Genomic DNA, 46,323 nt, shown 5'->3' with positions numbered 1-46,323 from the left:
CGCTTGCTTACTATGACCGGAAAAGCCGTAGTATTATCCGGATAGACTAGGAAAGTGTTACCTATGTTCCCGGTCTGAAGTGTTACCTATGTATCCGGTCGTACAGAAGCGCCGCCGGGGATGCCACGGAATCAAAGCAACGAGTCAGCAAAAAAAAGGCGCCATCGGCGCCTTTTTTCTTAGAACAACTCGTGGGTTTCCCCGTTATCAATTATCTCAGTCCCCACCTCGTGAACCGCCTGCTGCGTAGGCTGTGTCCCGTCGATGAAGTACTCCTGACGGCTGCTGCCACCGTTGGCTAACTGCCCGGTGCTGCGGTCGATATTGACCGTCACCACGCCTGGCGGCGGCGTTAGCGGCTGCTCAGGCACGCCTGCCAGAACCTGTTTCATAAAGGCATCCCACGCCGGTTGCGCGCTCTTCGCGCCGCCTTCGTAGCCGGAGATTTGATCCTTAATGGCGCCAGACGCCGTAGTGCGTCCCAGATCGCGACGGTGATCGTCAAAGCCAATCCACACTGAGGTCACCACGCCAGGGCCGTAGCCAGAGAACCAGGCATCTTTCGAACTGTTGGTGGTCCCGGTTTTACCGCCGATATCATGACGACCCAGATCGCGACCAGCGCGCCAGCCGGTACCCTGCCAGCCCGGTTCGCCATAGATGTTGGTGTTCAGCGCGCTTTTAATCAGGAACGTCAGCGGCGTGTTAATCACATGCGGTGCGTACTCCTGAGCACCGGCCTGAGCGACCAACTGCTGATTAGCCTGTTCAAGCGCTGGCATCGGTACGGCAGAGTTCTGCGGCATCTGAGAAACGGCAACGTCTTCCACGTCGTTGTTTTCCAGCACGTTAGATTTCTGCGTATCGCCATAGATAACCGGGATATTGCAATCAGGACAGGCGATTTTCGGCTTCGCTTCAAACAGTATGCCGCCCTGATCGTTTTCAATCTTGCTGATGTAGTACGGGTCAACCAGGAAGCCGCCGTTGGCCATCACCGCATAGCCGCGAGCGACCTGCAGCGGGGTGAACGATGCTGACCCCAGCGCCAGCGATTCGGTATGCACGATGTTTTCTGCCGGGAAGCCGAAGCGCTGCAGATATTCTGCGGCGTAATCCACGCCCATCGCACGCATCGCGCGTACCATCACCACGTTCTTCGACTGCCCAAGACCCTGACGCAGGCGGATTGGGCCAGCATACTCCGCCGGGGAGTTTTTCGGCTGCCAGTCAGAACCCGCACCGGCATCCCAACGGGAGATAGGCACGTCGTTGAGTATACTGGCGAGCGTTAAGCCCTTATCCATTGCGGCGGTGTACAGGAACGGTTTGATGTTAGAACCAACCTGACGCAGCGCCTGAGTGGCGCGGTTAAACTTGCTCTGGTTGAAATCAAACCCGCCCACCAGCGCAATAATGGCACCGTTTTGTGGGTTGATGGAGACCAGCGCGGAGTTGACGTCCGGCACCTGAGCCAGCCACCAGCTATCGCCGTTCTGACGAATCCAGATCTGCTGCCCCGCCGCGACGACATCGGTCACCTTACGTGGCGTTGGCCCTTGTGCCGTGTCCGAACGGTACGGTCGCGCCCAGCGCATACCTTCCATGCCTAACGACACCGAAGTGCCATCGGCCAACTCGACGGTTGCTTCCTGCGGATTCGCTGCGGTGACAACGGCCGGCACTAACGGGCCATAGGATGGCAGCGGACGCAATGAAGCACGAATCTTCTTGCTATCCCACGCGGCTTCACCAGCTTTCCACAGCACGTTGGACGGGCCACGGTAGCCGTGGCGCATGTCGTAATCCATCACGTTATTGCGCAGTGCCTGTTGAGCCGCCTGCTGATTCTTGCGGGTAATGGTGGTGTACACGCGATAGCCGTCTTCATAGGCCTGTTCGCCGTACTGTTTCACCATATCCTGACGCACCATTTCCGTTAAGTACGGTGCAGAGAAGGCAATCTCAGGGGCATGGTAGTTGGCATCAATCGCTTCGTTACGCGCCTGATCGTACTGTGCTTGGGTGATATAGCCTTCACTCAGCATACGCGACAGCACCACGTTGCGACGGGCAGTGGCGCGATCTAACGAGTAGAGCGGGTTGAAGGTTGACGGTGCTTTTGGCAGACCGGCAATCACCGCCATTTCGCTTAGGCTTAGCTGGTCAACGGGCTTACCGAAATAGACCTGTGCGGCCGCGCCGACGCCATAGGCGCGATAGCCGAGGTAAATCTTGTTCAGATACAGCTCAAGGATCTCGTCCTTACTCAGCAGTTGCTCAATGCGAATGGCAAGGAACGCTTCCTTTACCTTACGCATCAGCGTCTTTTCAGGGCTGAGGAAGAAGTTACGTGCGAGCTGTTGGGTAATGGTACTTGCCCCCTGCGAGGCGTGGCCGGAGAACATGGCCACGCTTGCCGCACGGAAAATACCAATCGGGTCAATCCCGTGGTGCTCGTAGAAACGGCTGTCCTCGGTCGCAATAAACGCTTTCACCATTTCTGGTGGGATCTGGTTGAGGGTCATTGGAATACGGCGTTTTTCACCGTACTGCGCAATAAGCTCACCGTCCGCGCTATAAACCTGCATTGGCACCTGCAGGCGCACGTCTTTGAGCGTCGCCACGTCGGGCAGCTGGGGCTCAATATATTTGTAGAGGCCGTAGATCGAGCCTGCTCCCAGCAGAATGCAACAGACTGCAAGGATGAATAAATACTTTACGAACTTCACCGGAGATTTCCCATTAAGTGTCATTTGGGCAGTTTATAAACAAACGCGCGGTAGTATAAAGGCAAGCCTGATGCATTGATATAGTCGTCACTGTGATGGTGACGTAAGGATAATCGTGAAATGGCTTTCAGATGCTGGCAAATGGGTCTTCATATTCAGCAGGATAACGTCTTTATCGTCGCCCTTCAGCGAACGCGCAGCGGCTGGGGTCTTCGCCGCTGGTGGCAGCTACCGCTACCGTCGTCAGCGCAGCATGATGATGCGGCGTTGCTGGCGGTGCTCAAGCCGTGGCGGCGGGAACTCCCCTGGCAACATGAGGTCCGCGTTGCCTTTCCCGCCCATAGAACGTTACAAAAAAACCTTCCTCTGGCGTCAATGACGCTACGTGACGCTGAACAAACGCAGTGGATTGCTAGCGCGATGTCGCAGCAGCTTGAAATGAACGCCGAGTCGCTCTGCTTTGACTATCATCTGGCGGAATCCGCTGCGCGCTGGAATGTGACCGCCGCTCAGCAAGGCGATATCGCGCGTTTGCACCACCTGGCAACGGCGTTACGTCTACAGGTGACGAGCATTACGCCGGATGCCTGTGCGCTACAGGTGTTGGTAGCACAGTCAGAGGTGCAGGATGCGGTTTTGGTTTGGCCTGACCATCAACAGTGGCTATGGGCAAGCCGGGAAGGCTGGGGGCACTGTACATTTCACGACGCCCTCTCGCTTACGCAACTGGCTGATTGGCTAGGCATCAACCCGCAGCGCCTGGTGCGCTGCTCATCTCTCGCTGCCGAAGAACGGTGTTTCGACCCCTGGAGCGCAGTCGTGCAGAAACATCCTCCGCTACCTGCTAACGGCGACGATTTTGCCGTGGCGCTTGCGCTAGCCATGGGGGCCTCGAGATGAAGGCATCTCCGGTGAACTTCCTCCCCTGGCGTCGGATGCGCTTTCAGAGGCAGATACGCTGCTGGGGCCTGCTGGTCGGCGGGGTCTGGCTGGTATCCTGTGCGGTAACATTAATCATGCGCGAAGGCTGGTCTTCTGCTGGGGCGATAAGCGACGCTCATGCGTCTGCTGAGCAGCAGATAGCACATCAGTTGGCGCGAAAAGAGCCGCTTTTGCAGATGGAAATGCAACGGCAATCGGTGCTCAGAAAGCGTCAGCTTTCCCGGCTAGCGACGGAGGCCTGGGCATTGCGGCTACAGACGCTGGCAGAGCATCTTCCCGCCTCGGCCTGGCTAAAGGAGTTCAGCTATCGTGACGGTACGCTGTCGCTCTCGGGGGTTTTAACGCAGTTTTCTGCGCTGGGCGAGGTGGAAAAGACCCTCCGCACCTTTCCCGGGTTCCGCCTGAAGCCGGTAGAAAAAATTGAGCGGGATAGCACCGGGCGCTGGCTATTCCAGTATTCCTTGCGTGAGGAGGCTGACCATGCCGTTCCTTGAGCGCATCGGGCGGTTATCCCCAGTAATACAAGTGAGGGCGGGGGCTCTTTTGGCTATTCTGCTCGCTATATCTGGGGGGTACCTGGCAGGACATCAGGCTTATCTTGATGCTGAGCAACGTCGTGGCGCGCAGTTGACTCAGCACCGACAATATCTGGCTATTTTACAGCGTGTTATGCGTACCAAAGCGGAGATGTTATCAACGCCGAGGCTGGATGAGAAAAACACGTTGCCGTTCACCCCGGTTGATTTTCAACGCGCGGGCGCGCGCCTCACGGGGTGGCAACCTACGGATGCGGGCGGTGAAATGTCGCTGGAAACCCCCTGGCAATCCGTTCCCTCTACCTTTCCTCTGCTCGCCGAACGCGGTATGCAGGTCACGGCCTTTGTGCTGATGGCGCATAACGATGCGCTGCGTTTTACGTTACAGCTGGTGCGCGACGATGAATCCTGAACGCGCGCTTCTTTTATTACTCATCGTCCCGCTACTTTGCGGCATGCGAGATCCGTTTGCTCCAGCAATAGACACCTGCCAGACCGCGCAGCTTGCCAACTGGCACTACCGGGGCGGAACGCAATCGGCACAGCGTTTGATTGCTGTAATGCTGGATAGTGATGGCCGCTGGCAGAGGGTTGAAGCAGAGCAGACGCTCAGCGCGGGCTGGCGAATTAAAGCAATAACGTTAGATAGCCTGACCGTGGAGACGGGAGAGGGGTGTGAGCCCCAGCGTTGGCAATGGAAAAGAGAAGGAACGACGAATGATCAAAAGGATAAGCCTGTTCGTACTGACGCTGTTGCTGCCAGCGTTGAGCCCAGCGAAAAACATCACGCTGGTGGTGGACGACGTACCGGTCGTGCAGCTGCTTCAGAGCCTCGCTGACCTGGAGCAGAAAAATATGGTGATTTCCCCCGATGTTCAGGGAACGCTCTCTCTACAGCTACGTAACCTGCCGTGGCAGCAGGCACTGCAAACGGTCATCAACAGTATGGAACTGGTGCTAAGGCAGGAGAACGGCGTTTATTACGTCCACACACAGCGCTGGCGTGAGGAAAAACAGGCGCTGATGCGGCAGGAAAATGAGAAACGTCAGTTGGCGCTACCGCTGATGAATCGCAGCCTGGTGCTGCACTATGCTGATGCCGGTGAGCTAGCAAAGGCGGGCGATAAATTGCTGAGCACTCGAGGCGCACTCACCGTTGATAAGCGTACCAACCGCTTGATTGTCCGCGATGACCGTGAGCACCTTCCGGCTCTGGAAGCGTGGGTTAAGGAGATGGATATCCCTGTGGGGCAGGTCGAACTGGCGGCGCATATTGTGACCATCAACGAAACCAGCCTACGAGAATTAGGGGTGAAGTGGAATCTTGCTGATGCCGCAGGAGAGACGGGGGCAGGAAAAATCACCATCTTAAGCAGCGCGCTCGACGTCTCTGATGCGACGACGCGTGCCGGTTTCAATATCGGAAAAATCAATGGTCGCCTGCTTGAGCTTGAACTCTCGGCGCTGGAGCAAAAACAGAAGGTGGATATTATTGCGAGCCCGAGATTGCTGGCCTCGCACTTACAGCCTGCCAGTATCAAACAAGGTAGCGAGATCCCCTATCAGGTCTCCAGCGGTGAAAGCGGGGCGACTTCGGTGGAGTTTAAAGAGGCCGTGCTTGGCATGGAAGTTACCCCTACCGTCCTGCAAAATAATCGCGTTCGCCTGAAGCTGCGCATCAGTGAAAACATGCCAGGGCAGGTGCTGCAGCAGGCGGATGGCGAAGTGCTGGCGATCGACAAGCAGGAGATTGAAACCCAGGTTGAGGTCAAAAGCGGTGAAACGCTGGCGCTGGGCGGCATTTTTTCGCAGAAGAATAAGAACGCCCGCGATAGCGTCCCATTTCTTGGCGATATCCCCTTGTTAGGCCATCTTTTTCGTCATGATGGGAAGGACAATGAGCGACGCGAGCTGGTGGTGTTTATCACCCCGCGTATTATTTCTGCACAGTAGCGACGGGTAAACGTGCTGATTTGGTGAATAAGGTGTTTCCCAAGTTTGACGTGGGGCCGGATTTAGCATACAAGGAGTACCGATTTGAGCGTCAGTGAATAACGTTCCTTCCTCCTGAAGTCTGCTGATTTAATCTGTTGCCAAACCAGCCGGAGTATTGAGATAATTTTCAGTCTGACTCTCGCTCTATTGCATAAGAGGTTTCAGTTCATGTCCAGCGACGCGCGAACGACTGCGGCGCGGATTTATCATTAACGAATAGTCTTAGTAGTACCAAAAAAATGGCAGAGAAACGCAATATCTTTCTGGTTGGGCCTATGGGTGCCGGCAAAAGCACCATTGGGCGCCAGCTGGCTCAACAGCTCAATATGGAATTTTACGATTCTGATCAAGAGATTGAGAAACGAACAGGCGCTGACGTGGGCTGGGTCTTTGATGTCGAAGGCGAAGAAGGTTTCCGTGACCGCGAAGAAAAAATCATCAATGAGTTAACGGAAAAGCAGGGTATTGTTCTGGCAACAGGCGGTGGCTCTGTAAAATCACGTGAAACGCGCAATCGTCTCTCCGCTCGTGGCGTCGTCGTCTATCTGGAAACGACCATTGAAAAGCAGCTAGCACGTACTCAGCGTGATAAAAAGCGCCCGCTGCTGCAGGTCGAAACGCCTCCGCGTGAAGTGCTTGAAGCGCTGGCTGACGAACGTAACCCGCTGTACGAAGAGATTGCGGATGTCACCATCCGTACTGACGATCAGAGCGCAAAAGTTGTCGCTAACCAGATTATCCATATGCTGGAAAGCAACTAATACTGGCCCAGAATAGAACGCCAGCGAATAAAAGTAACTAAGGTGGACGTCGCGTTATGGAGAGGCTTACTGTAACTCTCGGGGAACGTAGTTACCCGATAACCATCGCGGCTGGTTTGTTTAACGATCCAGCTTCCTTCTTACCGCTCAAGTCTGGCGATCAGGTCATGCTGGTCACCAACGAAACGCTGGCACCGCTCTATCTGGACCAGGTCCGTTCTGTGCTGGAGCAGGCGGGCGTGAAGGTTGATAGCGTCATTCTGCCAGACGGCGAACAGTATAAAAGCCTGGCCGTCATGGACACCGTCTTTACTGCGCTTTTGCAAAAACCGCACGGTCGCGATACGACTCTCGTTGCTTTAGGCGGCGGCGTTATTGGCGACTTGACCGGTTTTGCAGCGGCGAGCTATCAGCGTGGCGTGCGTTTTATTCAGGTTCCAACCACCTTGTTGTCTCAGGTGGATTCTTCGGTTGGCGGCAAAACCGCGGTCAACCATCCTCTCGGTAAAAACATGATCGGCGCATTCTGGCAGCCAGCCTCCGTGGTGGTTGACCTGAATTGCCTGAAAACGTTGCCGAAACGCGAACTCTCCTCCGGTCTTGCTGAAGTGATCAAATACGGCATCATTCTTGATGCACCGTTCTTTGACTGGCTGGAAGAAAACATCGATGCGCTGATGGCGCTCGATGAAAAAGCGATGGCGTACTGTATTCGCCGTTGTTGTGAGCTGAAAGCGGATGTTGTGGCAGCCGACGAGCGCGAAACCGGGTTACGTGCTTTACTCAATCTTGGGCATACGTTCGGTCATGCGATCGAAGCCGAGATGGGTTACGGCAACTGGCTGCACGGTGAAGCCGTTGCGGCCGGTATGGTGATGGCTGCGCACACATCAGAACGTCTGGGGCAGTTTGCTGTCGAAGACACGCAGCGTATTATCGCGCTGCTCAAGCGCGCAGGCCTGCCGGTTACTGGCCCGCAGGAAATGTCGGCAGAGGCGTATCTGCCGCACATGATGCGAGATAAAAAGGTTCTCGCTGGCGAAATGCGGTTAGTGTTGCCGCTGGCCATCGGGAAGAGTGAAGTACGCGGTGGCGTATCTCACGATGTGGTTCTTGGCGCTATTGCTGATACTCAGCGAGCGCAACTATAAGAAAGGTCAAGCCGCGTTCGCGCGGTGTTTTAACTTCAGGTGATATGCAATTGTCGTGGCATAAGCCTTTTAGTGGGGTGTTAAATGGATGAATTTAAACCAGAAGACGAGCTGAAACCCGATCCCAGCGATCGTCGTACTGGTCGCTCTCGTCAGTCTTCCGATCGTGACAACGAGCCACAGATCAATTTTGATGATGTGGATCTCGATGCTGATGAGCGTCGTCCTTCCCGTAGTCGCAAAGCGCGTGAAGAAGCTGAGCCGGAAGACGAATACTATGAATCTGATGAAGCCGAAGAAGGCGATGCAGAGGAAGTTGTAGAGCGCCGCCCGCGTAAACGTAAAGCCGCTGCACCACGTAAGCCTGCTTCCCGTCAGTACATCATGATGGGTCTGGGGGTTGTGGTGTTGCTGGTGCTGATTGTGGGTATCGGTTCGGCACTGAAAGCGCCGTCCCCTGCTGACCAGAGCGCCTCTTCTGAGAAGAGCATCTCGCTTTCTGGTGATACCAATACCGATCAAGCTAACACGACTCAGCCTGCGCAGGAAAACAACCCGCAGCAGCAACAGGATGTCTCTCTGCCGCCGATTTCCTCTACCCCAACTCAGGGTCAGGAAACGGCTGCACCGGATGGACAGCAGCGTGTTGAAGTTCAGGGCGACCTGAATAATGCGCTGACGCAGCAGCAGGGCCAGATCGATAACGCCGTTGTTAACTCCACGCTGCCGACCGAACCGGCAACCGTCGCGCCAATCCGCAACGGTGCTCGTCCGGCTGTTACTGCACCGGAAGCGCCTCGTCAGACGGCGACCGCGCCGCGTCCAGAACGCAAACACACGGTTATCGAAACGAAGCCACAGCCAATGGCAACGGCGAAAACGACCGCGCCAGCGACGCAGAACAAACCTGCTGCTGAAGCGAAACCTGTCGTTACCGCACCGAAGCACACCGAAACTGCAGCGACTGCAGCACCGGTGAAAGCGCCAGTAGCCGCAACCGAAACCGCGAAACCGGCGGCGACTACGACTGCACCAGCGGCTACGGCAGCACCGGCAGCGGCAGCTACGGGCAAATCTGCGGGGGACGTAAACTCGCTGAAAACGGCCTCAGGCTCACACTACACGCTGCAGCTCAGCTCTTCATCTAACTACGACAACCTGAACGGTTGGGCGAAGAAAGAGAATCTGAAAAACTACGTGGTGTATCAAACCTCACGCAACGGTCAGCCGTGGTACGTGCTGGTTAGCGGCATCTACGCATCGAAAGATGATGCGAAGCGTGCTGTCAGCGCTCTGCCAGCTGATGTCCAGGCGAAAAACCCATGGGCGAAACCGCTGCATCAGGTACAGACTGACCTGAAATAATCGTTATTAAGATAACCCGAACCGCACCGTCGTGTGCGGTTCGGGGATAGAAGCGCAGGATGCTGTCGGAGCTTTCTCCACAGCCGGAGAAAGTGTAATTAGTCAGGCCGCATGAAAAAAAATCGCGCTTTTCTGAAATGGGCGGGAGGCAAGTACCCTCTGCTCGACGATATTCGAGATCATCTGCCTGCTGGCGATTGTCTGGTTGAACCCTTTGTTGGTGCTGGATCGGTATTCCTGAATACCGATTTTTCGCGTTATATTCTTGCTGACATTAACAGCGATCTCATCGAACTCTACAAAATAGTCAAAACCCGTTCCGATGAGTACATCGACCGGGCGCGCGCTATGTTTGTGCCTGAGAACAATGACGCTGACCGCTATTACCACCTGCGTGAAGAGTTCAACCGCAGTACCGATCTGTTCCAGCGCGCAGTGTTGTTTTTATACCTCAACCGCCACGGCTATAACGGCCTGTGTCGCTACAATTTGCGCGGCGAGTTTAACGTCCCGTTTGGACGCTATAAGAAGCCTTATTTCCCGGAAGCGGAACTGCGTCACTTTGCCGAGAAAGCGCAGAATGCCGAGTTCTACTGCGAGTCGTATGAAACCTGCATGACGCGCGCGGATGCACGCTCTGTTGTGTATTGCGACCCGCCGTATGCACCGCTATCGGCAACGGCAAACTTCACGGCGTATCATACCAACAGCTTCAGTCTCGAACAGCAGGCGTTTCTGGCGAACAAAGCCGAAGAGCTGGTCGCGAAGCGAATTCCCGTGCTGATTTCAAACCACCGTACGCCGTTGACGCTCGAGTGGTACAAAAATGCGGCGGAAACGTATACCGTAAAGGTTCGACGCAGCATTAGCCGCAACGGCGGCACACGTAAAAAGGTGGACGAACTGCTGGCCCTATATCGCCCGCCTGGAAAAAAACAACGTTAAAAGACCCTAATGGATAGGCTCTGAGGAGATGCGGATGAAACAGTACCTGATTGCCCCTTCAATTTTGTCGGCCGATTTTGCCCGTTTAGGCGAAGATACTGCCCGCGCACTGGCTGCCGGGGCGGATGTGGTTCATTTCGATGTTATGGATAACCATTACGTACCGAACCTGACTATCGGCCCGATGGTGCTGAAATCGCTACGTAATTACGGTATCACCGCACCCATCGACGTTCACCTGATGGTGAAACCGGTAGACCGTCTGGTCCCTGATTTTGCCGCCGCAGGCGCCAGCATTATCACTTTCCACCCTGAAGCTTCCGAACACGTAGACCGCACGTTACAGCTGATTAAAGAGCACGGCTGTAAAGCGGGCCTGGTGTTCAACCCAGCAACGCCGCTGACCTATCTTGATTACGTGATGGATAAGCTTGACGTCATTCTGCTGATGTCGGTTAACCCAGGCTTCGGCGGCCAGTCCTTTATTCCTCATACTCTCGATAAACTGCGCGAAGTGCGTCGTCGCATCGATGAGTCCGGCTATGACATTCGCCTGGAAGTGGACGGTGGTGTGAAGGTAAACAACATTAGTGAAATCGCAGCGGCTGGGGCAGACATGTTTGTTGCCGGCTCGGCGATTTTTGACCAACCAGACTACAAAAAAGTCATTGATGAAATGCGCAGTGAACTGGCAAAGGTAAGTCATGGATAAATTGCAGACCATTCGTGGCGTCGCGTTTGACCTCGATGGCACGCTGGTAGACAGCGCGCCGGGGCTGACCGCCGCCGTTGATAGCGCGCTTTACGCGCTAGAGCTTCCCGTTGCAGGTGAAGACCGTGTCGTCACCTGGATTGGTAATGGCGCTGATGTTCTGATGGAACGCGCGCTCAACTGGGCTCGTCAGGAACGTGCGAGCCAGCGTGCCGCTCAGGGTAAACCGTCGGTGGATAGCCACGATATCCCTCAGGACGAGCAGCTTCGCGTGCTGCGCCGCCTGTTCGATCGCTACTACGCCGAATTCGCCGAAGAGGGCAGTTTCCTGTTCCCTCACGTGGCCGATACCCTGGCTGCGCTGCATGCTAACGGTCTGCCGCTGGCGCTGGTGACCAACAAGCCTACGCCGTTTGTGGCCCCGATTCTCGAATCTTTAGGTATCGCAAGCTACTTCACCGTGGTGATTGGCGGCGATGATGTGAAGAACAAGAAGCCGCATCCGGAACCGCTGCTGAAAGTCGCGGAGAAGCTGGCCCAGGCACCGGAAACGCTGCTGTTTGTTGGCGACTCCCGTAACGATATTCAGGCAGCTAAGGCGGCGGGCTTTGTCTCCGTCGGCCTGACCTACGGCTATAACTATGGCGAAGCCATCGCGCTCAGCGAGCCGGATGTTATCTTCGACCACTTTAATGAACTTTTGCCCGCTCTTGGGCTTCCGAATAGTGAAAATCAGGAATAATGATATGAACAAGCCCATCGTATTTAGCGGCGCACAGCCGTCAGGCGAACTGACTATTGGCAACTACATGGGTGCGTTGCGTCAGTGGGTCAACATGCAGGACGACTATCACTGCATCTACTGCATCGTGGACCAGCACGCGATTACCGTCCGCCAGGACCCGCAGGCGCTGCGTAAAGCGACGCTGGACACGTTAGCGCTGTATCTGGCCTGTGGCATCGACCCGGAAAAAAGCACCATCTTCGTACAGTCTCACGTGCCGGAGCACGCACAGCTGGGCTGGGCGCTGAACTGCTACACCTATTTCGGTGAACTGAGCCGTATGACGCAGTTCAAGGATAAATCTGCCCGCTACGCGGAAAACATCAACGCCGGTCTGTTTGACTATCCGGTACTGATGGCGGCGGATATCCTGTTGTATCAGACTAATCAGGTGCCGGTGGGTGAAGACCAGAAGCAGCATTTAGAGCTGAGCCGCGATATTGCCCAGCGTTTCAACGCCATCTACGGTGACGTGTTCAAAGTGCCTGAGCCGTTTATTCCGAAGTCCGGCGCGCGCGTGATGTCTCTGCTGGAGCCGACGAAAAAGATGTCTAAGTCGGACGATAACCGCAATAACGTAATTGGCCTGCTTGAAGACCCGAAATCGGTCGTGAAGAAGATCAAACGTGCGATGACCGACTCTGAAGAGCCACCTGTGATTCGTTACGATCTGAAAGAGAAAGCGGGCGTTTCTAACCTGCTGGATATTCTCTCCGGCGTGACCGGCCAGAGCATTCCTGAGCTGGAAAAACACTTCGAAGGCAAGATGTATGGCCACCTGAAAGGCGAAGTGGCAGAAGCCGTTTCCGGCATGCTGACCGAACTGCAGGAGCGTTATAACCGCTTCCGCAACGACGAAGCATTCCTGCAGAAAATCATGAAAGACGGTGCGGATAAAGCCAGCGCGCGTGCTTCTGAGACGCTGAAAGCGGTGTACGAGGCGATTGGTTTCGTGGCTAAGCCGTAAGTATCGGCGTAGCTTTATTCGAGCTATAAGCGTGACATAAAAAAACCGGGATTATCCCGGTTTTTTTATGCCTGTGATGTGACCATCAGTGATTCGAGAACCAGTTCAGCTTGCCACGCAGCCCCACCACGCGGCCGACGATAATCAGCGCCGGGCTCGCCATTTGCTCTGCCAGTTCGCCAAGTTGCGACAGCTTTCCGTCTACCACGCGCTGGTTTATCGCGGTGCCGTTCTCGACAATGGCCACCGGCATATCAGCCTGCATACCGTGTTCAATCAGCTTTTGCTGGATAGTGGCGGCCTGATTTAGCCCCATATAAAACACCAGCGTCTGTTTCTCTGCCGCCAGGTTTTCCCAGTCCAGCTCGCCGCCGGTTTTCAGGTGCCCGGTGACCAGGCGAACGCTCTGGGCGTAATCCCGGTGGGTCAGTGGAATACCTGAGTAGGCAGAGCAGCCGGAGGCGGCGGTAATGCCCGGTACGACGGAGAAAGGAATGCCCGCGTTGCACAGGGTTTCCAGTTCTTCACCGCCGCGGCCAAAGATAAACGGGTCACCGCCTTTCAGGCGAACCACACGCTTGCCCTGCTGGGCTTCGCGCAGCAGAATCTGGTTAATCTCTTCCTGCGGTACGCAGTGGTAGCCTGCGCGCTTACCCACGAACACGCGGTCTGCGTCGCGGCGAACCAGATTCATAATGTCGTCGGAGACCAGGCGGTCGTAAACCACCACGTCAGCCTGTTGAATCTGCTGTAGGCCTTTCAGCGTCAGCAGACCGGCATCACCCGGACCGGCGCCAACCAGTACGACTTCGCCACGATGATCCAGCGGTGCGTTCAGCAGTTGTTCGGTGGTGTCATCAATGGCCTGTTGATCCTGATTGGCCAGCGATTGCGCCAGGCGGTCATTCTCAAATAGTTTTTCCCAGAAACGACGACGCTCGCCCATCGTGGCGAACTGTTTTTTCACCCGTGCGCGCAATTGTCCGGCATAGGCGGCAACTTGTCCAAGATGCTGCGGCAGCATCGCTTCCAGCTTCTCGCGCAGCAGGCGTGCCAGCACCGGGGAAGTGCCGCCGGAGGAGACGGCAACCATCAGCGGTGAGCGGTCGATAATCGACGGCATGATAAAGCTCGCCGCTTTGGGCGCGTCGACCACGTTGCAGAAAATACGTCGCGTTTCGGCGGCGTCGCTGACCTGCTGGTTCACTTCGTCATCATCGGTCGCGGCAATCGCCAGCCAGCATGGGTCGAGCAGCGCGGGTTGGAAATCCCCCTGCACCAGCGTCAACATGCCCGCTTCGGCCCAGACGTGGAACTGCGGAACGTAATCCCGTGCGTTTACCGTCAGACGAGCGCCCGCGTCCAGCAGCAAACGTGCTTTACGCTCGGCGACATCGCCGCCGCCGACCAGCAAACAGTCACGATCGCGCAGTTGGCAAAAGATAGGTAAGTGATCCAAGGGGCAACCTCACGGAATAGATAAATGCGGGGGATGAATAATGCGGGTAAGGATAACAGCAGTCATCGTATGGAATATACGAATTTTCCCGCTGTTACCCCTTTAAGGTCATAAGTTTTTGGTATTACTTATGCCCAAAACGATCAGGCTTTCAGCTGCACCTGGCCGTCTTTAACGCGAACTTCATAATGCGGGATGGAGTGGCTTTCGTCCTCCATGCACAGGCCGTCGCGCAGGCGGAAGCGCTGTTTTTTCAGCGGGCTTGCCACCCACAGTTCGCCCTGGTGTTCGGCAATCAGTCCGCGCGACAGCACGCTCGACTCAAAGAACGGGTCGATGTTGCTGATGGCGAAGACCTGGTTGTCGGCATACGGACGGAACACGGCGACCTGCTGGTTGCCCAGCAGCGCACAGACGCCTGTTGCTGGCAGAATAGCGTCAATCTTGCAGATATTTACCCACTGGCTCATGCGTTTTCCTCCACCAGAGTGACCGGAATACGTTCATACGGCGTAGCAGGGCGATGCTGGGCACGCTCGGCAACCACCTGGACGTTCGGGTCACGTTGTTCGCTGTTGATAAAGTGTTTGAAGCGTACCTGAGCGGCCGGGTCGTTTACGGTCTCGGTCCATTCGCAGGCAAACGCTTCGCGCAGGCGGGCGATCTCTTCTTCCAGATGCTGGTTCAGCCCCAGTTTGTCGTCGATGATAACGGAACGCAGGTAGTCGATACCGCCTTCCAGGTTATCCAGCCACGGCGCGGTACGCGTCAGCTTATCGGCGGTGCGGATGTAGAACATCATGAAGCGGTCGAGGTATTTCACCAGCGTATCGCGGTCAAGGTCAGCGGCCAGCAGGTCTGCGTGGCGCGGCTTCATCCCGCCGTTACCGCAAACGTACAGGTTCCAGCCTTTCTCGGTGGCAATGATACCCACGTCTTTGCCCTGAGCTTCCGCACATTCACGGGTACAGCCTGATACACCAAATTTCATCTTGTGCGGCGTACGAATGCCCTTGTAGCGGTTTTCCAGCTCAACGCCGAAGCCTACGCTGTCGCCCACGCCGTAACGGCACCAGGTGCTGCCTACGCAGGTTTTCGCCATACGCAGCGCTTTGGCATAGGCATGACCGGTTTCGAAGCCTGCTTCAATCAGCTGGCGCCAGATTTCCGGCAGGTCATCCTTTTGCGCACCGAACAGGCCGATACGCTGGGAGCCGGTGATTTTGGTGTACAGGTTGAATTCACGCGCGATACGGCCGACGGCAACCAGGCCTTCCGGGGTGATTTCACCGCCCGCAGAACGTGGGATTACCGAGTAGGTACCGTCTTTCTGAATGTTCGCGAGGAAGTTGTCGTTAGTGTCCTGCAGCGGCGTGTGCTGCGGCTTCAGGATGTATTCATTCCAGCAGGAAGCCAGCAGGGAACCGACGGTTGGCTTACAGACTTCACAGCCGTAACCTTTACCGTATTTCGCCAGCAGCTCGTCGAAGGTTTTGATGCCTTCTACGCGAATCAGGTGATACAGCTCCTGACGAGTAAAGGCGAAGTGTTCACACAGGCTGTGGTTGACTTCGATACCCTGTTTCGCCAGCTCGGCGTTCAGCACCTGGGTCACCAGCGGAATACAGCCACCGCAGCCGGTACCGGCTTTGGTTTCGGCTTTCAGCGCGGCAACGGTGTGGCAGCCTTTGTTGATAGCGGCAATCAGGTCGCCTTTGGAAACGTCAAAGCAGGAGCAAATCTGCGCGCTGTCCGGCAGCTTATCGACGCCGATAGACGGTTTACCGCTGCTGGCGTGCGCTGGCAGAATCAGCGAATCCGGGTTTTCCGGCAGTTCGATAGCGTTCAACGCCAGCTGCAGCAGGTTGCCGTAGTCGCTGGTATCGCCGACCAGTACCGCGCCGAGCAGGGTTTTGTTGTCTTCGCTTACGATCAGACGTTTGTAGACTTCTTTGCTTTCGTCGAGGTAGACGTAGCTGCGCGCGCCCGGCGTACGGCCGTGAGCATCGCCGATACCACCGACGTCTACGCCCAGCAGCTTCAGCTTGGCGCTCATGTCCGCGCCCTGGAAGGCGTTTGGCGTACCGAGGATATGATCAACGGCGACCTGCGCCATTTTGTAACCCGGTGCGACCAGGCCGTAGACGCGGTTTTTCCAGCTGGCGCATTCGCCGATAGCGTAGATGTCCGGGTCAGAGGTCTGGCAGCTGTCGTTAATCAGGATACCGCCGCGCTGGCCGACTTCGAGGCCGCATTGGGTGGCCAGTTTGTCGCGTGGGCGAATACCGGTCGAGAAGACGATAAAGTCGATTTCCAGCTGGCTACCGTCGGAAAAACGCATAGTTTTGCGGGCGTTTTCGCCTTCCTGAACAATCTCTTTGGTGTTTTTGCTGGTGTGAACTTTCACACCCATGCTTTCAATTTTACGCTTGAGCTGTTCGCCGCCCATCTGATCGAGCTGTTCAGCCATCAGCATTGGGGCGAATTCAATCACGTGGGTTTCCACGCCAAGGTTTTTCAGTGCGCCGGCTGCTTCGAGGCCAAGCAGGCCGCCGCCGACCACCGCACCGCGTTTGCTACGGCGGGCACAGGCTTCAATGGCGTTCAGATCTTCAATCGTACGGTAAACGAAGCAGTCCTGAGTTTCAGACCCTTTGATTGGCGGGATCCATGGGTAGGAGCCGGTTGCCATAATCAGTTTGTCGTAAAAGACGGTACGGCCCGCGCTGGAGTGGATCACCTTCTCTTTACGGTTGATGGTGATGGCGCGTTCGCCGACCAGTACCTTCACGCCGTGCTTCTCGTAGAAGCCTTCGCGCACCAGCGACAGCTCTTCTGCCGTGTGATGGGAGAAGTAGGAGGAGAGGTGGACGCGATCGTAGGCGATGCGGGGTTCTTCACAGAAGACGGTGATATCGAACTGGCTTGCGTCGGACTTATCGAGAAGATCCTCGATAAAGCGGTGGCCGACCATGCCGTTACCGATAATTGCGAGTCTGACTTTGCTCATTTTTGCCTCGATTTCTATTCTAATACTGCCTACCTTAACGATTCAGCTATTGGGATTATTGATACAAATCAATTTAGCCTTTACCTACCCCTTAATGAGTAGAGTTATGATTTTTAAGTAGTTTTGTAAGTTGCGGAAAATACTCAACTTTATGCAGTGTTCGTTTTTTGAGCGAAAAGAGTGAAAAATCGGCGGGGAGAGAGGAGCGTGAGGATGCGTAATGTTGGTGAACGCTGAGAGGGGTCCGTTCACTTCACGTCATGTTCAACAGAACGTAAAGTGAACGGAATTTCTTGCCGGACTGACTATTAGTGGGAAGCGCTCGCCGCATGCTGGCGATGGCGGCTCACAAAGCCCAGAACAAGACACATCACGAACACCACAGCGTACAGACCATTTGCAGTGGTCAGCGCCGCCAGAGGGCCGCTGTGGGCAACGATAGGCCCGGTGACCACGAAGGTCAGCATGGTGCCGATGGTGCCGCAGGTCAGAACAAAGTTAACCAGTTTTGGTGAGGCAATTTTGGTCTGCAATGAACCCAGCGTAATGATGGAGGTATAGATAGCGCTGGAGAAGAAGCCCAGAGTCAGGATGAACCAGGCCAGATGCTGCGGCTCGCCGTGGTTGAACAGGTACATCATCACGGTCGCAATACCGGCCAGAACGGTCAGAATACGTTGCAGATCGAAGAAGCGCAGAATGAAGCTGAAGGCCCACATACCGAACATATAAGACATCCAGAAATCGCTGACCAACTGGCCTGCGTCGTTCAGACTCATGCCCAGGCCTTTGGCGTATTCCGGTACCCAGGAGATAAAGCCCAGCTGGCCCAGGATGTAGCACAACGCCGCGATGGACAGGAACAACACGCCGATGCCCCATTTCTCTTTCACTACCGGCTGGTCGCTGGTTTGCGCTTTTTTACCCAGAACCGGGAATTCACAGCCCAGGGTCAGTACGAAGATAGCAACATAGATGAGGCCGATGCAGGCATAAACCCAGTACCACTCAATAGTACGCGCCAGCAGCCAGGCTGCGAGCATTGGGAAGATCATCCCGGCCATGCTGAAGAAGGAGTCGGTGAACAGCAGACGCGCGCCGCGCTGACGACCTTCATACATATGGGTGATCAGGAAGGTACCAATGGACATGGTGATCCCGCTGACCAGGCCAAGCACGAACATCGCCGCAGAGAACAGCGCCAGGCTATGGCTGGTCATCAGCCCGATCACCGCCAGCACCATCAAAATAAAGCCGAAGCGCAGCTGGGTTTTCAGCGGCACAATTTCCATCAGCCAGGCATTGAGGAAAATAGAGATCAGGATCCCTGCGTTCAGGAAGGTAAAAGTGTTACTCATGCTGGAAACGGGCAGATTAAAGTAATCGGCGATATTTCCCATCACCATCCCGGTGACGATTACCAACGCACCGGTAAGGGCGTAGGAGAAGAAGCTGATCCATGTGAGCTTGGTACGATTGCTGTTAGTCATGACTGGCCTGTGAATAGTTGTGTAAAGCGCGTTGACTCTGCGCTGAGCGAGCAGATTTTAGTCATTGACGTGATGCATTCATAGTTTTATTACGCAAAACTTTCTTTATTACATTTTTCAATGTGATCATGATCACATAATTAAATTTATACATTCTTACCCTGATCATTATTAACCGTTTCAGTCACGTAAACTTAAGTAAAGCACTGGCCTGAGGGGCTATCCCTCTTTAGAATCAAGCCACTTGCTTTCTCTACTGCACCGTTAAAGGAATTCTCATGCTCAAATCCACTCTGGCGGCCATGGCGGCTGTGTTTGCACTCTCTGCGGTTGCGCCTGCGGCGTTAGCGGCGAAAAACGATCCGCACGTGCTGCTGACCACTTCTGCTGGCAACATCGAGTTGCAGCTGGATAGCCAGAAGGCGCCGGTCTCCGTTGAAAACTTCCTGAACTACGTTAATAGCGGCTTTTATAACAACACCACGTTCCACCGTGTGATCCCAGGCTTTATGGTTCAGGGCGGCGGCTTTAACGAACAGATGCAGCAGAAGCAGCCGAATCCACCTATCAAAAATGAAGCCGATAACGGCCTGCGCAATACCCGTGGCACTATCGCCATGGCGCGTACCGCTGACAAAGACAGCGCAACCAGCCAGTTCTTTATCAACGTAGCGGACAACGCTTTCCTGGATCACGGCCAGCGTGACTTTGGCTACGCGGTGTTTGGTAAGGTTGTGAAGGGGATGGACGTGGCAGACAAAATTGCTCAGGTGCCTACCCACAACGTCGGGCCATACCAGAATGTTCCTTCCAAACCGATTGTGATCCTGTCGGCGAAAGTCTTGCCGTAATCAGTACGGGGTGGCATCTGGCATGAGGCTGCCGCCCCGTCACTAAAGTTGGTAGAATGGCGGCAGATTGAATGACCGGAGCCGCCATGATCCTGCTGATTGATAACTACGATTCCTTTACCTGGAACCTCTACCAGTATTTCTGTGAGCTGGGTGCCAGCGTGACGGTCAAACGTAATGATGACATCACCCTTGATGACATCGACGCGCTCTCCCCAGACAAAATTGTGATTTCCCCAGGCCCCTGCACGCCGGATGAAGCAGGTATTTCTCTTGATGTTATCCGTCGCTATGCCGGTCAAACGCCGCTGCTTGGTGTCTGCTTAGGCCATCAGGCCATTGCTCAGGCATTCGGCGCGCGTATTGTTCGTGCCGAAAAAGTGATGCACGGCAAAACCTCTCCGATTACCCATCAGCAGCAGGGCGTATTCCGCGGCCTGAATAACCCGCTCACCGTGACGCGCTACCATTCGCTGCTGATCGATCCCACAACGTTACCCGACTGCTTTGAGGTGACGGCCCGCAGTGAAACGGGTGAAATTATGGGCATCCGCCACCGCGAATGGGATTTGGAAGGCGTACAGTTCCACCCGGAAAGCATTCTCAGCGAGCAGGGCCACGCGCTACTGGCAAACTTCCTCACGCGATAGTAGTTGCCATGACGTGATTTTTTATGCATATTTTGTGGATAAATTCTCACAATCATTGCTTCATCGTTTGCAGAAGGGCATGACATGGAAACCAAACAACCTGCTATTACCCGCGCGACCTTCGACCAGGTCATTTTGCCAATCTATGCACCAGCGGAATTTATCCCGGTGAAGGGCAAGGGGAGCCGCGTATGGGATCAGCAAGGCAAAGAGTACGTTGATTTCGCCGGCGGTATTGCGGTGACTGCGCTGGGCCACTGTCATCCGGCGCTGGTTGAAGCGCTGAAAACTCAGGGTGAGACGCTGTGGCACACCAGTAACGTCTTCACTAACGAACCGGCGCTGCGCCTTGGTCAGAAACTGGTGGACGCAACCTTCGCCGAGCGTGTGGTGTTTATGAACTCCGGTACGGAAGCCAACGAAACGGCTTTCAAGCTGGCACGTTACTATGCATCCACCCGTCATAGCCCGTACAAAACGAAAATCATCGCTTTCCATAATGCTTTCCACGGCCGTTCGCTGTTTACCGTCTCCGTTGGCGGGCAGCCGAAGTATTCCGACGGCTTTGGCCCGAAACCTGCCGATATCGTCCACGTACCGTTTAACGACCTGCACGCGGTGGAAGCGGTCATTGATGACCATACCTGCGCTATCGTGGTTGAGCCGATTCAGGGTGAAGGCGGCGTACTGGCGGCTACGCCTGAATTCTTACAGGGCCTGCGTGCGCTGTGCGATAAGCATCAGGCGCTGTTGGTGTTTGATGAAGTGCAAAGCGGCATGGGGCGTACCGGGTCGCTGTTTGCCTATATGCACTATGGCGTGACGCCGGATATTCTCACCAGCGCCAAAGCGCTGGGCGGCGGTTTCCCGGTGAGCGCGATGCTGACCACCAACGACATTGCCAGCGCGTTCCACGTCGGCTCACACGGCTCCACCTACGGCGGTAACCCGCTGGCCTGCGCCGTTGCGGGTGCGGCATTCGATATTATCAATACTCCGGAAGTGCTTAACGGCGTGAACGCCAAGCGCGAGCGCTTTGTGCAGCACCTTCAGCATATCAACGCGAAGTACGATGTCTTTAGCGACGTGCGCGGTATGGGTCTGCTGATTGGCGCGGCGCTGAACGAGAAATACAAAGGCCGGGCGCGTGATTTCCTCTACGCCGCGGCGGACGTCGGTGTCATGGTACTGAACGCCGGGCCGGACGTGATGCGCTTTGCACCATCGCTGGTGGTGGAAGAGGTGGATATCGACGAAGGGATGCAGCGTTTCGCTCAGGCGGTCGCTAAAATCGTTAGCTAGCCCGTCGTTTTAACCAGCCTCCATGACGCGGGCGCTGTCGCCAGGCCACCGACGAGATGCTGTGCATGGTGCTCAGATGCCCCAGAATACGCTGAAGATGCTGTTCCATGGTGCTTAACGGCCCATGGGACAGCGCGTCCGGCGATTCCATAATATTCACTTCACCGCTGCTTCCCGCCTCATCGTACTCCAGACGCTGTTGACAGCGCTGAAGGGCAATCTCACAGGATTCCAGATATTGCTGCGCGAGATCCGGCGTCAGCATGTTGTGCTCGCGTGCCAGCGTGGTCATGGCGTTGATATGCTCGACGATAAACTGACTGTGGGTGACCCACAGTTTCATATCTTCCAGATAGCGCGAGTTAAAGCCCGGTTCCTGCATGGCCTGGTTGAGCGTGTTGTAGAGCGTGTTGTGCGCCTGGTTTACGCGCATACGCTGATAGGCAAGCTTAGGCGCCTGTGGGTCGGGGCTCAGGATAAGACGAATGGCTTCCTGGTCGGCTTCCAGTGCCGCCTGAGCGTTTTGTCGAAGCTGACCGCTTTGCCACTGCGGCCACAGCCAGATCATCCCGCCAAAGGCAATCAGGCAACCGATGATGGTGTCGATAAAGCGCGCGACGATAAACTGCTCGCCGTTCAGCGTCAGAATTTGCAGGGTATAAACCGCGGTAATCGTAAAGCCGACGGTGGCCCAACCGTAGTGGCGACGGATTATCAGGTAGCTCCCCAGCGTGACGATAAGCATACCCGCTAACGCCAGTCCTTCTGAGATGTGGAAGTGCAGAACGACGGCGGCAATCACTAACCCTGCCAGCGTACCCGCCGCACGATGGAAAATACGTACGCGAGTTGCACCGTAGCCGTTTTGTGTGACCAGCAGCACCGTCATCAGGATCCAGTAAGGCTTTGGCAAATGCAGCGCGGCACCCATCAGGCTGGCGATACTGAGCATCACGCTGAGTCGGGCGGCATTACGTAGCGCCGGAGATTTCAGCGACAGGTAGTTTTTGAGCGCTGCGAATAGCGGCAGGCGGCGTTCTTTATCGGCCATCAGGTTGCGCGGGTAGAGCGGGCGCTGGGAGCGCAGCACGCGGGCAATGCGGCTGAAGTGCCAGGCGCAGAACTGGCCAACCGGGTTATCTGGATGCTGGTCGGCAATTTTTTCCAGCGCGCCAATCTGCTTGTCCATATTGAAGCGGGTAGGGTAGCGGTGATAGAGAATATCGTCAGCCAGTACCCTCAGGCGTGACGCCACGGTCTGGGCGTTCCAGCGGATCACCGCTTCGGCGTGGCTGCGTTCAACCAGCTTTTGTACCTCTTCCGGCTGGTGCAAGCTGACGGAGATATGCTCCTGCAAGTCGAGCCCCACCTGGAAGGCGCGCAGCAGGCGCTTATAGTCGTTGTGCTGATTCGCGGCGAGCATGTGCAGCTGCTGGTAGCACTGAGAGATGAGATCCACCACCTTCTGTTGACGAGTGAGCAGCGGCGGCAGCGCGGTACTCGGGTCAGTGTGCTGGGTCAACAGGCTATATTTGGCTTCGCAGTACTCGGCGAGCTGTCGGTAGAGCAGGCTCAGCGATTCCCGCAGCGGCTGCTCGCGCCATATCCAGAACCACCACCAGTTAAACAGCCCATACCACAGCGTGCCGAACGCGTAGAGCAGTAGCGGCTCCCAGATGGGCATATTGCCCGCCAGGCTTAGGGTAAAGATAGAAGCAATCAGCGAGGCGGGCAGTAACCGCCCGTGCAACGCGCTGATTTCCGCCGTGACGCCCAGCAGCAGCGCAAGCCCGGTGAGAATCAACGGTAAGGGGATATCGTGCGCCAACAGCAGCTGCACGGCAAGGCTACATCCGGCAAACAGACAGCCACCGATAATCAGGCGTTTAAAGAAGCGCTTATGTGGGGTATCGAGACCGGCGATATTGCAGCAGGCAGGCACCAATGAAAACAGCAGACCCTGCTGGAGATGGCCGAACAGAAGCCCGATGGCAACCGGCAGGCATAACACCAGCGTTTGCCGCAGTGCATAGTTGACTTCGGGGTGGTAAATCAGCCTGCGCCACATAGGGGGAAAAACAAAAATGGCGTATTGCTTTTACAATACGCCATTTTGGGCTGGATTAGCGGGTTCCGTAGACGACAATGGTTTTGCCGTGCGCGGAGATCAGGTTCTGATCTTCCAGCATTTTCAGAATACGGCCCACGGTTTCACGGGAGCAGCCAACGATCTGACCAATTTCCTGACGGGTGATTTTGATCTGCATACCGTCCGGGTGGGTCATAGCGTCCGGCTGTTTCGCCAGGTTCAGCAGGGTCTGAGCGATACGACCGGTTACGTCCAGGAACGCCAGGTTACCAACTTTTTCAGAGGTGACCTGCAGACGACGCGCCATCTGAGAAGAGAGACGCATCAGAATGTCCGGGTTAACCTGGATCAGCTGGCGGAATTTTTTATAAGAGATTTCAGCAACTTCACAAGCGGTTTTTGCTCGTACCCATGCGCTGCGTTCCTGGCCTTCTTCGAACAGGCCCAGCTCACCGATAAAGTCGCCCTGGTTAAGGTAAGAGAGGATCATCTCTTTGCCTTCTTCATCCTTGATGAGTACAGCCACTGAGCCTTTTACGATGTAATACAGCGTCTCTGCTTTTTCACCCTGGTGAATCAGCGTGCTCTTCGATGGGTACTTATGAATATGGCAATGAGACAAGAACCATTCGAGAGTAGGGTCTGTTTGCGGTTTGCCAAGCACCATGCGCGGTTATCCTCTGTTATAAGCTCTTCCCAGCGGCAAAAACATTGCAGCCACTGGTTGCAATAGTATCCTTCCCGTTACCTGGGAAGTCGGCTGTCGAATAGGGTCGCAGCCTGTAATGTGATGTCCTCTGCATACATGCAGTACGTTTATGTATTACCGTAGCATCCCGACTGTTTTAGCATAGCTTTAGCCGTGTGTCTCCTGGTGTCTCGCTTCAGCATGACGGCGATCGCCTTCCATTGCGAGAATTGTTATGTGCGCGTAATCTGAGAAGAAAATTGCAACCTGGGAGTTAAATATTATGCAAGCACGTGTGAAATGGGTTGAAGGGTTAACCTTCCTCGGTGAGTCTGCTTCTGGCCACCAAATTTTGATGGACGGTAACTCCGGCGATAAAGCGCCGAGCCCGATGGAAGTCGTGCTGATGGCCGCCGGTGGTTGCAGTGCGATTGACGTCGTCTCTATCCTGCAAAAAGGTCGCAATGACGTGACCGACTGCGAAGTGAAGCTCACTTCTGAGCGCCGTGAGGAAGCCCCGCGTCTGTTTACGCACATCAACCTGCACTTTATCGTCACCGGTAAAGCGCTGAAGGATGCGGCGGTATCGCGTGCGGTCGATCTGTCTGCTGAGAAATACTGCTCAGTTGCGCTGATGCTCGAAAAAGCGGTCAATATCACTCACTCTTACGAAGTGATTGAAGGCTGATTGCATGCTAGACGTAGCCCGGCCGAACGCAGTGACGCCGGGGACATTCCCGGCGTCGGTGCTTGCGCACCTCGTCCGGGCTACCTGGTCTTGATGCTAGTTCCGACCTTCCATCAGCCGCTGCACCAGCGGCGTCATGATTAATTCCATCGCCAGCACCATCTTCCCGCCGGGAACGACCAGCGTATTCATATGCGAGATAAATGAACCCTGCAACATGGCCAGTAACCACGGGTAGTCGATGTGTTCGAGATTACGGAAGTGAATCACCACAAAACTCTCGTCCAGCGACGGAATGCTTTTGGCTGCAAACGGGTTAGAGGTATCGACCGTTGGTACACGCTGGAAGTTGATATGGGTGCGGGAGAACTGTGGGGTGATGAAGTTGATATAGTCTTCCATTGAGCGCACTACGGAATCCATCACCGCCTCGCGGGAGTGACCGCGCTCACTGGTGTCACGGATCATCTTCTGGATCCACTCCAGGTTAACAATCGGCACCACGCCAACCAGCAGATCAACATGCCGCGCGACATCGTGCTGCGGTGTCACCACGCCGCCGTGCAGTCCTTCATAGAACAGCACATCGGTCGGTTCCGGTAACGGCTGCCACGGCGTAAACGTGCCGGGTACCTGGTTCCAGGGAACCGCTTCATCATAGGTATGCAGGTATTTGCGCGACTTCCCCTGCCCGTTCAGGCCGTAGTCGCGAAAGGTTTGTTCCAGCAGGCCAAAGTCGTTGGCATCCGGGCCGAAATAGCTGATGTGGCGGCCAAGATCACGGGCCTTGCGGATAGCCATATCCATTTCCGGACGGGTGTAGCGGTGAAAGCTGTCGCCTTCGACTTCCGCCGCGCGCAGGTTGAGCTGAGCAAAGATTTTACGAAACGCGAGGCTGGTGGTGGTGGTTCCTGCTCCGCTGGAGCCGGTAACGGCAATGACCGGATGTTTGGCAGACATGCGAATAACTCCCTGAACAGACGACAACGGAAGCGGGGTAAACGCTTCCTGTCGTTAGAGTATAGTTAACCGCGAAATTGGTTACGGGGCATGATGTTGACGGTCTCGTGAAGTTCAGACCACACCAGCACCGCTTCGCCCGTTTGTAGCTGGTGTTTGACGTCGGCGACCTTTTGCGCAAGTGAACGTTCATATTCACCATAATCAGTGCCTTCGCGCAAGACAAAGCTTTCAATCAGATTATCCAGCGTCTCCGGGTCGATATCCTGCCAGGGAATCATCATGCTTTAGTCCCTAGCCACGGCATCAGCCAGGCGGGGATGCGTTTTTCCAGCCACATTTCCGGGTGGCGCAGCGTGCCGCCGATAAACCCGACGTGCCCGCCGTACTCGGTGAGCTGATAGACGACGTTGTCCGGCAGCTCTTCCTGGGCTGGAATGGAGTGGTGGTCCATAAACGGATCGTCTTTCGAGTGGATGATCAGCGTCGGTTTGGTGATTTTGCTTAAGATAGGCATCGCACTACATTGACGGTAGTAATCAATCGCATCGGCGAAGCCGTGGATCTTCGAGGTGATCGAATCGTCAAACTCGCGGATGCGGCGCATGCTTTTCAACTGACGCAGATCCACCGGCAGCGAGCCAGGATAGGCTTTGAGCTTGCGGGCGGCGTTGCCTTTCAGCAGGTTCAGCAGATAGCGCTGATAGACCCGCGAGAAGCCTTTATCCATGTGGTAGCTGCAGGCTTCCAGCATAAACGGCGCGGAGACAATCACCGCCGCATCGATCGGCACGTCGTCACCTTCTTTGGCCAGCAGGCAGGCCAGCATGTTGCCGCCCAGCGAGTAGCCGACCGCCGCCGTTGGCGCTTTACCGTATTCACGCTGTAGCCAGTTCAGGAACCAGGTGCCGTCTTCCGTTTCACCGGAGTGATAAATACGGTTCAGGCGGTTTGGCTCGCCGCTGCAGCCGCGAAAATGCATGACCACGCCTAGCCAGCCTTGCGCTTTCGCCGCGTTAATCAGGCCATGCGCGTACGGGCTGTGTAAGCTGCCCTCCAGACCATGAAACACCACCAGACGAGGCTTATGCAGCGCACCGGCCGGGTCTTCACTCCATGCTAAATCGACGAAGTCGCCGTCCGGCAGCTCAAGGCGTTGCCAGTGTGGGGTGAATTGCAGCTTGCGACGAAGCAGGCGTGGCAGCATCGTCTGAAGATGACGATTGCTTATGCCGCGCATGGGCACGAAGTCCGCGCTGCTTGAGGTGTCGATACTGAGATCGTGGTGGGTTGTTTCAGTCATAACTCGGCGATGTTTACCTGGAATCTGCGCCTACTATACCGTCACTTTGCCATCGTGTTTATGAAAATGAGGCATCGGTAGTCGTTTTTCTCCCATCAGGATCTGATCCTAATCACAATTTGTTACTTCAATTATTACTCTCAGGCTAATGATTCTCTCCTACGCTTAATTGATGACTTTCTCACCAGGGTGCACACTCTTTTCAGTGTTAAGCAATCAAAATGATTAGCTGAATCAGGAGGTTAATAATGTTATCTGGGCAAACACCAGCACGCGTCTGGAACACACGCCGCACCGAAAAACAGCGGCGTCTGGCTTCCGTCCCGGTGCAGGGCAAGGTTCTGCCAACCGCAGACCTGACCGCAATGCTGGAAAAACTGATCGCGCCGGGTGACCGCGTGGTATTAGAAGGGAATAACCAAAAGCAGGCAGATTTCTTATCCCGCATGCTGGCCGAGGTTAACCCGCAGATTGTGCACGACCTGCACATGATCATGCCGAGCGTCGGCCGCAGCGAGCATCTGGACATCTTCGAAAAAGGGATCGCCCGCAAGCTGGACTTCTCCTTCTCCGGTACTCAGAGCCTGCGTATTTCGCAACTGCTGGAAGATGGTCAGTTGGAAATCGGCGCCATCCACACCTACATCGAGCTTTATTCCCGTCTGTACGTTGACCTGTCGCCAAACGTGGCGCTGATTGCCGGTTTTAAAGCCGACCGCAAAGGTAACCTCTACACCGGGGCGAGCACCGAAGATACCCCAGCGCTGGTTGAAGCCGCCGCGTTCCACGACGGTATCGTCATCGCACAGGTGAACGAGCTGGTGGACGATGAATGCGACCTGCCGCGCGTGGATATCCCTGGCTCCTGGGTGGATTTCGTGGTTGTGGCCGACAAACCGTTCTTTATCGAACCGCTGTTCACCCGTGACCCGCGTCTCATTAAACAGGAACACATCCTGATGGCGATGATGGCGATTAAAGGCATCTACGCGGAACACCAGGTCCAGTCACTGAACCACGGTATCGGCTTTAACACCGCGGCTATCGAACTGCTGCTGCCAACTTACGGCGAACAGCTCGGCCTGAAAGGCAAAATCTGTAAACACTGGACGCTGAACCCGCATCCAACGCTGATTCCGGCGATTGAGAGCGGCTGGGTTGAAAGCGTGCACTGCTTCGGCGGCGAGCTGGGGATGGAAGAGTACATCCGCGCCCGTCCTGACATCTTCTTTACCGGTTCCGACGGCTCGATGCGTTCTAACCGCGCCTTCTGCCAGCTGGCAGGTCAGTACGCGGTGGATATGTTCATCGGTTCTACCTTACAGGTTGATGGCTACGCCAACTCCTCTACCGTGACCCGCGGTCGTCTTTCTGGCTTCGGTGGCGCGCCAAACATGGGTCATGACCCACACGGTCGTCGTCATGCAACGCCTGCCTGGCTGAACATGATCACCGAACCGGACCCAATGCAGCGCGGTAAAAAACTGGTGGTGCAGATGGTCGAAACCTTCCAGGCGGGCGTGAAGCCAACCTTCGTTGAAAAACTGGACGCGGTTGATGTGGCGAAAGCCTCCGGCATGCCGCTGGCACCGGTGATGATCTACGGCGACGACGTGACCCACGTGCTGACCGAAGAAGGTATTGCTTACCTCTACCGCGCCAAAGATCTTGAAGAGCGCCGTGCGATGGTAGCTGCGGTCGCGGGTATCACCGATATCGGTCTGGGCGTTGACGCGAAACGCGTAGCCGAGCTGCGTCAGAGCGGCAAGGTTGTCTATCCGGAAGATATGGGCATTCGTCGTACCGATGCCACCCGTTCGCTGCTGGCGGCTGGTAGCGTCGCTGACCTGGTGGAATGGTCCGGCGGTCTTTACAACCCACCTGCGAAATTCCGGAGCTGGTAATGAAACTTCTGCCCCAGATTCAGGTTGAAGGCGGTGCCGAATGGCTGGCGCGAACCGCCACGCAGTGTCTGATTGACGAAGCACGATTAAGCCCGAAACCCGGTCTGGTGGACAGTCGGGGGAACGGTGCGCACCACGATTTATCGCTTGCGCTAATGGAGCGCTCCGCGCACAGCCTGACCCCCACGTTTCAGGCGCTGGCGCAACAAAGCTGGCAACGTCCGGCGGATATTGCGCTTAGACAAACCATAGGGCGACTCGGCCGCGAAGGCGAGCAACAGATGATGGCGGCCACCGGCGGGGTCAATACCCACCGAGGTGCGATTTGGGCACTGGGACTGCTGGTGAGCGCCGTGGCAATGCATGGCGGAGCGGGCAACGCGAAACAGGTTGCCGCGACCGCCGCCGAACTGGCGAAGCTGCCAGATGCCGCGGCCCCAAAAGTGTTTAGCAAAGGGCTGCGCGCCACCCACCGTTATCAGGTGCCGGGCGCGCGTGAAGAGGCGCAGCAGGCGTTTCCACATGTGATGCAGCGTGCGTTGCCGCAGCTACGGCTAAGCCGACTTAACGGCAGCAGCGAAGCCCATGCGAGGCTCGACGCGCTGATGGCGATCATGACCTCACTGACCGATACCTGCGTGCTGTCCCGCGCCGGGTTGGAAGGGTTGGACGCTATGCAGGACGGCGCTCGCGCAGTGCTGAACGCGGGCGGAAGCGCCCATCCGGCGGGTCAGGCGGCATTGGCCGCGCTTGATAGCCACATGCTATCGCTGAACGCCTCGCCGGGCGGTGCCGCTGATTTGCTCGCCGCCACCCTGTTTCTCGATCGCATCGAATCGCCTTATTTCAAGCATTAAGAGGATGTTATGGAACACATTACGTTAACCGTACCGGCCAGCCGCACCTTAAGCGGCAAAGCGCTGGCAGGCGTTGTGGGCTCCGGGGATATGGAGGTGTTATTCACCGCCGACCAGGGCCAGACGTTAACCATTGATATCACCACTTCTGTCGATAACAGCCGCAGCCGCTGGGAAGCGCTGATTAACCGTCTGCAAACGGTCAGCAGCCTGCCTGCCGGCAAACTGACCATCCACGACTTCGGCGCGACGCCGGGCGTGGCGCGCATCCGTATCGAACAGGTTTTTGAAGAGGTGAGCTATGCGTGATGATCGCAGTTTTATCGAATTAAAAGCACGCCAGCGTGCGCATGCGCTGCTGGATGAAGGCAGCTACCGTGAACTGCTCGACCCGTTTGAAGGCGTGATGTCGCCGTGGCTGGGCGCGCAGGGCATTGTCCCACAGGCCGATGATGGCATGGTCGTGGCAAAAGGCACCATCAATGGTAAACCGGCCGTTGTGGTGGCGATTGAAGGCGCATTTCAGGGCGGCAGCATGGGCGAAGTGTCCGGTGCCAAAATGGCGGCGGCGCTGGAGCTGGCGGCGGAAGATAATCGTAACGGCATCCCAACTCAGGCCGTTCTGAGCCTGGAAACCGGCGGTGTACGTTTACAAGAAGCGAACCTGGGCCTGGCGGCGATTGCCGATATCCACGCGGCGATTGTTGACCTGCGTCGTTACACCCCGGTGATCGGCATTGTGGCCGGTACCGTGGGCTGCTTCGGTGGGATGTCTATCGCGGCGGCGCTGTGTAGCTATCTGATTGTGACCCGCGAAGCGCGTCTTGGCCTGAACGGCCCGCAGGTCATCGAACAGGAAGCCGGGATTGAAGAATACGATTCCCGCGACCGTCCGTTTATCTGGAGCATGACCGGCGGCGAAATTCGCTACGAAAGCGGTCTGGTTGAAGCGCTGGTCGGTGACGGCGTTAACGCGGTGAAAGCCGCCATGAACGATGCGCTGGCGAAAGGCGTTCCGGCGAAACATCGCACCGATAACTATGCCTGGTATCTCGACCGTCTGACGAATTTCGATACCCGCAAACAGGCGGATACCGAACAGATTCATGCGCTCTTCGCCCGGGAGGTGAAATGATGAGTAACGCAATTAGCCGTGGCGAATTATGGCTGGAAACGCTGGTTCCGAACGCCAAACGAATCGAAGGGCTGTGCCCGTCTGTGCAGGCCGCTGACGGTGAACTTAACGGTGAAACGGTACGTTTTGTTGCCGTGGTGCCGGATGCCAATAACCACTTCCCGCGCGCAGCGAAAGGGGAAGTCGGTCTGCTGGAAGGCTGGACGCTGGCAAAAGTGGTCAGTGAAACCATCGCCGCAGACGCTGATAAAGCGGTGAAACGTCCGATTGTGGCGGTGATTGATGTACCAAGCCAGGCCTACGGTCGCCGTGAAGAAGGTTTCGGTATTCACCAGGCGCTGGCCGGTGCCGCCGCGGCGTATGCCAACGCGCGTCTGGCGGGCCACCCGGTGATTGGCCTGATTGTCGGTAAAGCGATGTCCGGTGCGTTTCTGGCGCACGGCTACCAGGCGAATCGCCTGATCGCCTTCAACGACAAAGGCGTGCTGATTCACGCCATGGGTAAAGAGTCGGCGGCGCGTATCACCCTGCGTACCGTTGACGCGCTGGAAAAACTGGCGGCGACTATTCCGCCAATGGCGTATGACATCAGCAACTACGCCACGCTGGGGCTGCTGGAAAATCTGCTGGATATCAGCAACCCAGATGCGCCATCTGCAAACGATCTGACGCTGGTGGTGAACACCTTGCAACAGGCCATCAAAGACGCTCGTCAGGACCCGACGCTGAAAAGCCGTCTGGGTGCTGACAACCGCCGCAGCTCTGCCCTCGTACGCGAACGCATGCGGGCAAGCTGGTAAGAAAAAAGAGACCTGCCGGATGTACGGCTCCATGGGCGCTTCCCAGCGCCCATGTGGGCACTTGCATCTGAAAAATAATAATCATCGCGCCAGTGCTAACTTTTTTTCATTACAGGTGAAATATGACTTACGTAATTGTTCATGCTCTTGCTCCGATTTTCGTCATCATGCTGCTGGGATTCTGGGCCGGTAAGGCCAAAATGGTCGACAATAAAAACGTCTCCCTGCTTAACATCTTCGTCATGGACTTTGCTTTACCCGCTGCGCTGTTTAGCGCGACGGTACAAACCCCATGGGCCGGTATTGTTGCTCAGTCGCCGTTGATTCTGGTACTGACGCTGGCGATGTGGATCACCTACGCCGCTATCTACTTTATGGCGACCAAGTTGTTCAACAAATCACCGCAGGATGCCGCCGTGTTGACCCTGACCGTGGCGCTGCCAAACTACGCTGCGCTGGGCCTGCCGATTCTGGGGAGCGTGCTGGGTGAAACCTCGTCGACTTCGCTTTCCGTTGCCGTTTCCATCGCCTGTGGTTCTGTGTTGATGACGCCGTTCTGCCTGCTGATTCTGGAACGTGAAAAAGCGCGTGCCGAAGGCGGTAACTCCGGTTCTACGCTGTCTATGCTGCCGGTACTGATGTGGCGTTCGATTAAAAAACCTATCGTGATGGGCCGCTGCTGGGGGTTATCCTCTCCGCGATTGGCATCAAAATGCCGGAGCTGGTGCTGGCGGCCATTAAACCGCTGGGCCTGTCTGCGACCGCCGCTGCGCTGTTCCTGACCGGCGTTATCCTCTCTGCGCGTAAACTGCAGATCAACACCGTGGTGATTACCTCAACCATCGCTAAGCTGCTGATTCAACCGGCCATTGCCTGGGGCATCGTGCTTATTTTTGGCCTGCATGGTTCCGTGGCGATTACCGCTATCCTGATGATTGCGCTGTCTGCAGGCTTCTTCGGCGTGGTATTCGGTAACCGCTTTGGCGTGCAGTCGCCGGATGCAGAAGCCGTGCTGCTGTTGAGCTCCGTACTGTGTATCCTGTCGCTGCCGCTGTTTATCTCGCTGACTTCAGGAATCTAAATCATGAGCACAACATTACGTCCACACGACCTTATCTGGCTGAATACGCGCGACGCGCTTGAAGATGTCACGGAATCCTGGGTGGATACCGTCTGGCATAGCGGCCTGCCGGTAGTGGTGCGACGTGATGTTGATGCGCAGGGGCGCATTCCCGTGGGCGTCCGCGGGATGAAGCGCGACCAGCGCGCCGCCGGTTGGGTGAAAGCAGAGGCGGTCGTCCGTGTCTGCTCGCCGGAATCGCTGGTGGACCCGCTGTCGCTGCTGCGCTCGCCCTTTATCTCTCAGCCACCGGTCCAGGTGGCTTTGTTATTGGCGCAGCAGACATGGCCGTGGACGTGGGGCATTACCGGCAGTACCGGCTATGCGCTGGCAACCGGGATCCCGGTTATCCATGCGGCAAGCGATCTGGATCTGTTGATCCGTGCGCCGCAGCCGCTCTCCCGTGAAGCGCTGGAAACGTGGCAGCAGCAGCTAACGGCCGGACTTTGCCGGGCGGATACCCAAGTGGATACGCCGCGCGGCGGCTTTGCCCTCAATGAATGGCTGCGCGATGGAAAAGCACTATTAAAAACCTCGCAGGGGCCGCAGTTGGTTCGCGACCCATGGGGCAGGGAGGAGTGATGAAAATTCTGTTTACCTTCCCGGGGCAGGGAACGCAGCACGCAGGAATGCTGCAAAACCTTCCGGGGACGGAACTGGCCCAGGCGCGTGAGGCGCTTGGCGCTGAGGTTGATACGCTGGATACCCCTGAGGCGCTCAAACATACCCGAGCCGTTCAACTGTCTCTGCTGATTGCTGGCGTTGCATGGGCGCGCGAGCTAGAGCGTCGTGGTGTAGCGCCTGATATCGTCAGTGGACTCTCCATTGGCGCGTACCCGGCGGCGGTAGTTGCCGGTGCGCTCGACTTCGCCGACGCGCTGACGCTGGTGGCGCTGCGCGGTGACCTGATGGAGCAGGCCTATCCACACGGCTACGGCCTGACGGCAATCATGGGGCTGACGCTGAGTCAGGTGGAGAGCCTGGTAGAAGGCAGCGGCACCTATATCGCTAACCTGAACGCTGAAACGCAGATTGTGATTGCCGGTCCTGATGAAGCGATGGCCGACGTGGCGAAACGCGCGATGGCCAAAGGGGCCAGTAAGGCACCTCGCCTGGCGGTGAGCGTGCCGTCGCATTGTGAACTGTTGGCCGAGCCCGCGCACAAGCTGGTTGAGGCGTTCAGCCATGTGACGCTTTCCCGCCCGCGCTACGCCTACCTGAGCGGCAGCACCGGTCGCGTGCTGTGGCAGCCGGAACGTATTGCTGACGATCTGGCGATGAATATGGCGCGCACGGTGCGCTGGCAGGAGGCGGTTATCTCCGCCAACGAACGTGAAGCACGGCTGGCGATTGAAATGCCGCCCGGTGGCATACTGACCTGCTTAACGCGTCAGGCGGCGTGGGAAGGGGAGTCTATCTCTCTTGAGCGTAGCGGCGTGGAGGTTGCCGTGCACCTGGCGAGACGCCTTCGTGCGTGATGTGATTGCCCGATGGCGCTGCGCTTATCGGGCCTACAACTCGCACCTGATGTAGGCCGGATAAGACGCGTAGCGTCGCCATCCGGTAATCAGGCATTCTGGTTCAGCGTTCTGGCATACATGCGCCCTTCGGCGGCCAGCGCCAACAGGCTTGGGTCGCGCTCGCGGTTACGGGCAAAGACAATCGCGATAAGCTGCTGCATCTGATAGGGCTCAGCGAGCTTTTGCAGCTTCACGGTATTCTCATACATCTTCTTCATTCGCCCGGGCATCAAACAGAAGCCAACCCCAGCCTGTACCAGACTGAGCATCGAGAAAATGTCGTTTACGCGGGTGACGATTTCAGGCTCGAACCCCGCAATATGAAACGCTTCCTGGAAACCCGCGTAGGTCGCAAACCCTTCCGCCAGCGACACAAATTTCTCATTGCGATAGTGGCGCAGATCCGCCTTAAGGGTGGCGTCAAGCGTAGCGGTCATCGGTGCGGCGAGGTAGATATCGTCGTGGAACAGGGGGAGTACTTCGAGGCTGTTGCGGTCGATTTCACTTTCAGAAATGGAGATGAGGATCGCGTCCAGCACGCCGTCTTCCAGCATCTTCAGCAGCGCTTCGTTGGAACCCATGGTGAGATCCAGTTCCAGGTCCGGGCGACGCAGCTTCATGCCCATAATCAGGTGCGGCACCGTCTCCAGCGTCAGCGAGTAAAGAGTTCCAACGCGTAACCGACCCTGGCCTACGCCTGCCGTTTTGCGCGTTTCTTCCAGACCGCGCTCCATCAGTTGGGTGACTTCCTGGCAGTACTCCAGCAGCGTCCATGCCGCGGGCTGGGCGATAAGATTACGCCCTTTGTGCACGAACAGCGGACAACGAACGTTCTCTTCCAGCGTGTGCAGCGCCCGGTGTACGCTGACGCCGCTGATATTCAGCGCCTCAGCGGTGCGGGCGATGTTGCCCTTCTCCATAAAGGTCATGAAGATGGTCAGCTTGCGGAAGGTAATATCGTCGGTGATTGATAGGTTCATCGCCCGCTCCCGTGGCTTAGTCGTTTTGCATCATCTGCTCAAGCTGCTCCTGCGCCTCGAGCCACGCCATTTCGCACTCTTCCAGCCCGGATTTAGCGCTGGCCTGAAGCTGTAAGCATTCGGTCATTTCGGCTTTACGGCCTGGTTCATACAGGCTGCTGTCGCCGAGCTTCTCTTCCGCCTGCGCCAGCTGTGCATTGAGCTTCTCCATCTCTTTTTCCAGACGGGTAATCTCTTTACGCAGCGGCTGCGTCAGGGTGCGCAGTTCCGCTTCGCGGCGCTTCTGGTCTTTACGCGACTGCGCGCTATTGGCGTTGTTCTCTTTCGGCGTGTCATCGGCCTGGTTTTCCAGCTTCTGCACGTCGCTTAGCCACTGCTGATAATCTTCCAGATCGCCATCGAACGGCTCGACTTTTTTGTCGTGCACCAGATAGAGATCGTCGGTAGTGGAGCGGATCAGGTGACGGTCGTGCGAGACCACAACCAGCGCGCCTTCGAAATCGATTAAGGCTTCGGTCAGCGCCTGACGCATGTCGAGGTCAAGGTGGTTAGTCGGTTCATCGAGCAGCAGCAGGTTCGGACGCTGCCAGACGATAAGCGCCAGCACCAGGCGGGCCTTCTCGCCGCCAGAGAAGCGAGCGGTCTGCTCGGTGACTTTATCGCCCTGGAAGCCGAAGCCGCCCAGGTAGTCACGCAGCTTTTGCTCTAACTCCTGCGGCGCCATGCGCGCCAGATGCTGCAACGGCGATTCATCCGCGCGCAGGAATTCCAGTTGATGCTGAGCGAAGTAGCCCAGCTTAATGCCTTTGGCGAGGCCGATTTCACCGTGCAGCGGCTCAAGTTCGCCCGCCAGCAGTTTAATCAGCGTCGATTTACCCGCACCGTTGCGACCCAGCAGTCCGATACGCGAGCCCGGCACCAGGTTCAGTTTGATCGACTCGAGGATCGTGCGGTCGCCGTAACCCGCGCTGACCTTTTCCATTTTCAGTAATGGGTTCGGCAGGCTTTCCGGCGCGCGGAAGCTGAAGTGGAACGGGTTATCGACGTGGGCCGGGGCAATTAGCTCCATACGCTCAAGCATCTTGATACGGCTCTGTGCCTGCTTGGCCTTCGTAGCCTTCGCACGGAAACGGTCGATATAGCTTTGCAGATGCGCCACGCGCTCCTGCTGACTTTCGTACATCGCCTGCTGTTGAGCCAGGCGGGTGGCGCGCTGCACCTCAAACGAGCTGTAGTTGCCGGTGTACTCGAACATAGTTTCCTGTTCGATATGAATAATTTTGTCGATAACCGGGTCAAGGAAGTCGCGGTCGTGGGAAATCAGAATCAGCGTGCCCTGATAACTTTTGAGCCATCTTTCCAGCCAGATAACCGCATCGAGGTCGAGGTGGTTAGTCGGTTCATCGAGCAGCAGCAGGTCGGAGCGGCAAATCAGCGCCTGCGCCAGGTTAAGGCGCATACGCCAGCCGCCCGAAAAGTCGCTGACCGGGCGGTCGAGCTGTTCATTGCTGAAGCCCAGACCGTGCAGCAGGCTGGAGGCGCGAGAGCGGATAGTCCACGCGTCAATCGCGTCCAGCTTGCCATGAACGGTGGCGATGGCATGGCCATCATCGCGTTCGTTGGCATCGTTCAGTTGGGCTTCAAGCTGGCGGTATTCACGGTCACCGTCAATGACATAGTCCAGAGCAGGCTGAGGCAGGGCAGGGGTTTCCTGGTTTACCCACGCCAGTTGCCAGCTGCTCGGATAGGTAAAGTTGCCGCCATCGGCGCTTATCTCGTTTTTCAGCAGCGCGAGCAGCGTGGATTTGCCGCAGCCGTTTTTGCCCACCAGGCCGACTTTCTGCCCTGGGTTGATGGTGGCCGATGCGTTATCCAGCAGGACACGCACGCCGCGACGAATTTGTAACGAGGAGAAAACAATCATAAGGCGCCGTATGTTCTGAATATGTTAAATTGTCATTGTGGTAATGTAGTGTGGTAAGCGAATCGCTAGACCGGGCCGCAATGGTAGCCCAAAACGATGACTATACACAAAATCATTCAGGTTGCGTCCCGCTACCAGAAAGAGGATGTGATTGACGCCCGGGAGGGGAATGATGTCACAGACGGCGAAAGTCCTGCTTGTCTATGCCCATCCGGAATCACAGGACTCGGTGGCTAACCGGGTTTTGCTTAAACCGGCTTCGCAGTTAAGCAACGTAACCGTGCACGATCTCTACGCGCACTATCCTGATTTTTTTATTGATATTCCTCGCGAGCAGGCGCTGCTGCGCGAGCACGATGTCATCGTGTTTCAACATCCTCTTTATACCTATAGCTGCCCGGCTTTGCTCAAGGAGTGGCTGGATCGCGTGTTAAGTCGCGGTTTTGCCAGCGGCATTGGCGGAAACCAGCTGGCGGGTAAGTACTGGCGTAGCGTGATTACGACCGGGGAACCGGAAAGCGCCTATCGCCACGACGGGCTCAATCGCTACCCGATGAGCGATATTCTGCGCCCGTTCGAACTGACGGCTGCCATGTGCCATATGCACTGGCTGAGCCCAATCATCATCTACTGGGCGCGGCGTCAGCCGCCCGATGAACTAGCAAGCCACGCGAAAGCCTATGCCGACTGGCTAGCAGCGCCGATAACGGCAGGGGGGCGATGATGGAAGGTTCTGATTTATTACTGGCCGGAGTGCTGTTTCTTTTCGCGGCGGTGGCCGCGGTGCCACTGGCAGCGCGGCTGGGTATCGGTGCGGTATTAGGCTATCTGTTAGCGGGTATCGCCATCGGCCCGTGGGGGCTTGGGTTTATCAGCGATGTGGATGAAATTCTCCACTTCTCCGAGCTGGGCGTGGTGTTCCTGATGTTTATCATCGGCCTGGAGCTGAATCCGGCCAAGCTGTGGCAGCTACGACGCCCTATCTTCGGCATTGGCGCGGCGCAGGTGATGTTCAGCGCGGTGATCCTCGGCGGGCTGTTGATGTTGACTCACTTCTCCTGGCAGGCGGCGGTGATTGGCGGGATCGGCCTTGCGATGTCATCGACCGCGATGGCGCTACAACTGATGCGTGAGAAGGGGATGAATCGCAGCGAATCCGGGCAGCTAGGCTTCTCGGTGCTGTTATTCCAGGATCTGGCGGTCATTCCCGCGTTAGCGCTGGTTCCGCTGCTGGCCGGTGCGGGCGATGAACATTTTGATTGGCAAACCGTTGGCCTGAAAGTATTGGCCTTTGGCGGAATGCTGATTGGCGGGCGTTACCTTCTCCGCCCGGTATTTCGTTTTATTGCCAGCTCAGGCGTGCGTGAAGTGTTTACTGCCGCGACGCTGCTACTGGTGCTGGGGTCGGCGCTGTTTATGGACGCGCTGGGGCTCTCGATGGCGCTGGGCACTTTCATTGCGGGCGTGCTGTTGGCCGAAAGTGAATATCGCCACGAGCTGGAAATTGCTATCGAGCCGTTTAAAGGGCTGTTGCTGGGGCTGTTCTTTATCTCGGTGGGGATGTCGCTCAACCTCGGCGTGCTCTACACCCATCTGCTGGTAGTGATTGGCAGTGTGGTCCTGCTGGTGGCGGTGAAAACCCTGGTGCTGTACCTGCTGGCGCACCTTCACGGTATGCGCAGTTCGGAGCGGATGCAGTTTGCCGGCGTGCTGAGCCAGGGCGGTGAGTTTGCCTTTGTGCTCTTCTCGGCGGCCTCGTCATTTAAAGTCTTTAAGGGCGACCAGATGTCGCTGCTGCTGGTGGTGGTGACGCTGTCGATGATGACCACGCCGCTGCTGATGAAGCTTGTGGATCTTACGCTGTCGCGCCGCTTTAACGGGCCGGAAGAAGAAGACGAAGCGCCGTGGGTGGACGACGATAAGCCGCAGGTGATTGTGGTGGGCTTTGGGCGCTTCGGACAGGTGATTGGTCGCCTGCTGATGGCCAACAAGCTGCGGATCACGGTGCTGGAACGCGACATCAGCGCGGTCAACCTGATGCGTAAATACGGCTATAAGGTTTATTACGGCGATGCAACCCAGGTTGAACTGTTACGTTCGGCAGGCGCTGAGCAGGCGCAGTCGATAGTGATTACCTGTAACGAGCCGGAAGACACCATGAAGCTGGTGGAAATCTGCCAGCAGAACTTCCCGCACCTGAAGATTATGGCTCGTGCGCGAGGACGTGTGGAGGCGCACGAACTGCTGCAGGCGGGCGTGGTACAGTTTTCCCGTGAGACTTTTTCCAGTGCGCTGGAACTGGGGCGAAAAGCGCTTATCTCCACCGGTATGCACCCGCATCAGGCGCAACGCGCACAGCTGCACTTCAAGCGTCTGGATATGCGCATGCTGCGTGAACTGATGCCGGTACATAGCGATACCCAACAAATTTCTCGCGTGCGGGAAGCGCGGCGAGAGCTGGAGGAGATCTTCCAGCGCGAAATGCAACAAGAGCGGCGGCAGCTGGACGGCTGGGACGAATTTGAATAGAAGGTGAGTATGGCGGTACGTAAACGTTTTATCGCGGGCGCGAAATGCCCGTCGTGTCAGGCGCAGGACTCTATGGCGATGTGGCGCGAGAATAATATCGATGTGGTTGAGTGCGTTAAGTGCGGACACCAGATGCGAGAAGCGGATAAAGAAGCCCGCGAACACGTTCGCAAAGAGGAACAAGTGATCGGTATTTTTCATCCGGAGTAGCGATCCGTGCTGTCTTTTTTTAAGCTTATGGGTACACGGGTGTAGAATTCCGCTACAATCTGCGCCACTAAAATATTCCCATGCTCAGGAGATATCATGAAAGTAGCAAAAGACCTGGTGGTCAGCCTGGCCTATCAGGTACGTACAGAAGACGGTGTATTGGTTGATGAGTCTCCGGTAAGTGCACCGCTTGACTACCTGCATGGTCACGGTTCCCTGATCTCCGGCCTGGAAAACGCGCTGGACGGTCACGAAGTTGGTGATAAATTCGACGTTGCTGTTCAAGCTAACGACGCTTACGGTCAGTACGACGAAAACCTGGTGCAGCGCGTTCCTAAAGACGTCTTCATGGGCGTTGACGAACTGCAGGTTGGCATGCGCTTCCTGGCTGAAACCGACCAGGGTCCAGTACCGGTTGAAATCACCGAAGTTGAAGACGACCACGTTGTGGTTGACGGCAACCACATGCTGGCTGGCCAGAACCTGAAGTTCAACGTTGAAGTTGTTGCTATCCGCGAAGCAACCGAAGAAGAACTGGCTCACGGCCACGTTCACGGTGCGAACGGTCACGACCACGATCATGACCACGACCACGACGGTTGCTGCGGCGGTCACGGCCATGACCACGGTCACGACCACGGCGGCGAAGGCTGCTGCGGCGGTGGCGGTAAAGGCCACGGCGGCTGCGGTTGCCACTAATCCCTCTCGTTCTGTAGAACGATGGATACAAAAAAAGCGGGGAAACCCGCTTTTTTTACGCCTCAATAGTGAGGTGGTGGCGTCTCTTCTGACTGAGATGCCATATTTGACGGCTGACTGGCCTTGAGTTTTTCCGTCAGCAGTCGCAGATGTTCGCGAAGCTTTGCCATCTCCATTTCATGAGCTGTGACCGTCATGTTAAGGTCATCGATGGTGATCTCCTGAAAGGCCAGACGGCTCTCAAGCTCTGCCAGACGCGCTTCGATAGTCGTTTCTTGCATGATGTCCTCTCTACTGTTATCACCGCAATCGCCGCGGATTCTACGCAACTTTGCTCAGCCGTGCAGCCCCTCTTTAATGAGGCTGGAAACTAATTTAAACAAAAAGAGTCTGAAAAGAGTCGATATGAGAAGCGTTCATATGTAGATTTCCTCTACAACGTTCTATAGTACGCTTCTCATTTAGTTAACATTGGGGCGAGAGGCCCCGGCCCTGGAGAGATGGATGAAATCACTGTTTAAAGTAACGCTTCTGGCAACCACAATGGCCGTTGCACTGAATGCTCCTCTGACCTTCGCAGCTGACGCGGCTGCTAAAGCTGCACCAGCAGCTGATGCGAAAGCGGCTCCGGCAGCAGGCAGCAAAGCTGCATTCAAAAATGACGACCAGAAATCTGCCTATGCGCTGGGCGCATCGCTGGGTCGTTACATGGAAAACTCTCTGAAAGAACAGGAAAAACTGGGTATCAAGCTGGATAAAGACCAGCTGATCGCCGGTGTTCAGGATGCGTTTGCTGATAAGAGCAAGCTGTCCGATCAAGAGATCGAACAAACTCTGCAGGCGTTTGAAACTCGCGTGAAGACCTCCGCTCAGGCGAAGATGGAAAAAGACGCCGCTGATAACGAAGCAAAAGGTAAGGCTTTCCGCGACAAGTTCGCCAAAGAGAAAGGCGTGAAAACCGCTAAATCTGGCCTGCTGTACAAAGTAGAGAAAGAAGGTACCGGCGACGCGCCGAAAGATAGCGACACCGTTGTCGTTAACTACAAAGGTACGCTGATCGACGGTAAAGAGTTCGATAACTCTTACACCCGTGGTGAACCTCTCTCCTTCCGTCTGGACGGCGTTATCCCGGGCTGGACTGAAGGTCTGAAAAACATCAAGAAGGGCGGTAAAATCCAGCTGGTTATTCCACCGGATCTGGCTTACGGCAAAACCGGCGTTCCGGGTATTCCGGCTAACTCCACCCTGGTGTTCGATGTTGAACTGTTAGACATCAAACCGGCACCGAAAGCCGATGCGCAGCCAGACGCTGCACCGGCTGATAAAGCGGCCGACGCCAGCAAAAAATAAGATAGCGAAAGCCGCCGCCCAATGGGCGGCGGCTTTTTATTATCTACAGGATATAATTAATGCTGGAAAGCGCCTTATGCGCTGTATTACTTTAGATGCCCCTAATAGTGATGAGCCTGCCCTGACAACATAACGACAGGCTCCTGAAAAGGAGTGCTTTTTTTCATGTCCAGGTCGCTTTTAACCAACGAAACCAGTGAACTTGATTTACTGGATCAACGTCCTTTCGATCAAACTGACTTCGATATTCTAAAATCCTACGAAGCGGTTGTGGACGGGTTGGCGATGCTCATTGGTTCCCACTGCGAAATCGTGTTGCATTCACTTCAGGATTTAAAATGCTCGGCGATACGCATCGCGAACGGCGAACATACCGGGCGTAAAATCGGTTCTCCGATTACCGATCTCGCGCTCCGCATGCTGCATGATATGACCGGGGCAGATAGCAGCGTTTCCAAATGCTATTTTACTCGCGCCAAAAGCGGCGTACTGATGAAGTCCGTTACCATCGCAATCCGTAACCGTGATCACCGGGTTATCGGCTTACTGTGCATCAACATGAACCTCGATGTCCCGTTCTCACAGATAATGAACACCTTTATCCCGCCGGAAACGCCGGAAGTGGGTTCTGCGGTTAACTTCGCGTCCTCCGTTGAGGACCTGGTCACCCAGACGCTGGAGTTCACCATCGAAGAGGTGAACGCCGATCGCAACGTTTCCAATAACGCCAAGAATCGCCAGATCGTGCTCAATCTTTATGAGAAAGGTATCTTTGACATCAAGGATGCGATTAACCAGGTCGCCGACCGTCTGAACATCTCCAAACACACCGTCTATCTCTACATTCGTCAGTTCAAGAGCGGTGATTTCCTGGGGCAAGATAAGTAATGCGTTTTGCCCTGATGGTGACCGGCCCCGCCTATGGCACCCAGCAGGCGAGCAGCGCGCTGCAGTTTGCCAAAGCTGCACTGGCGGAAGGTCACGAGATAGCCTGCGTATTTTTCTACCGGGAAGGGGTCTATAACGCCAATCAGCTGACCTCACCTGCCAGCGATGAATTCGATTTGGTCCGCGCCTGGCAATCATTGCATGACGAAAATGGCGTGGCGTTGCATATCTGTGTAGCCGCCGCGCTGCGCCGTGGCATAACCGATGAAACCGAGGCCCGGCAGCTTGGCCTGCCGACGTTTAATCTCCAGCCCGGTTTTTCGCTGAGCGGATTAGGCTCGTTGGCCGAAGCCGCGCTAACCTGCGATCGAATGGTACAGTTCTGATGAAACGAGTTGCGTTTGTTTTTTCCTCCGCCCCGCATGGCAGTAGCGCCGGCAGGGAAGGGCTGGATGCGCTGCTGGCAACATCAGCTCTGAGCGAAGACCTCGGCGTGTTCTTTGTGGGTGACGGCGTGTTTCAAGTACTCAGCCAGCAGCAGCCTGGGGTTATTCTCGCTCGTGACTACATTGCCACTTTCAAGCTGCTTTCGCTCTATGATATTGAGAACTGCTGGATCTGCGCGGCATCCCTGCGAGAACGTGGACTGACGGTGGAGACGACGTTTGTCACCGACGTTGAACCGCTGGAAGCGGATGCGCTGCGCCAGCGCCTTAACGACTACGATGTGATCCTGCGCTTCTGAGGCCCTCATGCTGCATACGTTACGCACTTCTCCCTGGCACGCCGACATTAGCGAGATGACCCGCCTGATGGATGATGGCGACGACCTGCTGCTGATCGCCGATGGCGTGTTAGCTGCGGTGGAAAACAGCCGTTTCCTTGAAATTCTCCGCGCAGCCCCCATATCCATCCACGTGTTGAATGAAGATGTGCAAGCGCGCGGTCTTTGTGCTCAAATTTCGAGCGATGTCATCATGGTCAGCTATACTGACTTCGTCAGGTTAACGGTAAAACACGCTGCTCAGATCGCCTGGTAGTGTCTTTGCCGTTGTATATTTCTTGACACCCTTTCGGCATAGCCCTAAAATTTCGCGTCCTCATATTATATGAGGCGATTTATTACGTGTTTACGAAGCAAAAGCTAAAACCAGGAGCTATTTAATGGCAACAGTTAACCAGCTGGTTCGCAAACCACGTGCTCGCAAAGTTGCAAAAAGCAACGTGCCTGCACTGGAAGCCTGCCCGCAGAAACGTGGTGTATGTACCCGTGTATATACCACCACTCCTAAGAAACCAAACTCCGCACTGCGTAAAGTATGCCGTGTGCGTTTGACTAACGGTTTTGAAGTTACCTCCTACATTGGTGGTGAAGGTCACAACCTGCAGGAACACTCCGTGATCCTGATCCGTGGCGGTCGTGTAAAAGACCTTCCGGGTGTTCGTTACCACACCGTTCGTGGTGCGCTTGACTGCTCCGGCGTTAAAGACCGTAAGCAAGCTCGCTCCAAGTATGGCGTGAAGCGTCCTAAGGCTTAATGGTTCTCCGTTAAGTAAGGCCAAACGTTTTATATTAATGTCAAACTCTTTGAGTTTTGGACAATCCTGAATTAACAACGGAGTATTTCCATGCCACGTCGTCGCGTCATTGGTCAGCGTAAAATCCTGCCAGATCCTAAGTTCGGATCAGAACTGCTGGCTAAATTTGTCAACATCCTGATGGTAGATGGTAAAAAATCTACTGCAGAATCAATCGTATACAGCGCGCTGGAGACCCTGGCTCAGCGTTCTGGTAAAAATGAACTGGAAGCATTCGAAGTTGCGCTCGAAAACGTGCGCCCAACTGTCGAAGTTAAGTCCCGCCGCGTAGGTGGTTCTACTTATCAGGTTCCAGTTGAAGTTCGTCCGGTCCGTCGTAATGCTCTGGCAATGCGTTGGATCGTAGAAGCTGCTCGTAAACGCGGTGATAAATCCATGGCTCTGCGCCTGGCGAACGAACTTTCTGACGCTGCAGACAACAAAGGTACTGCAGTTAAGAAACGTGAAGACGTTCACCGTATGGCAGAAGCCAACAAGGCGTTCGCACACTACCGTTGGTAATCCCTTCGGAGTATTAGTCACCAGGCGGGCGCTTCAGCGAAGCTGCCCGCTTTGGGTTACTTAACTGAACGCCTAAAAAGATAAACGAGGAATCAAATGGCTCGTACAACACCCATCGCACGCTACCGTAACATCGGTATCAGTGCGCACATCGACGCCGGTAAAACCACTACTACCGAACGTATTCTGTTCTACACCGGTGTAAACCACAAAATCGGTGAAGTTCACGACGGCGCCGCTACCATGGACTGGATGGAGCAGGAGCAGGAACGTGGTATTACCATCACTTCCGCAGCGACTACTGCATTCTGGTCTGGTATGGCTAAGCAGTATGAACCGCACCGCGTAAACATCATCGACACCCCGGGGCACGTTGACTTCACTATCGAAGTAGAACGTTCCATGCGTGTTCTTGACGGTGCGGTAATGGTTTACTGCGCAGTTGGTGGTGTTCAGCCACAGTCTGAAACCGTATGGCGTCAGGCTAACAAATACAAAGTTCCACGTATCGCGTTCGTTAACAAAATGGACCGTATGGGTGCGAACTTCCTGAAAGTTGTTGGTCAGATCAAAACCCGTCTGGGCGCGAACCCTGTTCCGCTGCAGCTGGCAATTGGTGCTGAAGAAGGTTTCACCGGTGTTGTTGACCTGGTGAAAATGAAAGCCATCAACTGGAACGAAGAAGACGCAGGCGTTACCTTCACTTATGAAGATATCCCAGCAGACATGCAGGACCTGGCTGACGAATGGCACCAGAACCTGATCGAGTCCGCTGCAGAAGCTTCAGAAGAGCTGATGGAGAAATACCTGGGTGGTGAAGAACTGACTGAAGAAGAGATCAAAAAAGCTCTGCGTCAGCGCGTTCTGAACAACGAAATCATCCTGGTAACCTGTGGTTCTGCGTTCAAGAACAAAGGTGTTCAGGCG

48 protein-coding genes and 1 pseudogene are annotated in these 46,323 nt (G+C 55.8%); 36 read left to right on the top strand and 13 right to left on the bottom strand.

Features of this window, described 5'->3' with window-relative positions; translation table 11 throughout:
• Positions 1 to 179 precede the first annotated feature (179 nt).
• On the bottom strand, positions 180 to 2,732 hold the full coding sequence (gene mrcA / locus RDN66_RS17970) for a peptidoglycan glycosyltransferase/peptidoglycan DD-transpeptidase MrcA (RefSeq protein WP_202217063.1): 2,553 nt from the start codon (positions 2,730 to 2,732) through the stop codon (positions 180 to 182).
• Between the two features lie 141 nt (positions 2,733 to 2,873).
• Here mrcA and RDN66_RS17965 point away from each other — a divergent pair, with 141 nt between their 5' ends.
• From RDN66_RS17965 to trpS, 12 genes are all read left to right on the top strand, one after another.
• Entirely contained in the window at positions 2,874 to 3,632 is a 759-nt protein-coding gene (locus RDN66_RS17965) for a pilus assembly protein (protein WP_227675129.1), read from the top strand.
• On the top strand, positions 3,629 to 4,168 hold the full coding sequence (locus RDN66_RS17960) for a PilN domain-containing protein (RefSeq protein WP_202217065.1): 540 nt from the start codon (positions 3,629 to 3,631) through the stop codon (positions 4,166 to 4,168). The genes RDN66_RS17965 and RDN66_RS17960 overlap by 4 nt, the downstream gene beginning before the upstream one ends.
• A gap of 49 nt (positions 4,169 to 4,217) precedes the next feature.
• A complete protein-coding gene (locus RDN66_RS17955) occupies positions 4,218 to 4,622 on the top strand; it encodes a DNA utilization protein HofO (protein ID WP_202217066.1) in 405 nt (134 codons plus the stop codon).
• Entirely contained in the window at positions 4,612 to 5,049 is a 438-nt protein-coding gene (locus RDN66_RS17950) for a HofP DNA utilization family protein (protein WP_227675130.1), read from the top strand. Before RDN66_RS17955 ends, RDN66_RS17950 begins: the two co-directional genes overlap by 11 nt.
• On the top strand, positions 4,931 to 6,163 hold the full coding sequence (gene hofQ / locus RDN66_RS17945; protein WP_227675199.1) for a DNA uptake porin HofQ: 1,233 nt from the start codon (positions 4,931 to 4,933) through the stop codon (positions 6,161 to 6,163). Before RDN66_RS17950 ends, hofQ begins: the two co-directional genes overlap by 119 nt.
• A gap of 281 nt (positions 6,164 to 6,444) precedes the next feature.
• Positions 6,445 to 6,966, top strand: a complete 522-nt coding sequence (gene aroK, locus RDN66_RS17940) for a shikimate kinase AroK (protein ID WP_035892101.1) — start codon at positions 6,445 to 6,447, stop codon at positions 6,964 to 6,966.
• A gap of 56 nt (positions 6,967 to 7,022) precedes the next feature.
• Positions 7,023 to 8,117 (top strand): 3-dehydroquinate synthase, encoded by a 1,095-nt coding sequence (aroB, locus tag RDN66_RS17935; RefSeq protein WP_123650858.1) that lies wholly within the window; start codon positions 7,023 to 7,025, stop codon positions 8,115 to 8,117.
• An 84-nt stretch (positions 8,118 to 8,201) separates the two neighbouring features.
• Complete coding sequence (damX, locus tag RDN66_RS17930) at positions 8,202 to 9,482, top strand: cell division protein DamX (protein WP_202217068.1); 1,281 nt, start codon at positions 8,202 to 8,204, stop codon at positions 9,480 to 9,482.
• A gap of 111 nt (positions 9,483 to 9,593) precedes the next feature.
• Positions 9,594 to 10,427, top strand: a complete 834-nt coding sequence (gene dam, locus RDN66_RS17925; protein ID WP_035892098.1) for an adenine-specific DNA-methyltransferase — start codon at positions 9,594 to 9,596, stop codon at positions 10,425 to 10,427.
• Positions 10,428 to 10,461: 34 nt separating this feature from the next.
• Positions 10,462 to 11,139, top strand: coding sequence for a ribulose-phosphate 3-epimerase (gene rpe, locus RDN66_RS17920; RefSeq protein WP_035892097.1), 678 nt, complete (start codon positions 10,462 to 10,464; stop codon positions 11,137 to 11,139).
• Positions 11,132 to 11,881 (top strand): phosphoglycolate phosphatase, encoded by a 750-nt coding sequence (gph, locus tag RDN66_RS17915; RefSeq protein WP_202217069.1) that lies wholly within the window; start codon positions 11,132 to 11,134, stop codon positions 11,879 to 11,881. Before rpe ends, gph begins: the two co-directional genes overlap by 8 nt.
• 4 nt (positions 11,882 to 11,885) lie before the next feature.
• On the top strand, positions 11,886 to 12,890 hold the full coding sequence (gene trpS / locus RDN66_RS17910; protein WP_123650855.1) for a tryptophan--tRNA ligase: 1,005 nt from the start codon (positions 11,886 to 11,888) through the stop codon (positions 12,888 to 12,890).
• An 85-nt stretch (positions 12,891 to 12,975) separates the two neighbouring features.
• On the opposite strand, the gene cysG is transcribed toward trpS, so the two are convergent.
• The 4 genes from cysG to tsgA form a co-directional block, all read right to left on the bottom strand.
• Entirely contained in the window at positions 12,976 to 14,349 is a 1,374-nt protein-coding gene (gene cysG, locus RDN66_RS17905; RefSeq protein WP_123650854.1) for a siroheme synthase CysG, read from the bottom strand.
• Between the two features lie 143 nt (positions 14,350 to 14,492).
• Positions 14,493 to 14,819, bottom strand: coding sequence for a nitrite reductase small subunit NirD (gene nirD, locus RDN66_RS17900; RefSeq protein WP_035894394.1), 327 nt, complete (start codon positions 14,817 to 14,819; stop codon positions 14,493 to 14,495).
• Positions 14,816 to 17,359, bottom strand: a complete 2,544-nt coding sequence (gene nirB, locus RDN66_RS17895) for a nitrite reductase large subunit NirB (protein ID WP_202217070.1) — start codon at positions 17,357 to 17,359, stop codon at positions 14,816 to 14,818. Before nirB ends, nirD begins: the two co-directional genes overlap by 4 nt.
• Before the next feature lie 308 nt (positions 17,360 to 17,667).
• On the bottom strand, positions 17,668 to 18,849 hold the full coding sequence (tsgA, locus tag RDN66_RS17890; protein WP_035894392.1) for an MFS transporter TsgA: 1,182 nt from the start codon (positions 18,847 to 18,849) through the stop codon (positions 17,668 to 17,670).
• A 278-nt stretch (positions 18,850 to 19,127) separates the two neighbouring features.
• On the opposite strand from tsgA, the gene ppiA reads away from it, so the two are divergent.
• The 3 genes from ppiA to RDN66_RS17875 all read left to right on the top strand — a co-directional run bounded on the left by ppiA (position 19,128) and on the right by RDN66_RS17875 (position 21,652).
• Entirely contained in the window at positions 19,128 to 19,700 is a 573-nt protein-coding gene (gene ppiA, locus RDN66_RS17885) for a peptidylprolyl isomerase A (RefSeq protein WP_035894391.1), read from the top strand.
• A gap of 86 nt (positions 19,701 to 19,786) precedes the next feature.
• Positions 19,787 to 20,350, top strand: a complete 564-nt coding sequence (gene pabA, locus RDN66_RS17880) for an aminodeoxychorismate synthase component 2 (RefSeq protein ID WP_202218060.1) — start codon at positions 19,787 to 19,789, stop codon at positions 20,348 to 20,350.
• A gap of 84 nt (positions 20,351 to 20,434) precedes the next feature.
• Positions 20,435 to 21,652: an aspartate aminotransferase family protein gene (locus RDN66_RS17875; protein ID WP_123650851.1), complete on the top strand. Its 1,218-nt coding sequence runs from the start codon at positions 20,435 to 20,437 to the stop codon at positions 21,650 to 21,652.
• Here the strand turns inward: RDN66_RS17875 and RDN66_RS17870 are convergent.
• The gene (locus tag RDN66_RS17870) at positions 21,645 to 23,720 is read right to left on the bottom strand and encodes a YccS/YhfK family putative transporter (protein WP_202217071.1); all 2,076 of its coding nucleotides are present in this window, start codon (positions 23,718 to 23,720) and stop codon (positions 21,645 to 21,647) included. The two genes, RDN66_RS17875 and RDN66_RS17870, sit on opposite strands and share 8 nt — an antisense overlap.
• Positions 23,721 to 23,775: 55 nt before the next feature.
• Positions 23,776 to 24,408: a cAMP-activated global transcriptional regulator CRP gene (gene crp / locus RDN66_RS17865; RefSeq protein WP_000242758.1), complete on the bottom strand. Its 633-nt coding sequence runs from the start codon at positions 24,406 to 24,408 to the stop codon at positions 23,776 to 23,778.
• 304 nt (positions 24,409 to 24,712) lie between these two features.
• Here crp and RDN66_RS17860 point away from each other — a divergent pair, with 304 nt between their 5' ends.
• On the top strand, positions 24,713 to 25,117 hold the full coding sequence (locus tag RDN66_RS17860) for an OsmC family protein (protein ID WP_035894387.1): 405 nt from the start codon (positions 24,713 to 24,715) through the stop codon (positions 25,115 to 25,117).
• A gap of 96 nt (positions 25,118 to 25,213) precedes the next feature.
• Here the strand turns inward: RDN66_RS17860 and RDN66_RS17855 are convergent, their stop codons facing one another.
• The 3 genes from RDN66_RS17855 to RDN66_RS17845 form a co-directional block, all read right to left on the bottom strand.
• On the bottom strand, positions 25,214 to 26,077 hold the full coding sequence (locus RDN66_RS17855; RefSeq protein WP_035894386.1) for a phosphoribulokinase: 864 nt from the start codon (positions 26,075 to 26,077) through the stop codon (positions 25,214 to 25,216).
• A 65-nt stretch (positions 26,078 to 26,142) separates the two neighbouring features.
• Positions 26,143 to 26,361: a YheU family protein gene (locus tag RDN66_RS17850; protein ID WP_185668968.1), complete on the bottom strand. Its 219-nt coding sequence runs from the start codon at positions 26,359 to 26,361 to the stop codon at positions 26,143 to 26,145.
• The gene (locus tag RDN66_RS17845; protein WP_202217072.1) at positions 26,358 to 27,380 is read right to left on the bottom strand and encodes a hydrolase; all 1,023 of its coding nucleotides are present in this window, start codon (positions 27,378 to 27,380) and stop codon (positions 26,358 to 26,360) included. The genes RDN66_RS17850 and RDN66_RS17845 overlap by 4 nt, the downstream gene beginning before the upstream one ends.
• Before the next feature lie 248 nt (positions 27,381 to 27,628).
• Between RDN66_RS17845 and mdcA the strand changes: the two genes are divergently transcribed.
• From mdcA to mdcH, 8 genes and pseudogenes are all read left to right on the top strand, one after another.
• Positions 27,629 to 29,284 (top strand): malonate decarboxylase subunit alpha, encoded by a 1,656-nt coding sequence (gene mdcA / locus RDN66_RS17840; protein WP_035894383.1) that lies wholly within the window; start codon positions 27,629 to 27,631, stop codon positions 29,282 to 29,284.
• A complete protein-coding gene (locus RDN66_RS17835) occupies positions 29,284 to 30,141 on the top strand; it encodes a triphosphoribosyl-dephospho-CoA synthase (protein ID WP_123650848.1) in 858 nt (285 codons plus the stop codon). The genes mdcA and RDN66_RS17835 overlap by 1 nt, the downstream gene beginning before the upstream one ends.
• A gap of 9 nt (positions 30,142 to 30,150) precedes the next feature.
• On the top strand, positions 30,151 to 30,450 hold the full coding sequence (gene mdcC, locus RDN66_RS17830) for a malonate decarboxylase acyl carrier protein (protein WP_035894381.1): 300 nt from the start codon (positions 30,151 to 30,153) through the stop codon (positions 30,448 to 30,450).
• A complete protein-coding gene (locus RDN66_RS17825) occupies positions 30,443 to 31,276 on the top strand; it encodes a biotin-independent malonate decarboxylase subunit beta (protein WP_248538128.1) in 834 nt (277 codons plus the stop codon). Before mdcC ends, RDN66_RS17825 begins: the two co-directional genes overlap by 8 nt.
• Positions 31,276 to 32,076, top strand: a complete 801-nt coding sequence (gene mdcE / locus RDN66_RS17820) for a biotin-independent malonate decarboxylase subunit gamma (RefSeq protein ID WP_035894397.1) — start codon at positions 31,276 to 31,278, stop codon at positions 32,074 to 32,076. Before RDN66_RS17825 ends, mdcE begins: the two co-directional genes overlap by 1 nt.
• A 122-nt stretch (positions 32,077 to 32,198) precedes the next feature.
• A pseudogene (locus tag RDN66_RS17815) lies at positions 32,199 to 33,157 on the top strand (AEC family transporter).
• Positions 33,158 to 33,160: 3 nt separating this feature from the next.
• On the top strand, positions 33,161 to 33,778 hold the full coding sequence (locus RDN66_RS17810) for a malonate decarboxylase holo-ACP synthase (RefSeq protein WP_202217074.1): 618 nt from the start codon (positions 33,161 to 33,163) through the stop codon (positions 33,776 to 33,778).
• Positions 33,778 to 34,674, top strand: coding sequence for a malonate decarboxylase subunit epsilon (gene mdcH, locus RDN66_RS17805; RefSeq protein ID WP_308538086.1), 897 nt, complete (start codon positions 33,778 to 33,780; stop codon positions 34,672 to 34,674). The genes RDN66_RS17810 and mdcH overlap by 1 nt, the downstream gene beginning before the upstream one ends.
• A gap of 89 nt (positions 34,675 to 34,763) precedes the next feature.
• Here mdcH and RDN66_RS17800 read toward each other — a convergent pair whose 3' ends face one another.
• Positions 34,764 to 35,696, bottom strand: coding sequence for a LysR family transcriptional regulator (locus RDN66_RS17800; protein WP_035894375.1), 933 nt, complete (start codon positions 35,694 to 35,696; stop codon positions 34,764 to 34,766).
• 16 nt (positions 35,697 to 35,712) lie between these two features.
• On the bottom strand, positions 35,713 to 37,620 hold the full coding sequence (locus RDN66_RS17795) for an ABC transporter ATP-binding protein (protein WP_202217076.1): 1,908 nt from the start codon (positions 37,618 to 37,620) through the stop codon (positions 35,713 to 35,715).
• A gap of 172 nt (positions 37,621 to 37,792) precedes the next feature.
• On the opposite strand from RDN66_RS17795, the gene kefG reads away from it, so the two are divergent.
• The 4 genes from kefG to slyD all read left to right on the top strand — a co-directional run bounded on the left by kefG (position 37,793) and on the right by slyD (position 41,058).
• The gene (kefG, locus tag RDN66_RS17790) at positions 37,793 to 38,344 is read left to right on the top strand and encodes a glutathione-regulated potassium-efflux system ancillary protein KefG (RefSeq protein ID WP_035894373.1); all 552 of its coding nucleotides are present in this window, start codon (positions 37,793 to 37,795) and stop codon (positions 38,342 to 38,344) included.
• Complete coding sequence (gene kefB, locus RDN66_RS17785) at positions 38,344 to 40,149, top strand: glutathione-regulated potassium-efflux system protein KefB (protein WP_202218061.1); 1,806 nt, start codon at positions 38,344 to 38,346, stop codon at positions 40,147 to 40,149. The genes kefG and kefB overlap by 1 nt, the downstream gene beginning before the upstream one ends.
• Positions 40,150 to 40,158: 9 nt before the next feature.
• On the top strand, positions 40,159 to 40,359 hold the full coding sequence (locus RDN66_RS17780; protein ID WP_035894371.1) for a YheV family putative zinc ribbon protein: 201 nt from the start codon (positions 40,159 to 40,161) through the stop codon (positions 40,357 to 40,359).
• Between the two features lie 96 nt (positions 40,360 to 40,455).
• Complete coding sequence (gene slyD / locus RDN66_RS17775; RefSeq protein ID WP_035894370.1) at positions 40,456 to 41,058, top strand: peptidylprolyl isomerase; 603 nt, start codon at positions 40,456 to 40,458, stop codon at positions 41,056 to 41,058.
• A gap of 62 nt (positions 41,059 to 41,120) precedes the next feature.
• On the opposite strand, the gene RDN66_RS17770 is transcribed toward slyD, so the two are convergent.
• Positions 41,121 to 41,339, bottom strand: a complete 219-nt coding sequence (locus RDN66_RS17770; protein ID WP_035894369.1) for a protein SlyX — start codon at positions 41,337 to 41,339, stop codon at positions 41,121 to 41,123.
• Positions 41,340 to 41,562: 223 nt separating this feature from the next.
• Between RDN66_RS17770 and fkpA the strand changes: the two genes are divergently transcribed.
• The 8 genes from fkpA to RDN66_RS17730 form a co-directional block, all read left to right on the top strand.
• Positions 41,563 to 42,408 (top strand): FKBP-type peptidyl-prolyl cis-trans isomerase, encoded by an 846-nt coding sequence (fkpA, locus tag RDN66_RS17765; RefSeq protein WP_202217077.1) that lies wholly within the window; start codon positions 41,563 to 41,565, stop codon positions 42,406 to 42,408.
• 165 nt (positions 42,409 to 42,573) lie between these two features.
• Positions 42,574 to 43,296, top strand: coding sequence for a transcriptional regulator (locus RDN66_RS17760; RefSeq protein WP_035894367.1), 723 nt, complete (start codon positions 42,574 to 42,576; stop codon positions 43,294 to 43,296).
• Complete coding sequence (tusD, locus tag RDN66_RS17755) at positions 43,296 to 43,682, top strand: sulfurtransferase complex subunit TusD (protein ID WP_202217078.1); 387 nt, start codon at positions 43,296 to 43,298, stop codon at positions 43,680 to 43,682. The genes RDN66_RS17760 and tusD overlap by 1 nt, the downstream gene beginning before the upstream one ends.
• Complete coding sequence (gene tusC, locus RDN66_RS17750) at positions 43,682 to 44,041, top strand: sulfurtransferase complex subunit TusC (protein WP_035894365.1); 360 nt, start codon at positions 43,682 to 43,684, stop codon at positions 44,039 to 44,041. Before tusD ends, tusC begins: the two co-directional genes overlap by 1 nt.
• Before the next feature lie 7 nt (positions 44,042 to 44,048).
• Complete coding sequence (gene tusB, locus RDN66_RS17745; RefSeq protein WP_202217079.1) at positions 44,049 to 44,336, top strand: sulfurtransferase complex subunit TusB; 288 nt, start codon at positions 44,049 to 44,051, stop codon at positions 44,334 to 44,336.
• A 124-nt stretch (positions 44,337 to 44,460) separates the two neighbouring features.
• The gene (gene rpsL / locus RDN66_RS17740; protein ID WP_000246815.1) at positions 44,461 to 44,835 is read left to right on the top strand and encodes a 30S ribosomal protein S12; all 375 of its coding nucleotides are present in this window, start codon (positions 44,461 to 44,463) and stop codon (positions 44,833 to 44,835) included.
• Positions 44,836 to 44,925: 90 nt separating this feature from the next.
• Positions 44,926 to 45,396: a 30S ribosomal protein S7 gene (gene rpsG / locus RDN66_RS17735; protein WP_035894363.1), complete on the top strand. Its 471-nt coding sequence runs from the start codon at positions 44,926 to 44,928 to the stop codon at positions 45,394 to 45,396.
• Positions 45,397 to 45,492: 96 nt separating this feature from the next.
• Positions 45,493 to 46,323: GTP-binding protein (locus RDN66_RS17730; protein ID WP_308538085.1), on the top strand; the 831-nt coding region annotated here is incomplete at its 3' end.

The sequence above is a fragment of the uncultured Kluyvera sp. genome (assembly GCF_902485085.1).
Taxonomy (GTDB): domain Bacteria; phylum Pseudomonadota; class Gammaproteobacteria; order Enterobacterales; family Enterobacteriaceae; genus Kluyvera; species Kluyvera ascorbata.
The sequence above is the reverse complement of the archived record's forward strand: the minus strand, read 5'-3'. Positions and strand labels throughout refer to the sequence as shown.

Bases quoted from the DNA above. Each gene is read 5' to 3' on its own strand.
- mdcE (WP_035894397.1), top strand. From the start codon at position 31,276: ATGAGTAACGCAATTAGCCGTGGCGAATTATGGCTGGAAACGCTGGTT.
- RDN66_RS17770 (WP_035894369.1), bottom strand. From the start codon at position 41,339: ATGCAAGAAACGACTATCGAAGCGCGTCTGGCAGAGCTTGAGAGCCGT.
- rpsG (WP_035894363.1), top strand. From the start codon at position 44,926: ATGCCACGTCGTCGCGTCATTGGTCAGCGTAAAATCCTGCCAGATCCT.
- gph (WP_202217069.1), top strand. From the start codon at position 11,132: ATGGATAAATTGCAGACCATTCGTGGCGTCGCGTTTGACCTCGATGGC.
- RDN66_RS17810 (WP_202217074.1), top strand. From the start codon at position 33,161: ATGAGCACAACATTACGTCCACACGACCTTATCTGGCTGAATACGCGC.
- aroK (WP_035892101.1), top strand. From the start codon at position 6,445: ATGGCAGAGAAACGCAATATCTTTCTGGTTGGGCCTATGGGTGCCGGC.
- aroB (WP_123650858.1), top strand. From the start codon at position 7,023: ATGGAGAGGCTTACTGTAACTCTCGGGGAACGTAGTTACCCGATAACC.
- tusC (WP_035894365.1), top strand. From the start codon at position 43,682: ATGAAACGAGTTGCGTTTGTTTTTTCCTCCGCCCCGCATGGCAGTAGC.
- RDN66_RS17965 (WP_227675129.1), top strand. From the start codon at position 2,874: ATGGGTCTTCATATTCAGCAGGATAACGTCTTTATCGTCGCCCTTCAG.
- RDN66_RS17855 (WP_035894386.1), bottom strand. From the start codon at position 26,077: ATGTCTGCCAAACATCCGGTCATTGCCGTTACCGGCTCCAGCGGAGCA.
- RDN66_RS17780 (WP_035894371.1), top strand. From the start codon at position 40,159: ATGGCGGTACGTAAACGTTTTATCGCGGGCGCGAAATGCCCGTCGTGT.
- RDN66_RS17760 (WP_035894367.1), top strand. From the start codon at position 42,574: ATGTCCAGGTCGCTTTTAACCAACGAAACCAGTGAACTTGATTTACTG.
- RDN66_RS17860 (WP_035894387.1), top strand. From the start codon at position 24,713: ATGCAAGCACGTGTGAAATGGGTTGAAGGGTTAACCTTCCTCGGTGAG.
- tsgA (WP_035894392.1), bottom strand. From the start codon at position 18,849: ATGACTAACAGCAATCGTACCAAGCTCACATGGATCAGCTTCTTCTCC.
- damX (WP_202217068.1), top strand. From the start codon at position 8,202: ATGGATGAATTTAAACCAGAAGACGAGCTGAAACCCGATCCCAGCGAT.
- nirB (WP_202217070.1), bottom strand. From the start codon at position 17,359: ATGAGCAAAGTCAGACTCGCAATTATCGGTAACGGCATGGTCGGCCAC.
- tusB (WP_202217079.1), top strand. From the start codon at position 44,049: ATGCTGCATACGTTACGCACTTCTCCCTGGCACGCCGACATTAGCGAG.
- tusD (WP_202217078.1), top strand. From the start codon at position 43,296: ATGCGTTTTGCCCTGATGGTGACCGGCCCCGCCTATGGCACCCAGCAG.
- RDN66_RS17845 (WP_202217072.1), bottom strand. From the start codon at position 27,380: ATGACTGAAACAACCCACCACGATCTCAGTATCGACACCTCAAGCAGC.
- rpsL (WP_000246815.1), top strand. From the start codon at position 44,461: ATGGCAACAGTTAACCAGCTGGTTCGCAAACCACGTGCTCGCAAAGTT.
- RDN66_RS17795 (WP_202217076.1), bottom strand. From the start codon at position 37,620: ATGATTGTTTTCTCCTCGTTACAAATTCGTCGCGGCGTGCGTGTCCTG.
- mdcA (WP_035894383.1), top strand. From the start codon at position 27,629: ATGTTATCTGGGCAAACACCAGCACGCGTCTGGAACACACGCCGCACC.
- trpS (WP_123650855.1), top strand. From the start codon at position 11,886: ATGAACAAGCCCATCGTATTTAGCGGCGCACAGCCGTCAGGCGAACTG.
- ppiA (WP_035894391.1), top strand. From the start codon at position 19,128: ATGCTCAAATCCACTCTGGCGGCCATGGCGGCTGTGTTTGCACTCTCT.
- mdcH (WP_308538086.1), top strand. From the start codon at position 33,778: ATGAAAATTCTGTTTACCTTCCCGGGGCAGGGAACGCAGCACGCAGGA.
- RDN66_RS17825 (WP_248538128.1), top strand. From the start codon at position 30,443: ATGCGTGATGATCGCAGTTTTATCGAATTAAAAGCACGCCAGCGTGCG.
- nirD (WP_035894394.1), bottom strand. From the start codon at position 14,819: ATGAGCCAGTGGGTAAATATCTGCAAGATTGACGCTATTCTGCCAGCA.
- RDN66_RS17850 (WP_185668968.1), bottom strand. From the start codon at position 26,361: ATGATGATTCCCTGGCAGGATATCGACCCGGAGACGCTGGATAATCTG.
- RDN66_RS17835 (WP_123650848.1), top strand. From the start codon at position 29,284: ATGAAACTTCTGCCCCAGATTCAGGTTGAAGGCGGTGCCGAATGGCTG.
- RDN66_RS17800 (WP_035894375.1), bottom strand. From the start codon at position 35,696: ATGAACCTATCAATCACCGACGATATTACCTTCCGCAAGCTGACCATC.
- rpe (WP_035892097.1), top strand. From the start codon at position 10,462: ATGAAACAGTACCTGATTGCCCCTTCAATTTTGTCGGCCGATTTTGCC.
- RDN66_RS17960 (WP_202217065.1), top strand. From the start codon at position 3,629: ATGAAGGCATCTCCGGTGAACTTCCTCCCCTGGCGTCGGATGCGCTTT.
- pabA (WP_202218060.1), top strand. From the start codon at position 19,787: ATGATCCTGCTGATTGATAACTACGATTCCTTTACCTGGAACCTCTAC.
- dam (WP_035892098.1), top strand. From the start codon at position 9,594: ATGAAAAAAAATCGCGCTTTTCTGAAATGGGCGGGAGGCAAGTACCCT.
- fkpA (WP_202217077.1), top strand. From the start codon at position 41,563: ATGAAATCACTGTTTAAAGTAACGCTTCTGGCAACCACAATGGCCGTT.
- crp (WP_000242758.1), bottom strand. From the start codon at position 24,408: ATGGTGCTTGGCAAACCGCAAACAGACCCTACTCTCGAATGGTTCTTG.
- slyD (WP_035894370.1), top strand. From the start codon at position 40,456: ATGAAAGTAGCAAAAGACCTGGTGGTCAGCCTGGCCTATCAGGTACGT.
- kefB (WP_202218061.1), top strand. From the start codon at position 38,344: ATGGAAGGTTCTGATTTATTACTGGCCGGAGTGCTGTTTCTTTTCGCG.
- RDN66_RS17950 (WP_227675130.1), top strand. From the start codon at position 4,612: ATGAATCCTGAACGCGCGCTTCTTTTATTACTCATCGTCCCGCTACTT.
- kefG (WP_035894373.1), top strand. From the start codon at position 37,793: ATGTCACAGACGGCGAAAGTCCTGCTTGTCTATGCCCATCCGGAATCA.
- RDN66_RS17870 (WP_202217071.1), bottom strand. From the start codon at position 23,720: ATGTGGCGCAGGCTGATTTACCACCCCGAAGTCAACTATGCACTGCGG.
- mdcC (WP_035894381.1), top strand. From the start codon at position 30,151: ATGGAACACATTACGTTAACCGTACCGGCCAGCCGCACCTTAAGCGGC.
- RDN66_RS17875 (WP_123650851.1), top strand. From the start codon at position 20,435: ATGGAAACCAAACAACCTGCTATTACCCGCGCGACCTTCGACCAGGTC.